45 protein-coding genes (2 of these 45 running past the window's edge) are annotated in these 57,671 nt (G+C 71.5%); 16 read left to right on the forward strand and 29 right to left on the reverse strand.

What is annotated here, in order from left to right:
- Both ACRAKI_RS23560 and ACRAKI_RS23565 read right to left on the reverse strand, forming a co-directional pair.
- On the reverse strand, nt 1-6,213 hold the 5' portion of the coding sequence (locus tag ACRAKI_RS23560) for an SDR family NAD(P)-dependent oxidoreductase (protein WP_447002679.1). Its footprint begins 4,398 nt before the window's first position; 6,213 of the gene's 10,611 nt are visible here — the first part of the coding sequence; its start codon is at nt 6,211-6,213; its stop codon lies beyond the left edge, outside the window.
- A complete protein-coding gene (locus tag ACRAKI_RS23565) occupies nt 6,210-12,662 on the reverse strand; it encodes an SDR family NAD(P)-dependent oxidoreductase (protein ID WP_447002680.1) in 6,453 nt (2,150 codons plus the stop codon). The genes ACRAKI_RS23560 and ACRAKI_RS23565 overlap by 4 nt, the downstream gene beginning before the upstream one ends.
- Nucleotides 12,663-13,561: 899 nt before the next feature.
- Here ACRAKI_RS23565 and ACRAKI_RS23570 point away from each other — a divergent pair.
- Complete coding sequence (locus ACRAKI_RS23570) at nt 13,562-14,830, forward strand: hypothetical protein (RefSeq protein WP_447002681.1); 1,269 nt, start codon at nt 13,562-13,564, stop codon at nt 14,828-14,830.
- A gap of 48 nt (nt 14,831-14,878) precedes the next feature.
- Here ACRAKI_RS23570 and ACRAKI_RS23575 read toward each other — a convergent pair whose 3' ends face one another.
- The 6 genes from ACRAKI_RS23575 to ACRAKI_RS23600 all read right to left on the reverse strand — a co-directional run bounded on the left by ACRAKI_RS23575 (nt 14,879) and on the right by ACRAKI_RS23600 (nt 21,571).
- Nucleotides 14,879-16,987, reverse strand: coding sequence for a hypothetical protein (locus ACRAKI_RS23575; RefSeq protein WP_447002682.1), 2,109 nt, complete (start codon nt 16,985-16,987; stop codon nt 14,879-14,881).
- A complete protein-coding gene (locus ACRAKI_RS23580) occupies nt 16,950-17,732 on the reverse strand; it encodes a protein phosphatase 2C domain-containing protein (protein WP_447002683.1) in 783 nt (260 codons plus the stop codon). The genes ACRAKI_RS23575 and ACRAKI_RS23580 overlap by 38 nt, the downstream gene beginning before the upstream one ends.
- 8 nt (nt 17,733-17,740) lie before the next feature.
- Nucleotides 17,741-18,577, reverse strand: a complete 837-nt coding sequence (locus tag ACRAKI_RS23585) for a vWA domain-containing protein (protein ID WP_447002684.1) — start codon at nt 18,575-18,577, stop codon at nt 17,741-17,743.
- 75 nt (nt 18,578-18,652) lie between these two features.
- Nucleotides 18,653-19,522 carry a class I SAM-dependent methyltransferase gene (locus ACRAKI_RS23590; protein WP_447002685.1) on the reverse strand — a complete coding sequence of 290 codons (870 nt, stop codon included), beginning with the start codon at nt 19,520-19,522 and terminating at the stop codon, nt 18,653-18,655.
- A 49-nt stretch (nt 19,523-19,571) separates the two neighbouring features.
- Nucleotides 19,572-20,816, reverse strand: a complete 1,245-nt coding sequence (locus ACRAKI_RS23595; protein ID WP_447002686.1) for an aminotransferase class V-fold PLP-dependent enzyme — start codon at nt 20,814-20,816, stop codon at nt 19,572-19,574.
- Nucleotides 20,813-21,571, reverse strand: coding sequence for a crotonobetainyl-CoA--carnitine CoA-transferase (locus ACRAKI_RS23600; protein WP_447002687.1), 759 nt, complete (start codon nt 21,569-21,571; stop codon nt 20,813-20,815). The genes ACRAKI_RS23595 and ACRAKI_RS23600 overlap by 4 nt, the downstream gene beginning before the upstream one ends.
- Before the next feature lie 107 nt (nt 21,572-21,678).
- Between ACRAKI_RS23600 and ACRAKI_RS23605 the strand changes: the two genes are divergently transcribed.
- From ACRAKI_RS23605 to ACRAKI_RS23625, 5 genes are all read left to right on the forward strand, one after another.
- On the forward strand, nt 21,679-22,896 hold the full coding sequence (locus tag ACRAKI_RS23605) for a DUF885 domain-containing protein (protein ID WP_447002688.1): 1,218 nt from the start codon (nt 21,679-21,681) through the stop codon (nt 22,894-22,896).
- 112 nt (nt 22,897-23,008) lie between these two features.
- A complete protein-coding gene (locus ACRAKI_RS23610; protein WP_447002689.1) occupies nt 23,009-23,731 on the forward strand; it encodes a DUF899 family protein in 723 nt (240 codons plus the stop codon).
- 15 nt (nt 23,732-23,746) lie between these two features.
- Nucleotides 23,747-23,914 carry a hypothetical protein gene (locus ACRAKI_RS23615; protein WP_447002690.1) on the forward strand — a complete coding sequence of 56 codons (168 nt, stop codon included), beginning with the start codon at nt 23,747-23,749 and terminating at the stop codon, nt 23,912-23,914.
- A 28-nt stretch (nt 23,915-23,942) separates the two neighbouring features.
- Nucleotides 23,943-25,670: an ABC transporter substrate-binding protein gene (locus ACRAKI_RS23620; protein WP_447002691.1), complete on the forward strand. Its 1,728-nt coding sequence runs from the start codon at nt 23,943-23,945 to the stop codon at nt 25,668-25,670.
- The gene (locus tag ACRAKI_RS23625) at nt 25,667-26,326 is read left to right on the forward strand and encodes a hypothetical protein (protein ID WP_447002692.1); all 660 of its coding nucleotides are present in this window, start codon (nt 25,667-25,669) and stop codon (nt 26,324-26,326) included. The genes ACRAKI_RS23620 and ACRAKI_RS23625 overlap by 4 nt, the downstream gene beginning before the upstream one ends.
- Before the next feature lie 32 nt (nt 26,327-26,358).
- Here the strand turns inward: ACRAKI_RS23625 and ACRAKI_RS23630 are convergent, their stop codons facing one another.
- The 6 genes from ACRAKI_RS23630 to ACRAKI_RS23655 form a co-directional block, all read right to left on the reverse strand.
- Entirely contained in the window at nt 26,359-27,543 is a 1,185-nt protein-coding gene (locus tag ACRAKI_RS23630; RefSeq protein WP_447002693.1) for a DUF222 domain-containing protein, read from the reverse strand.
- 274 nt (nt 27,544-27,817) lie between these two features.
- Complete coding sequence (locus tag ACRAKI_RS23635; protein ID WP_447002694.1) at nt 27,818-29,134, reverse strand: ABC1 kinase family protein; 1,317 nt, start codon at nt 29,132-29,134, stop codon at nt 27,818-27,820.
- A gap of 13 nt (nt 29,135-29,147) precedes the next feature.
- A complete protein-coding gene (locus tag ACRAKI_RS23640; RefSeq protein ID WP_447002695.1) occupies nt 29,148-29,786 on the reverse strand; it encodes a YncE family protein in 639 nt (212 codons plus the stop codon).
- Entirely contained in the window at nt 29,786-30,679 is an 894-nt protein-coding gene (locus ACRAKI_RS23645) for a methyltransferase domain-containing protein (RefSeq protein WP_447002696.1), read from the reverse strand. Before ACRAKI_RS23645 ends, ACRAKI_RS23640 begins: the two co-directional genes overlap by 1 nt.
- A 128-nt stretch (nt 30,680-30,807) precedes the next feature.
- Nucleotides 30,808-32,010: a DUF6004 family protein gene (locus tag ACRAKI_RS23650; protein WP_447002697.1), complete on the reverse strand. Its 1,203-nt coding sequence runs from the start codon at nt 32,008-32,010 to the stop codon at nt 30,808-30,810.
- Nucleotides 32,011-32,195: 185 nt separating this feature from the next.
- A complete protein-coding gene (locus ACRAKI_RS23655) occupies nt 32,196-34,685 on the reverse strand; it encodes an ATP-dependent Clp protease ATP-binding subunit (protein WP_447002698.1) in 2,490 nt (829 codons plus the stop codon).
- Nucleotides 34,686-35,000: 315 nt separating this feature from the next.
- Between ACRAKI_RS23655 and ACRAKI_RS23660 the strand changes: the two genes are divergently transcribed.
- Both ACRAKI_RS23660 and ACRAKI_RS23665 read left to right on the forward strand, forming a co-directional pair.
- Nucleotides 35,001-36,425, forward strand: a complete 1,425-nt coding sequence (locus ACRAKI_RS23660; RefSeq protein WP_447002699.1) for a DUF6239 family natural product biosynthesis protein — start codon at nt 35,001-35,003, stop codon at nt 36,423-36,425.
- An 18-nt stretch (nt 36,426-36,443) separates the two neighbouring features.
- Nucleotides 36,444-36,596, forward strand: a complete 153-nt coding sequence (locus ACRAKI_RS23665; RefSeq protein ID WP_447002700.1) for a hypothetical protein — start codon at nt 36,444-36,446, stop codon at nt 36,594-36,596.
- Here the strand turns inward: ACRAKI_RS23665 and ACRAKI_RS23670 are convergent.
- The 5 genes from ACRAKI_RS23670 to ACRAKI_RS23690 form a co-directional block, all read right to left on the reverse strand.
- Nucleotides 36,548-37,204: a winged helix-turn-helix transcriptional regulator gene (locus ACRAKI_RS23670; RefSeq protein WP_447002701.1), complete on the reverse strand. Its 657-nt coding sequence runs from the start codon at nt 37,202-37,204 to the stop codon at nt 36,548-36,550. The two genes, ACRAKI_RS23665 and ACRAKI_RS23670, sit on opposite strands and share 49 nt — an antisense overlap.
- Nucleotides 37,205-37,292: 88 nt before the next feature.
- On the reverse strand, nt 37,293-38,210 hold the full coding sequence (locus tag ACRAKI_RS23675) for a DUF1702 family protein (protein ID WP_447002702.1): 918 nt from the start codon (nt 38,208-38,210) through the stop codon (nt 37,293-37,295).
- 139 nt (nt 38,211-38,349) lie between these two features.
- Nucleotides 38,350-38,589, reverse strand: a complete 240-nt coding sequence (locus tag ACRAKI_RS23680) for a hypothetical protein (protein ID WP_447002703.1) — start codon at nt 38,587-38,589, stop codon at nt 38,350-38,352.
- Entirely contained in the window at nt 38,586-39,590 is a 1,005-nt protein-coding gene (locus tag ACRAKI_RS23685) for a hypothetical protein (RefSeq protein WP_447002704.1), read from the reverse strand. Before ACRAKI_RS23685 ends, ACRAKI_RS23680 begins: the two co-directional genes overlap by 4 nt.
- Nucleotides 39,591-39,628: 38 nt before the next feature.
- Complete coding sequence (locus tag ACRAKI_RS23690) at nt 39,629-40,474, reverse strand: SAM-dependent methyltransferase (protein ID WP_447002705.1); 846 nt, start codon at nt 40,472-40,474, stop codon at nt 39,629-39,631.
- A 92-nt stretch (nt 40,475-40,566) separates the two neighbouring features.
- Between ACRAKI_RS23690 and ACRAKI_RS23695 the strand changes: the two genes are divergently transcribed.
- From ACRAKI_RS23695 to ACRAKI_RS23725, 7 genes are all read left to right on the forward strand, one after another.
- The gene (locus tag ACRAKI_RS23695; RefSeq protein ID WP_447002706.1) at nt 40,567-41,289 is read left to right on the forward strand and encodes a class I SAM-dependent methyltransferase; all 723 of its coding nucleotides are present in this window, start codon (nt 40,567-40,569) and stop codon (nt 41,287-41,289) included.
- Between the two features lie 4 nt (nt 41,290-41,293).
- Nucleotides 41,294-42,226 carry an NAD-dependent epimerase/dehydratase family protein gene (locus ACRAKI_RS23700; RefSeq protein ID WP_447002707.1) on the forward strand — a complete coding sequence of 311 codons (933 nt, stop codon included), beginning with the start codon at nt 41,294-41,296 and terminating at the stop codon, nt 42,224-42,226.
- Between the two features lie 43 nt (nt 42,227-42,269).
- Nucleotides 42,270-43,703: an NDP-hexose 2,3-dehydratase family protein gene (locus tag ACRAKI_RS23705; protein WP_447002708.1), complete on the forward strand. Its 1,434-nt coding sequence runs from the start codon at nt 42,270-42,272 to the stop codon at nt 43,701-43,703.
- A 118-nt stretch (nt 43,704-43,821) separates the two neighbouring features.
- Nucleotides 43,822-44,940, forward strand: coding sequence for a nucleotide disphospho-sugar-binding domain-containing protein (locus ACRAKI_RS23710; protein WP_447002709.1), 1,119 nt, complete (start codon nt 43,822-43,824; stop codon nt 44,938-44,940).
- A gap of 36 nt (nt 44,941-44,976) precedes the next feature.
- The gene (locus tag ACRAKI_RS23715) at nt 44,977-45,813 is read left to right on the forward strand and encodes an SAM-dependent methyltransferase (RefSeq protein ID WP_447002710.1); all 837 of its coding nucleotides are present in this window, start codon (nt 44,977-44,979) and stop codon (nt 45,811-45,813) included.
- A gap of 236 nt (nt 45,814-46,049) precedes the next feature.
- Nucleotides 46,050-47,672 carry an MFS transporter gene (locus ACRAKI_RS23720; protein WP_447002711.1) on the forward strand — a complete coding sequence of 541 codons (1,623 nt, stop codon included), beginning with the start codon at nt 46,050-46,052 and terminating at the stop codon, nt 47,670-47,672.
- Complete coding sequence (locus ACRAKI_RS23725) at nt 47,669-48,211, forward strand: EF-hand domain-containing protein (RefSeq protein ID WP_447002712.1); 543 nt, start codon at nt 47,669-47,671, stop codon at nt 48,209-48,211. Before ACRAKI_RS23720 ends, ACRAKI_RS23725 begins: the two co-directional genes overlap by 4 nt.
- Nucleotides 48,212-48,227: 16 nt before the next feature.
- On the opposite strand, the gene ACRAKI_RS23730 is transcribed toward ACRAKI_RS23725, so the two are convergent.
- Nucleotides 48,228-49,571, reverse strand: coding sequence for a cytochrome P450 (locus ACRAKI_RS23730; RefSeq protein WP_447002713.1), 1,344 nt, complete (start codon nt 49,569-49,571; stop codon nt 48,228-48,230).
- An 18-nt stretch (nt 49,572-49,589) separates the two neighbouring features.
- Entirely contained in the window at nt 49,590-50,099 is a 510-nt protein-coding gene (locus tag ACRAKI_RS23735) for a pyridoxamine 5'-phosphate oxidase family protein (protein WP_447002714.1), read from the reverse strand.
- Between the two features lie 204 nt (nt 50,100-50,303).
- Between ACRAKI_RS23735 and ACRAKI_RS23740 the strand changes: the two genes are divergently transcribed.
- Complete coding sequence (locus ACRAKI_RS23740) at nt 50,304-50,792, forward strand: SRPBCC family protein (protein WP_447002715.1); 489 nt, start codon at nt 50,304-50,306, stop codon at nt 50,790-50,792.
- A gap of 74 nt (nt 50,793-50,866) precedes the next feature.
- Here the strand turns inward: ACRAKI_RS23740 and ACRAKI_RS23745 are convergent, their stop codons facing one another.
- The 8 genes from ACRAKI_RS23745 to ACRAKI_RS23780 all read right to left on the reverse strand — a co-directional run.
- The gene (locus ACRAKI_RS23745; protein WP_447002716.1) at nt 50,867-51,703 is read right to left on the reverse strand and encodes an ArsR/SmtB family transcription factor; all 837 of its coding nucleotides are present in this window, start codon (nt 51,701-51,703) and stop codon (nt 50,867-50,869) included.
- Between the two features lie 162 nt (nt 51,704-51,865).
- A complete protein-coding gene (locus ACRAKI_RS23750) occupies nt 51,866-52,399 on the reverse strand; it encodes an EF-hand domain-containing protein (protein WP_447002717.1) in 534 nt (177 codons plus the stop codon).
- 98 nt (nt 52,400-52,497) lie between these two features.
- Entirely contained in the window at nt 52,498-54,294 is a 1,797-nt protein-coding gene (locus ACRAKI_RS23755) for an ABC transporter substrate-binding protein (RefSeq protein WP_447002718.1), read from the reverse strand.
- 80 nt (nt 54,295-54,374) lie between these two features.
- Entirely contained in the window at nt 54,375-55,046 is a 672-nt protein-coding gene (locus ACRAKI_RS23760; protein ID WP_447002719.1) for a winged helix-turn-helix transcriptional regulator, read from the reverse strand.
- 80 nt (nt 55,047-55,126) lie between these two features.
- Nucleotides 55,127-55,765, reverse strand: coding sequence for a hypothetical protein (locus tag ACRAKI_RS23765; RefSeq protein WP_447002720.1), 639 nt, complete (start codon nt 55,763-55,765; stop codon nt 55,127-55,129).
- 111 nt (nt 55,766-55,876) lie between these two features.
- A complete protein-coding gene (locus ACRAKI_RS23770; protein WP_447002721.1) occupies nt 55,877-56,563 on the reverse strand; it encodes a winged helix-turn-helix transcriptional regulator in 687 nt (228 codons plus the stop codon).
- Between the two features lie 115 nt (nt 56,564-56,678).
- On the reverse strand, nt 56,679-57,563 hold the full coding sequence (locus tag ACRAKI_RS23775) for a homocysteine S-methyltransferase family protein (protein ID WP_447002722.1): 885 nt from the start codon (nt 57,561-57,563) through the stop codon (nt 56,679-56,681).
- A protein-coding gene (locus ACRAKI_RS23780) for a trans-sulfuration enzyme family protein (RefSeq protein ID WP_447002723.1) crosses the window boundary here: on the reverse strand, nt 57,560-57,671 show its final stretch. It continues 1,076 nt past the right edge of the window; only the last 112 of its 1,188 coding nucleotides appear in the window; the start codon falls outside the window, past its right edge — the gene reads right to left on this strand; it ends in the stop codon at nt 57,560-57,562. Before ACRAKI_RS23780 ends, ACRAKI_RS23775 begins: the two co-directional genes overlap by 4 nt.

Consider the following 57,671-nt stretch of genomic DNA (forward strand, 5'->3'; position numbering starts at 1 on the left):
GTCCGCCCGCTCACGGCCGTACGTCGCCAGCAGCGCCTGCGCCTCGATCGGGTCACCCAGCTTGGTGCCCGTGCCGTGGCCCTCGACGGCGTCCACGTCGGACGGTGCGAGGTCGGCGTTGGCCAGCGCCTGCCGGATGACCCGCTCCTGCGAGGGGCCGTTCGGCGCGGTCAGACCGTTGCTGGCGCCGTCCTGGTTCACCGCGCTGCCGCGCAGCACCGCGAGCACCGTGTGCCCGTTGCGGCGCGCGTCCGACAGGCGCTCCAGGACCACGAGGCCCACGCCTTCGGCGAACCCGGTGCCGTCGGCGGAGGCCGAGTAGGCCCGGCACCGCCCGTCCGGCGACAGCGCCCGCTGCCGGCTGAACTCGGTGAGCAGGTACGGCCCGGCCATCAGCGTCACGCCACCGGCCAGCGCCATCGAGCACTCGCCCGACCGCACGGCCTGCGCCGCGAGGTGCAACGCCACCGCGGACGAGGAGCAGGCGGTGTCGACGGACAGCGACGGACCTTCGAGCCCGAGGCTGTACGAGATCCGGCCGGACACCACGCTCGTCGTGCTGCCGGTCAGGCGGTAGCCCTCCAGCTCGGACGTCGTCATACCGGCGTAGTCGGTCGTGACCGCGCCGCAGAACACGCCCGTGTCGCTGCCGCGCAACGACGTCGGGTCGATCCCCGCGTGCTCGAACGCCTCCCACGCGGCTTCCAGGATCAGCCGCTGCTGCGGGTCCATGGCCAGCGCCTCGCGCGGGCTGATGCCGAAGAACTCCGCGTCGAAGTCGCCCGGCCGCTCCAGGAAGCCGCCGGCGCGCGTGTACACGGTGCCCAGCTGGTCGGGGTCCGGGTCGTACAGCTTCTCGATGTCCCAGCCGCGATCGGTGGGCAGTCCGCTGATCGCGTCACGACCGGACGCCACCAGCTCCCACAACTGCTCCGGTGACGCGACGCCGCCGGGGTACCGGCAGCTCATGCCGACGATCGCCAGCGGCTCGTTGTCGGTCCGCCGCCGCTTCGCCACCGGACGCCGCGTCTCGGTCATCCCGCCGACCTCGCCGAGGATGAACCGCGCGACGGCCACCGGGCTCGGGTGGTCGAAGATCAGCGTCGCGGGCAGCCGCACGCCGGTGCCCTGGGTGAGGTTGTTGCGCAGTTCGACCGCGCTCAGCGAGTCGAAGCCCAGGTCCTTGAACGCGCGTTCCGGGTCGACAGCACCGGCCGAGGCGTGGCCGAGCACGGCCGCGACCTGCGCCTGCACCAGCTCCCGCACGACCCGTTCCCGGTCGGCCTCGGGCACGTCGGCGAGTCGCTGCGCGAGCGACCCACCCGCCGCGGCCTTCCGGGGCGCGGGTGCCAGCCCGCGCAGCAGGGCGGGCAGCATCCCGGTGCGCGCCTGCACCCGCAGGGTGGCCAGGTCGAGCTTGACCGGGGCCAGCAGCGCGTCGTCCAGCCCGAGGCCCTGGTCGAACAGGTCGAGCCCCATCCCGGTGGACAGCGCGCCGACGCCCATCCGCTCCAGGCGGGCGAGGTCCGCTTCGGCGAGTTCGCCCGCCATGCCGCCCGCGTCGCCCCAGAGGCCCCAGGCGAGCGACGTCGCGGGCAGGCCCTCGGCCCGCCGCTTCGCCGCCAGCGCGTCCAGCACCGCGTTCGCCGCCGCGTAGTTCGCCTGCCCCGGGCTGCCCAGCAACGCGGCGACCGACGAGAACAGCACGAACGCGGAGAGGTCCAGGCCCGCGGTGAGCTCGTGCAGGTGCAGGGCGGCGTCGACCTTCGGCCCCATCACCCGCGCGATCCGCTCGGCCGTCAGCGACTCCACCACACCGTCGTCCAGCACGCCCGCCGCGTGGATCACGGCGGTCAGCGGCCGGTCCAGCGAGCCGAGCAGGCCCGCCACCTGGTCGCGGTCGGACACGTCGCAGGCCGCCACCCGCACGGCGCAGCCCAACGCCTCCAGCTCCGCGACCAGCTCGCCCGCGCCATCGGCCGCCGCACCACGACGGCTCACCAGCAGCAGGTGCCGCACGCCGTGCCGCTCGGCCAGGTGCCGCGCGAAGATCGCGCCCAGGCCACCCGTGCCACCGGTGATCAGGACGGAGTCGTCCTCGTTCCACCGGTGCGGCGTGCCCGACGACGCGCGGCCGAGGCGCGGCGCGAGCATCCGGCCTTCCCGGACCGCCAGCTGCGGCTCCTCGGAGCCGAGCACCGCGCTCCAGTCGACGTCGTCGGCGTCCGCGTCGACCAGGACGAACCGGCCCGGGTGCTCCGACTGCGCGCTGCGCACCAGACCCCACACCGCGGCCTGCGCCACGTCCGGCGACTCGTCGCCCACGGAGACCGCGCCACGCGTCACCACGACCAGCCGTGATGCGGCCACCCGCTCGTCCGCCAACCACCCGCGGACCAGGTCCAGCGCCTGCACGGCGACGGTCTGCGCCGAGCCGTCCGCCGGGGTGTCGACCTTCGCGACGACGAGCTCGGGCACGCCGTCGGTCAGCGCCTGGTCGAGGTCGGCCAGGTCCACCGCGTTCACCGACGCGCCGGACGCCGTGACCGGCGCCCAGTCGACGGTGTACAGCGACCGCCGGCCGCCCTCAAGGCGCGCCTGCTCGACCGGGCGGACCGCGATGGAGCCGATCGACACCACCGGCGCGCCGGACTCGTCCACCGCGTCCAGCCGGAGCGCGGAATCGCCGGTCGCCACCGAGCGGACGCGCAGCCGCGTGACACCGGGACGGTCGACCTGAACCCCCGCCCAGCTGAACGGCATCCGGTGGCCGTCGCTGTCGGTCAGGAGGATGACACCGCTCTGCAACGCCGCGTCGAACAGCGCCGGGTGGATGCCGTAACTGTCACTGCCGGCGGAATCCGGGAGCACGACCTCGGCGTACGTCGTGCGGTCGCCGTCGCGCCAGGCGGCCTGCACGCCGTGGAAAGCGGGGCCGTAGTTGTAGCCGATGTCGGCCAGCCGGCCGTACAGCTCGTCCACCGGCAGCGTCTCCGCGCCCTCCGGCGGCCACTCGGCGGGCCACTCGGCCGCCGCCGCGGGCTCCGCGCCGAGCACACCGCGCGCGTGGCAGACGGTCTCCGCCTCGTCGTCGGACTCCAGCGACGAGTAGATCGCCACGTCGCGGCGGCCGTCGTCGTCAGCCGGGCCGACGGTGACCTGCACCTGCCGGGCGACGCCCTCCTCCAGCAGCAGCGGCGCTTCCAGCACCAGCTCGTCCAGCACCGGGCACGCGGTCAGGCCACCGGCGGCGAGCGCCAGTTCGACCAGGCCGGTGCCGGGGACGACGATGGTGCCGAGCAGCTGGTGCCCCGCGACCCACGGCTGCGTGTCGGTGGACAGGCGGCCGGTGAACACCCACTCGTCCCGGTCGCCCACCCGGACCGCACCGGCCAGGACCGGGTGCTCGACCCGGCCGAGCCCGGCCGCGGCCACGTTGCCGGAACCGCTGTCCGGGGCCAGCCAGTAGCGCTCGCGCTGGAACGCGTACGTCGGCAGCTCCACCCGGTGCGCGCCGGCGTAGTAGGCCGACCAGTCCACGGCCACCCCGGCGGCCTGCGCCCGGCCCAGGAACCCGGCGACGGTCCGCGCCTCCGGGTGCTTGGCCCGCAGGGCGGGGAGGAACACCGAGTCGTCCCGGTCTTCCAGGCACTGCCTGGCCATCGCGGTGAGCACGCCGTCCGGGCCCAGCTCCAGGAACCGCCGGACGCCCAGGCCGTGCAACGTCTTCACACCGTCGTCGAACCGCACCGCCTGCCGCACGTGCCGCACCCAGTAGCCCGCGTCGAAGGCCGACACCAGCTCGCCGGACACGTTGGACACGATCGGGAGCTGCGGCTCGGCGAACGTAAGCTCGCGCGCGACGGCCTCGAACTCCGCCAGCATCGGCTGCATCCGGGGCGAGTGGAACGCGTGCGACACCCGCAGCCGGGACGTCTTGCGGCCCTGCCAGCTCGGCAGCCACTCGTCCACCGCGTCCGCGTCGCCCGAGACGACGACCGCGCGCGGCCCGTTCACCGCCGCGATCTCCAGGCGGCCCTCGTACCCGGCCAGTGACTCGGCGACCTCGGCCTCTTCGGCCTGCACGGCCACCATCGCCCCGCCGGCGGGCAGTGCGCCCATCAGCTTGCCGCGTGCCGCGACGAGCGCGCACGCGTCCGCCAACGACAGCACGCCCGAGACGTGCGCGGCGGCGATCTCGCCCACGGAGTGGCCGATCAGGTAGTCGGGCCGCATCCCCAGCGACTCGACCAACCGGAACAGCGCCACCTCGACCGCGAACAGCGCGGCCTGCGTGTACTCGGTCCGGTCCAGCGAACCGTCCTCGGCGGACAGCAACTCGCGCAGCGACCGGCCCAGCAACGGGTCCAGCTCGGCGGAGACCTCGTCCAAGGCCTCGGCGAACCGCGGGAACTCCGCCGCCAGCTCCAGCCCCATCCCGGCCCGCTGCGAACCCTGACCGGTGAACAGGAACGCCGTCTTGCCGCCCACCGCGCGACTCGCGGTGCCGCTGTCGGCCACGGTCGTCAGCCCGGCCAGCAGCTCGTCCCGGTCCGACGCCACGACCACCGCGCGGTGGTCCAGCAGCGCCCGGGTGGTCGCCACGGAGAAGCCGACGTCCACGGGGGACAGCTCCGGCCGGGCGACCAGGTGCGCCCGCAACCGGTCCGCCTGCGCCCGCAACGCCGCCTCGCTCCGGGCCGACAGGACCACCGGGGCCGTGCCGACCGGCCGCGTCTCCTCGACGCGCTCGGTGACGTCCTCGGTGTTCTCGCTCGTCTTCTCGGTGCTGGTCTTCTCGGCGCCGGACCTCTCGGCGCTGGACCTCTCGGAGGGAGCTTCCTCCAGGATCACGTGCGCGTTGGTGCCGCTGATGCCGAAGCCCGACACGCCGGCCCGGCGCGGGCGCTCCGACGCCGACCACTCGCGTGCCTCGGTCAGCAGCTCGACCTGCCCGGACGTCCAGTCGACGTGCGGGGACGGCGCGTCCACGTGCAGCGTCGCCGGCAGCAGGTCGTGCCGCATCGCCTGCACGAGCTTGATCACACCGGCGACGCCGGCCGCCGCCGACGTGTGGCCGATGTTGGACTTGATGGAACCCAGCCACAGCGGACCGTCCGCCCGCTTGCGGCCGTACGTGGCCAGCAGTGCGCGCGCCTCGATCGGGTCACCCAACTGGGTGCCCGTGCCGTGGCCCTCGACCGCGTCGACCTCGGCCGGGCTCAACCCGGCGTTCGCCAGCGCGGCCTGGATCACCCGCTCCTGCGACGACCCGCTCGGCGCGGTCAGGCCGTTGCTCGCGCCGTCCTGGTTCACGGCCGTGCCGCGCACCAGGCCGAGGATGCGGTGGCCGTTGCGGCGCGCGTCCGACAGCTTCTCCACGACCAGCATGCCCATGCCGTCCGCGAAGCCGGTGCCGTTCGCGGACGCCGAGTACGCCTTGCACTTGCCGTCCGGCGCGAGGCCGCGCTGACGGCTGAACTCCACGAACAGGAACGGGCCGGCGAGCACCGTCACGCCGCCGACCAGCGCCAGCGAGCACTCACCCGACCGCAGCGCCTGCGCGGCCATGTGGATCGCGACCAGCGACGACGAGCACGCAGTGTCGATGGTGACCGCAGGACCTTCCAGCCCCAGGCTGTACGCGATCCGGCCGGACACGATGCTGAGCTGGGTGCCGGTGAGGCGGAACCCCTCCAGCTCGGGCGGCATCGTGCCGCCGTAGTCGGAGGTGACCGCGCCGCAGAACACACCGGTGTTGCTGCCGCGCAGCGAGGTCGGATCGATGCCCGCGTCCTCGAACGCCTCCCACGCGCCTTCCAGCGCCAGCCGCTGCGTCGGGTCGGTCGCCAGCGCCTCGCGCGGGCTGATGCCGAAGAAGTCCGCGTCGAAGTCGCCGACACCGTCGATGAAGCCGCCGGCGGTCGTGGTCACCGTGCCGAGCTGGTCCGGGTCGGCGTCGTACAGCCGCTCCAGGTCCCAGCCCCGGTCGGTGGGCAGCGGGGACATCGCGTCCTTGCCGGACGCCACCAGCTCCCACAGCTCCTCCGGGGACGAGGCGCCGGGGTACCGGCAGCTCATGCCCACGATCGCCAACGGCTCGTCGGCGCGCTGCTCCAGCTCGCGCACCCGGCGGTTCGCCGTGCGCAGCTCGTTGGTGACCTTCTTCAGGTATGTGCGTAGCTTCTGCTCGTCCGTGTTCCCGCTGCTCATGCCGACCCGAGCTCCTCGTCGATCATGCTAAACATCTCGTCGTCGGACACGTCCAGATCGTCGTCCAGCACCGCGTCCACATCGGACGGTTCGCCGCCCGTTCCGCTGAGCACCGCCCGGAGCCGGTTGCTCAGGTAACGCAGGCGCGGCTCGATCTCCGAGAGCGTGCTCTCGTCGCCCGCCACCGTGATCAGCATTTCCTCGAGCTTCTGCAACTCCTCCTCGAACGGCGCGGCCCGTTCTTCCTCCGCCGCGCCGCCGACCTCCTTCAGGAGCAGCCGAGCGACCTCGGCGGGGGTCGGGTGTTCGAAGACGAGGGTGGCGGGCAGTCGCAGGCCCGTCACCCGGGCGAGCCGGTTGCGCAGCTCGACGGCGGCCAGCGAGTCGAACCCGAGCGCCTTGAACGCGCGGTCCGGGTCGACCTCGGCGCCGGACGCGTTGCCGCGGACGGCCGCCACCTGCGCCTGCACCAGCTCCAGCACCGCCTGCTCGCGGTCCGCCGCGGGCACCCCGGCGAGCCGCTGGCTCAGCGACCCACCGACCTGCTCGGTGCGCCGCGCGGGCGCGCGGACCAGGCCGCGCAGCAAGGCGGGGAGCATTCCGTCCCGCGCCTGGGTGCGCAGCACGGACAGGTCCAGCTTCAGCGGCACGAGCAGCGCCGCGTCCGACCCGAGGCTCTGGTCGAACAGCTCCAGGCCCAGGTCGGTGGACAGCGCGCCGATACCGGTGCGCTCCATCCGGGCCAGGTCGGCCTCGTCCAGCTCACCGGTCATGCCGGTGGCGTCGGCCCACAGGCCCCAGGCGAGGGAGCTCGCCGGCAGACCGGCCGCACGCCGCTGGTGCGCGAGCGCGTCCAGAGCGGCGTTGGCGGCGGCGTAGTTCGCCTGGCCGGGGTTGCCCAGCTGGGCCGCCGCCGACGAGAACAGGACGAACGCCGACAGCTCCTGGCCCAGGGTCTGCTCGTGCAGGTTCCACGCCGCGTCGATCTTCGGGCGCATCACCCGGTCGACCTGGTCCTTGGTCTGCGACTCGATCACGCCGTCGTCCAGCACACCGGCGGCGTGGACGACCGCGGTCAGCGGCCGGTCCAGAGACGCGATCAACCCGGCGAGCTGGTCCCGGTCGGTGACGTCGCACGCCTCGACCCGGGTCTGGGCGCCCAGCGCCTCCAGCTCGGCGGCCAGCTCGTCCACGCCGTCGACGGCCCGGCCGCGACGGCTGACCAGCAGCAGGTCCTTCACGCCGTGCCGCTCGGCGAGGTGCTTGGCGAACCGCGCGCCCAGGCCGCCGGTGCCACCGGTGATCAGGACGGTGCCCTCGGGGTCCAGCGGAGCCGGGACGGTCAGCACGACCTTGCCGACGTTGCGGCCCTCGCGCAGGAACCGGAACGCCTCACGACCCCGGCGCACGTCCCACGCCCGGATCGGCGAGGGGGTGAGCACACCGCGCTCGAACAGCTCGGTGATCTCCAGCAGCATCTCCTGGATGCGGTCCGGCCCGGCCTCCAGGAGGTCGTAGGACCGGTACCGCACACCGGCGTGCTCGCGGGCGACGACCTCCGGGTCGCGGATGTCGGTCTTGCCCATCTCGATGAACCGGCCACCGCGCGGCAGCAGCTCCAGGGACGCGTCGACGAACTCGCCGGCCAGCGCGTCCAGGACGACGTCCACGCCGGCGCCGTCGGTCGCGTCCAGGAACGCCTGCCGGAAACCCAGGTCACGCGACGAGGCGATCCGGTCCGACGACACACCCAGGGCGCGCACCGCGTCCCACTTCGGCGCGCTCGCCGTGGCGAACACCTCCGCACCGAAGTGGCGGGCCAGCTGCACCGCGGCCATGCCCACACCACCGGCGGCGGCGTGCACCAGCAGCTTCTCGCCGGCGCGGAGCGAGGCCAGGTCCACCAGGCCGTAGTACGCGGTCAGGTACACCACCGGCACCGCCGCCGCCTCCACGAAGGAGAGCGAGGACGGCATCGGCACGACCGTGCGGCGATCCGCCACGGCCACCGGGCCGAACGCGTCGGTGACCAGGCCGAACACCCGGTCGCCCGGCTTCAGGTCGGTCACCGCGGAGCCGACCTCCAGCACCACGCCCGCGGCCTCGCTGCCCAGCGGCGCGTCACCGGGGTACATGCCCAGCGCGATCAGCACGTCGCGGAAGTTCACCCCGGCGGCGCGGATGCCGACCCGGACCTCGCCGACGCCCAACGGCCGGCCGCCCTCGGACGGCAGGATCGTCAGGTCCTCCAGCGAGCCCTTCCGGGCCGAGCCCAGCCGCCACGCGGTGTCGCCGGCAGCGGCCGTGACGCGGCCGAGCCTCGGCGCGAGCACCCGGCCTTCCCGCACGGCCAGCTGCGGCTCGTCCAAGTCGAGCAGCGAGCCCCAGTCCGGCTCGTCGCCGCCGTCGACGTCCACCAGCACGAACCGGCCGGGGTGCTCGGACTGCGCGCTGCGCACCAAGCCCCACACCGGGGACTGCGCCACGTCCGGCGACTCGTCGCCCACCGCGACACCGCCACGGGTCACCACGACCAGCCGGGCATCGCCCAGCCACTCGCTCGCCAACCAGGCCTGCACCAGCGCCAGGGCGTCCGCCGCGACCGCGCGCGCCACCTCGGCCGGTGCGCCGGACTGCGCCTCGATCGTGGCGACGACCAGGTCCGGCGTGCCCGCGCCGGCGGACCGCGCCTGCTCCAGCGCGTCGAGGTCCGCGTGGTCCACGCCGAGCCGCACCACCCGTGCCGACACGGCCGGCTTGGCGGTGATCTCGGTCCAGTCCACCTGGAACATCGAGTTCTTCGAGCCCTGCGAGCGTTCGAGCTGACCGGCCTCCATCGGACGCAGACCGAGGCTGCCTACGGTCGCGACCATCGCCCCGGCGTCGTCGGCGAGGTCGACGCGCAGGCCGGAGCCCGACGTCGTGATCCGCACGCGGGCCCGGGTGAGCCCGGTCAGGCCGAGCCGCACCCCGGACCAGGAGAACGGCAGGTCGACCGCCGACCCGGCCTCCTTGGACAGCATGCTGCCGTGCAGCGCGGCGTCGAACAGCGCCGGGTGCACGCCGAACTTGCCGGCCGGGGCGTCCTCGGGCAGCGCGACGTCGGCGTAGACCACGTCGCCGACCCGCCAGGCCGCCCGGACACCCTGGAACAGCGGCCCGTAGTCGAGGCCGATACCGCCCAGCCGCTCGTAGAACGAGCCGACGGCCACGGCGTGCGCGCCCGAGGGCGGCCACTGGAGCGGGAACGGCTCCACCGGCTCGGCCTCCGCGGCCAGCCACCCGCGCCCGTGGCAGGTGGTCTCGCGCTGCTCGTCGTCGCCGCTCTCGGCACGGCTGTAGATCGCCACTTCACGGCGGTCGTCGTCGCCGGCCACGCCCACGGTGATCTGGACCTGCCGCACCGCGTCGTCGTCCAGGACCAGCGGCGACTCCAGCACCAGCTCGTCCAGGACCGCGCAGCCCAGCACGCCACCGGCGGTCAGCGCCATCTCGACCAGCGACACCCCCGGCACGAGGACACTGCCGAACACGACGTGATCGCGGGTCCACGGCTGCGACTCCTGCGAGATCCGGCCGGTGAAGACCCACTCGTCCCGGTCCGCGACCTGCACCGCCGCCGCCAGCACCGGGTGCTCGACCCGCACCTGGCCGGCCGCCGCCACGTCACCGGAACCGGAGCCGGGCGTGACCCAGAACCGCTCCCGCTGGAAGGCGTACGTCGGCAACGAGATGTGCCGCGCGCCGCTGTCGGCGTAGAACGCGGACCAGTCGACCGCCACGCCCGACACGTGCGCCTCGGACAAGGAGGTCACGAACCGCGCCAGACCACCCTCGTTCCGGCGGAGCGAGCCGACCACCGCGACCTGCCCGGACCCGCTGCTGACGGTCTCCTCGACCGCCATCGTCAGCACGGGGTGCGGCGACATCTCCAGGAAGCTGCCGGTGCCGTTGGCGACCAGCGCCCGGACGGCGGGCTCGAACCCGACCCGACCGCGCAGGTTCCGGTACCAGTACCCGGCGTCCAGGATCGCGGTGTCGACGAACCCGCCCGTGACGGTCGAGTAGAACGGCACGTCGCCGGACTTCGGCGCGAGCGGGGCCAGCACGTCGAGCAGCTCGGCCTCGATCGCCTCGACCTGCGCCGAGTGCGACGCGTAGTCCACCGCCACCCGGCGGGCCCGGACACCGTCCCGCTCGCAGGCCGCGAGCAGCTCGTCCAACGCGCCCGGCTCGCCGGCCACCACGACCGTGGCGGGACCGTTCACCGCCGCGACGGACACCCGGCCCTCGTAGGACACGAGGAGTTCCTCGACTCGTTCCACGGGCAGCGAGACCGACATCATCCCGCCGTGACCGGCGAGCCGGTCCCGCACGAGTCCGCTGCGCAGCGCCGCGACCCGAGCGCCGTCCTCAAGGGACAGAGCACCCGCGACGCACGCCGCGGCGATCTCACCCTGCGAGTGACCGACGACCGCCGAGGGCTCGACGCCGCAAGAACGCCACAACGCCGCCAGCGACACCATCACCGCCCACAACGCGGGCTGCACCACATCCACGCGCTCCAACGACGGCGCACCGTCCACACCCCGGAGCACGTCCTCCAAACTCCAGTCCACAAAGGACCTCAACGCGTCGCCGCACTCCGCCATCCGGGCCGCGAACACCGGCGAGGAGTCCCACAACTCCACCGCCATGCCCACCCACTGCGCACCCTGACCCGGGAACACGAACACGGCCTTACCGCCGACCGGCCGACCCTCGACTACGCCATCCGCCGGATCACCCACCGACAGCGCGCCCAGCCCGGTCAGCAGCGCGCCCCGATCGGTCGCCACGACGGCCGCGCGGTGCTCCAGCTGCGCCCGTGCCGTCGCCGACGAGAACGCCATGTCCAGCACGGACAGCTCCGGGCGCGCGATCAGCAGCGCGCGCAACCGGTCGGCCTGCGCCCGCAGGGCCCCCACGCTCCGGGCCGACACCAGCACCGGCACCACGGCCGGCGGGGTGGGCTCGGCCTGCGCCTCGACCTCGGCGGGCTCCTCCGCCGGGGCCTCTTCCAGGATCACGTGCGCGTTGGTGCCGCTGATCCCGAACGACGACACACCCGCGCGGCGCGGCCGGTCGGTCGCGGTCCACTCGCGCTTCTCGGTCACCAGCCGGATGTCGCCGGAGGACCAGTTCACGTGCGGCGACGGCTGGTCGGCGTGCAGGGTGGGAGCCATCGTCCCGTTCCGCATGGCCATGACCATCTTGATCACACCGGCCACACCGGCGGCGGCCTGGGTGTGCCCGATGTTGGACTTCACCGACCCGAGCCAGAGCGGGCCGTTCTCGCGCTCGCGGCCGTAGGTGGCCAGCAGGGCCTCGGCCTCGATCGGGTCGCCGAGCGGCGTCCCGGTGCCGTGGCCCTCCACGGCGTCCACATCGGACGGACGCAGGCCCGCGTTCGCCAGGGCCGCGCGGATCACCCGCTCCTGCGACGGGCCGTTCGGCGCGGTGAGGCCGTTGCTGGCGCCGTCCTGGTTCACCGCGGTGCCGCGCACCAGGCCCAGGATGCGGTGGCCGTTGCGGCGGGCGTCGGACAGGCGCTCCAGCATGAGCAGGCCGGAGCCCTCGCCCCAGCCGACGCCGTCCGCAGTGGACCCGTACGCCTTGCAGCGGCCGTCGGCCGACAGCGCGCGCTGCCGGCTGAACTCGGTGAAGATGTTCGGCCGGGTCAGCACCGTGACGCCGCCGGCGATCGCCAGCGAGCACTCGCGCGAGCGCAGGGACTTGCAGGCCAGGGCGATGGCGACCAGCGATGCGGAGCACGCGGTGTCCACAGTGATCGCGGGGCCCTCGAAGCCGAAGGTGTAGCTGATCCGCCCGGACGCGACGCTGGCGGCCGAGGCGATCATGAGGTAGCCCTCGATCTCCTCGTGCCGGTCGCTCGTCCCGGCGACGTACTGGTAGTCCGAGTACATGGTGCCGAGGAAGACACCGGTGTCGCTGCCCCGCAACGACGTCGGGTCGATGCCCGCGTCCTCCATGGTCCGCCAGGTCTCCTCCAGCAGCATCCGCTGCTGCGGGTCCATGGCCAACGCCTCACGCGGGGTGATGCCGAAGAACTCCGCGTCGAACTCGCCGACCGCGTCGACGAACCCGCCCTCGCGGGTGTACGCCGTGCCGTGGTGGTCGGGGTCGGGGTGGTAGAGCCGGTCCAGCTCCCAGCCGCGGTCGCCGGGGAACTCCGTCACGGCGTCCCGACCGGACGCCACGAGGTCCCACAGCTCCTCCGGTGACGTCACCCCACCCGGGAACCGGCAGCTCATGCCGACGATCGCCAGCGGCTCGGTCGCCTGGTCGAGCAGCTCCTGGTTCTGCCTCCGGAGGCGTTCGGTCTCCTTGACCGACCTCCGGAGCGCGCCGATGACGTCCTTCTGATCGATCTTCTTCTCAGTGGCCATGGTTACACCTCCCCGCCCGGACGCGACAAGGCGACCAGGTTCTCGACTGCCCTCATGCCACGTCCTCTTTGCACAGCGCACATGGAAGAGACCGCCTACATGAGCGCATCTCAGATCCCCCGGTAACGCATCTCCGCGTGTCCCCAGACACGGACGCGCACGCAGTATTACCGAGAACGACGGGTCCGACAAGAACGCGCAGTGCCGCCATGAAATACCTCTATGGCAACAACGGGTTGTGATATCGGCAGCCGGCTCCGGCCGGTTGATCTTGTATGTCGACGCCGCCGGCGGCGGTCGCCGACGGGTTCCGCGGTGCGATCCCGCAGGTCGGTCGCAGGGTCGAGCCGTATCGCCCGCCGAGGCGGTTGCCGGGCTTCTTGCCTGGCACACCAAGGAGTTAGCCGATCAGAGCCCCGCGCGGGCGCGATCGACACGATCGACGGTGTGAGGTACGTAACCCCACCATGCCTCCGGGGCGTCGTGACCACAAGGCCCGAAGTTCGGCCTGTAGCCCAAAGTTTCCCTCGATGTCCGCACATAGCCATCCAATGAGGAGCGTGAAGACGGTATCCGGTGGTCCGATGAACGTTCACCGGGATCGTCCACGGCGGCCACTTCACCATGATCGGACGCACTCGTCCGGTGTTGTCAAGCCGATTTGGACAGTCCGCGCGGCGACCTTGCCCCTCATTTCCGTCGCTTCGCGGACACTGGCCCGAGGCGGCGTGCCGGCGGGTTCAGCGACCCCGGTATCCGAGGTCCCGGTATCTGCGGATTTCCACTTTCAATTGATTGCTCAACTTTGTCGGGGCAGACCGCGGGCGGTCCGCGGTCGAGGGCGTCGTGGCTCCGTCGTGCCGGTACCGGTGGTCGTGCCCTGGTTGTGACCAGCGCTGATGGCACCGACCTCCATGGTCGTGCGTCTATTGGCCGTGACCGGGAGCGACAACGTCGAGGGTGACCCGCCGCCGCGCTGGGCGGTGTGGGTGGCGCGCGTCATAGCCGTGCTGATCGTGCTGCCGGTGCGGTTCGCGTGGGAGTGGGTCAAGGCGGTCGGGTGGACCGCCCGACGCCTGCTGCTCCGGCCGCTGGCCGGTGTGCTCCGCCGGGCGTGGACTTCCGGCGGCGCGCTGACCCGGTTCCTGTGGCGGCGGGTGGTCGTCCCCGTCGGCGCGGGCGTGCGGTGGGTGTTCGGCGCGATCGGTGCCGGGTCGCGCGCGATCGGACGGCTGTTGGTGCGGTACCTGATCAAGCCGACCGGGGTGTTCCTGCGGTTCTTGCGTGACGGGCTGCGGCGGGTGTTCGGTGCGCTCGGCAGAGGGCTGGTCGCGCTCGGCCGTGGGGTTGTTCGGCACGTGCTCAGGCCGACCGGGGTGTTCCTGCGGGCGGTGGCCGAACTGGTGGGGCGTGGGCTGAGGGCGCTGGTCGACGGGGTGCGGTGGGTGTTCCGCGCGCTGGGTCGGTTCGCGGTGCGGCCGGCGGGACGTGGTCTGCGGCGGCTGCTCGATCCGGTCCGGCGTCGGCTGCGCGCGGCGGTCACGTTTGTGGGCGATGCGTTGGAATGGGCGGTGCGTGCGCTGACGGTGCCGCTGGCGTGGTGCCGGCGGGTGCTCGTCGTGGCACCGGTGCGGTGGTTGTGGCTGGAGGTGGTCGTGCGCGCGACCCGGGCGTTCGGCAACGGCCTGCTGTGGGTGTGGCGGAACGCCGTCGTCCCGACCGCCCGCACGATCGGCAACGGCCTGCGCTGGGTGTGGCGGAACGTCGTGGTCCTGACCGCGAAGGCGGTCGGCAACGGCCTGTGGTGGCTGCTGCGGCTCTTCACCTCCGCCGTGATCTGGGCGTTCCGCAAGGTGGGACGAGGGCTGGCACTGCTCGGCCGGGCGATCCGAGCCGTCTGCGGGTGGGCCGGCCGCCGCGTGGCGCTCCCGCTGTGGCGGTTCGCGAAGCAGGCGTTCCACGCGCTGGCAGTCACCCCGGCGAGGTGGGTCGGCCGCACCATCCTGGCCCCCGCGGTCCGGCTGACCAGGCGCGCGTGGCAGGCAGCGGTAGTGGCCCCCGCCCGCCGGGTGCACAGCTCGGTGGTCACACCCGTCCAGCTGGCCGGCCGCCGAGTCCGCGACCAACTCCGCAGCGCGTTCGGCACTCGGCGGAACCAGGACGAGTGAGGTCGGAACGGCCTGCGCGCCCTCGTCGGAGCGGAGCCGTCCTGACGGTCACCTCCTGCCGGTGAGGAGGAACCGGAGGTAGCGGCGGTAGGTGATGGGCTGGAACGTGGCGGCTTCGGCGATGGCGGCGGACGTCGCCTTGCGGGTGCGTTCCAGGGTGACGGCGGCTTCCGCCACCGCGCGGTCGTGGTCGGCGCGGGCGCGGGCGGTGGCGGAGTTGGCGGCCTTCATCTCCTCGGCCAACGCCGCTTGCTCCACGCGCAGGGACGCCCGCAGCCCCCGGGTCGTCATCTCCGCCTCGGCCAGCACCCGCTGGTAGCGGGCGTCGAGGACGGTCTTCTCGGCGGCGAACCGGTCCCGGAGCACCTGCTGCTGCTCGGGCGTCGACGACGACGGCCGGGTCTGCGTGGCCTCGGCCGTCAGCCGTTCACGCCACTGGTCGATGAGCCCGGCCTTCACCTCGTCGATCCCGGCGACACGCACGCCCCTGCCGTCGACCAGGACGAAGATCGCCACGCGCTCGGGACCGTGCGTGTCGTACCGGATGCCGACGAAGTCCGCGGCGGTCCGGATGTCGGCGTCTTCGAGCCGGTCGACCAGCGCCGGCCACACACCCTCGATGTCGGCGCTCCGAAGAGGGAACTTCGCCAAACAAGCACGCACGTGATCCTTCTGCCGCAGGACCAGCAACCGCTGGTCCTCCAGGTGCAGACGGGCCGCCAACGCCTGCCGCTCCCGGTCGATCCGGTCGAGTCGCTCCTTCACCGCCCGCTGGTGCGACCCGATGAGCAGGTTGTACCGCTGCTGGAAGGCCCGCCGCCGGAAGTCCTGCTCGGCCTTGGACTCCTCGGCCGCCCGCACGATCCGCCCGGTCTCCTGCTCCAGCCGGGCGACCTCGTCCTCGGCGGCCTTCCGCGCACGCAAGAGCCGCTTGCGCTCGGCACGCGCCGCACGGGCCCGTAGGCGCTCGGGTTGACGCCGGTAGCCGGACACCGTGAACGCCGTCCACGCCAGCACGTCGACCGCCAGCAACGACTCGTCCACGAAGATCGCCGCCGGCACGCCGAGCGGCAACAGCGCCGACAACGCCCACGCCGACGCGGTCGAGGCCCGCGAACCCCCGGAGAACCGCGTGGAGGGCGGCGGGGCGGGCACGTGCGGCTCGACGCGTTCCGCCATCCACGACGGCAGCACGGGGAGGGCGGGAGCCACGGCGTCGACCAGGTCGAGCGGTTCCAGCGGCGGGGCCGCGGCGCGGTGGTGGAGCAGGATGTCCTGGAAGCGCACCGCGAGCGCGCGCAGCCGGGCGTCCGCATGACCGGTCAGGGTGGCCAGCCGGAACGACGACGCCGGGTCGGTGAAGTCCGACTCGGCCAGCAGCAGGTGCTCGGCGTCCTCGTCGCGCAGCTGCCGCCACAACGACGGGTCGACCGCCAGCGCCACCAACGACAGGTACACGACCCACGACGAGAACCGGTCGACCTCCGGCCCGAACTCGGCCGCCGTCCGGTCCGGCGACTGGTAGTTGCGGTGCCCGGTCTCGGCGGCGGGCAGCCCGGCGAGCGCGGGCACGTACATGCCGTCGTAGTCGACCAGCTTCACCGCGCCGTCGTCGGTGATCAGCAGGTTCCCGTGCTGGAGGTCGCCGTGCCCGACGCCGGACGCGGCCAGGTCGGCGACCAGCCGGGCGAACCGCGCGGCGACGTCGGCCAGGGCCGCCGGGTCGTCGACGTTCCGGTCGATCCAGCGGATGAGGCTGACGGCCTCCACCCACTCCATCCGCAGCACGGGGTACCAGGAGCCCTCGACCATGATGCCGCGGCCGAGGTAGTCGAAGCCGACCGTCCAGTCGTCGTCCAGGCGCGCCAGGTGCTCGCCCACGGCGCGGTAGCGGGTCGCCTGCTCCGGCGCCTCACGGGTGAAGCACTTGATCGCATAGCGGGCGCCGTCGACGGTCAGGGAGAAGACGCCGGCGAAGTTGCCCGAGATCGCGCGGGGCCGGCCCAGCGCGTCGGTCCGCACCTCCGCCCCGGCGAGGTCGGTGCCCCGGAAGCACAACCCGGTGTTCTGCAGCGCCTCGACGTAGGTCGCACCGGAGGGGAATGAACGGACGGGCTCGTCATCCGAGGTCCACGTGAACGACGGTGACGTCGTCATTCCGCATCACCCCCTTCCCGCGCGCCACCCGCAGCCACTCCCCGAACCCGTCGAGATCACCGGACCGCGTGAGGTCGCACAGCTCGTGCCACGGCCGGTCACCCCGTTCGACCGCGCCGAGGAACCACGCGGCCAGCGCGTCGGTGCAGAGGAAGAACTGGTCGCCGTCCTCCGCACGACCGGACGCCGTCCGCACGTGCCTCGCCAGCAGCTCTTGATCCCGGTTGAACGCGTTGACCAGCCCCGGCGAGTTGGAGAACGCCTCGGACGACTCCACCGGGAACCCGAGCAGCAGCCGATCGGCCCGGACGTGGAACAGGCAGCTGTCGCCCAACGCGGCGGCGGCCCACCGGGTCCCGGACGGATCGGCGCAGAACCGCGCGGCGAGCACGGTGGCGTGCGGACCCCGGTCCAGCTTGGGCTGCTCGTACCAGGCGATCGGACGGCCGTCGGCCTCACGCCGCGCCACGTACGCGGAGAGCCAGCCGTCCCACGCCTCCCCCGCTCCCACCAGCGCCGACGCGAAGCGGTCCGCGTCCCGCGCCACGCACTCGTCAGCTCGAACGGCGTCGTTGACCGATCGCGCGAGCAGGTCGGCCCACTCACCCGCGAGCAGGCTCTCCGACGCCCCGTCCGCCACCGCCGCGCACACGAGCCCCGGAACCGGGTCGAGGACGTGCCCCGCGTCCTCGCACTCCGCCACGGAGTTGCCGTGCTTGGGCACGCGGAGCGAGGAGACGACCATGCCGGTGCTCAGCGAAGGTCCGTCGCACGCGTCCCGATGTCCAGGAACTGGACCAACGAGGTGATGTCCGCGTTGTAGACGAACCCCCGCGTCGTGTCGCCGACCGACATGCCCTGCTGCAACGCGTAGAACCGCATGTGCGGCGGCAGCGGGCTGGACATGCCGAACAAGGTGCGCGCGTAGGCGTCCGGAAGGGCCGCGTCGGTTTCCGGGAACGTCACCGGAACGGCGTTGGCGGCCGAGACGTGCAGGTTGAACAGCAACGCCGCGCCGTCCGCGCTCACGTGCGTCTGCACGGCCCAGGCAGGGCCGACCGGGTCGCCGTCGGTGGACTCGCCGTCGGTCAGGTTCAGCACGATCGGCGGGAAGCAGTCCGGGTGACGGGCCACCCACTCCGACACCAGCGACTCGGCCCGCGCCAGCGCCCGGCACATCGGTGTCGCGCCGTTGGCGACCGGGTCCACCCAGACCGGGAACCGGGTGGTCGTCTCCACCAGCCCGCCCGCGCCGTCCGGCACCTTCTTGGTCCGCTTCTCCACCCGCGCGGGCTTGTCCGCCACCTGGCTCAGCGGCACGAGGTCACGGCCGGCGAGCGGACCCGTGAACGCCGAGCCGACGGTGTACCCGTACCCGATGACGGCGATGTGGAAGTAGTCGCGGACGCCTTCCTCCTTCGCGCACTTCACGCTCAGCTCGGCCAGCAGCCGGTTGATCGCGTCGGCCACCACGTCCGCCTTGCGCTGTCCCCCGCCGCCCCCGATGGGGTTGGTCATCGACGCGGACTGGTCGACCAGGAACACGAAGCACGACGGGTTGGCGCGACTGATCTCCGCTGCATAGGCCACGTGAAGGTTTACCTTCCCCCGGTGATCACCCCCTGCGGCACACGACATGCGCGGGCGTGTAGATCACCCGAAAGGCTACTCGACCGGAGCAGTGGCCCGCAGGCACAGCGCCCTGCTGGGCAGCTCGACCCGACCGTCCGGCCCCTGACGCCCGGCCACCGCGGCGCCGACCTCGGCCCACAGCGAGGGGTCGTCGTCGGTGCCCAGCCGTTCCCGCATCAACTGCCGCAGCCCCGGCGGCGTCACCGCCTTGTTGAACACCGCGTACGCCTCGGCCGAGTTCAGCACGAACGGCACCTCGACCGCCGTGACGGCGACATCCGCGAACCCGGCCGCGGCGACCTCCGCCACCAGCGCGTCCGCGTCGGACATGCTGAACGGGCCGGGCGTCCCGGGCGGTGGCGCGGCCAGTTCCAGTCGCCTGGCCAGCACGCCGAAGCCGAGCGACATCATCGGCGCGGTCTCGGGCGGCCCCCACGTGGACGCGGCCAGCACCCCGCCCGGTCGGAGCGCGGTGGCCAGCGACCGGAAGGCCGCCCGGCGGTCGGGCGCGAACATCAGCCCCCACCGGCTGAGCACGACGTCGAAGTCACCGCCGACCAGGTCGAGCGACTCGACGTCGCCCACCAGGAACTCCACGTTGTCGAACCCGGCGGCCCGGTGGGCGGCCAGGTCGACCATCCGGGGTGACAGGTCGACGCCGACCACCCGGCCGGTCGGGCCGACGACGGCCGCGGCGGAGAGCGCGGGCTCGCCCAGCCCGGTCCCGACGTCGAGCACGGACATGCCCGGCGCCACCCCGGCGAGGTCCAGCAGCCGGTCCGTCACCACCGACGCGCCGCGTTCGAACGTCTCGATCACGGCCAGCCACCCGGCGCTGATGGCGTCCCAGGTGACCCGCTGCTGCTCCTTGAAGCGGACGGGGTCGAACTCCGCGGCCGTCATAAGACCTCCGTGTGCATGGACTCCGTGGGCATGGGGACCTCGGTCGGGGTCAGAGGAAGCGCTCGGTGGGGTGGTCGGCGGTCCACGGTCCGGGCTCGACCGTCTTCAGCGCCGAGCGGACCAGCTCGATCTCCTCCGGCGTGTTGTAGACGGCGAACGACAGGCGGACCGTGCCGACCAGACCGAGGCTGTCCAGGAACGTGCTGGCGCAGTGCACGCCGCAGCGGACCGCGATGCCGTGGGCGTCCAGGTGCCCGCCCACGTCGTAGGGGTGGATGCCGCGCACGGACAGGGAGACGATGCCGCACGGCGTGGCGCCCGGGTCGCCCACCACGTCCACGTGGTCCAGGTCGGCGACGGCCTCCAACGTGGCTGCGACCAAGCCCTCGTCGTGCGCCCGGATCGCGGGCCAGCCGAGGCCGAGCAGGTACTCCAGGCCCGCCGCCAGCCCGATCGCACCGGCCACGTCGGGCGTGCCCGCCTCGAACCGCGCGGGACCGGGGACGTACCGCACCGGCTCGGTGTGGCTGACGCCCTTGACCGTGCCGCCGCCCACCCGGAACGGCGCCATGTCGTCCAGCAGCTCCCGCTTGCCGTACAGCACGCCCACGCCCATCGGCCCGTACGCCTTGTGGCCGGAGAAGCAGTAGAAGTCGGCGTCCAGGTCGCGCACGTCGACCGGCAGGTGCGCGACCGCCTGCGCGCCGTCGACCAGCACGATCGCGCCGTGGCGGTGCGCCTCGGCGGCCAGCTCCCGCACCGGGTTGACGGTGCCGAGCACGTTCGACACGTGGGACACGGCCGCGATCCGCACCCGTGGCCCCATCGCGGCGGCGAACTCGGACCGCTCGATCCGCCCGCCCGGACCGACCGGCACGACCACCAGCTCCGCGCCGACCTCGTCGCACAGCCGCCGCCACGGCAGGAGGTTGCTGTTGTGCTCCATCCCGCTGACCACGACCTGGTCGCCACGGCCCACGACCCGCCTGCCGACGACGTCCGCGACGAGGTTGGTCGCGTCCGTCGCGTTCGCGGTGAACACGACCTCCTCCGGCTCACGTGCGCCGATCGCGTGCTGGACCACCGCCCTGGCGCCCTCGTAGCGGTCGGTCGCGGCCAGCGCGAGCCGGTGGTGGCCGCGACCGACGTTGCTGTTCGCGGTGCGGTAGTAGTCCATGATCGCGTCGAGGACGACCTGGGGTTTCTGCGTGGTGGCGGCGTTGTCGAGGTACACCGGCGCGTCCTCGCCGCGCAGCAGCGGGAAGTCGTCGCGCAGGGACAGCACCTGGCTCATCGTTCCTCCTCCGTGGTGAACAGGGCGGTGAACCGCTCCAGGTAGTGCCGGTCGAACGCGAACACCTTCTGCTCGGGGTAGGGCCGCCGGTCGGCGGGCACGTGGTCCGGGTCGTCCGGCGGGCGCAGCGCCCCGGTGGCGTCGCGCAGGTGCGGGCCGAAGAAGAACCAGCAGATCTGGCCCACCTGCTCGGTGAACAGCACCGGGTGCGCCGCCTCCGGGTACATCAGCATGTGCAGGTAGGTGGCCTTGAACTCGCCGCGCGGCCCGAAGCCGTTGTCGAACGCCACGTGCCCGATGACGTCGTGCACCACGCGGAACACGTCGTTGTGGCACAACCGCACGCCGTCGACCTCGACTCCCGAGAACGCCCGCATCGGGTGGTCGTCCGACGCGCCGCCCTCCGGTCCGTGGCCGTCCCTGGTCAGGTGCAGCTTCAGCAGCCGCGTGTCGCGCACCTCCCGGCGCAGCTCGGTGGAGTTCCGGTACGGCAGGCCGGCGCCGCGCCACGGCACGACCCGCAGCCCACCCGCCACCAGCTGGTCGAACTGCGCGCGGCTCTCGCGTTGCAGCACGTGGTAGCCCCGGGCCAAGTCCTCGTCCAGCGCCAGGGTCGGCGCCCGTTCGTGGACGTCCGCGACGTCGCGGCAGAAGTCGTGGTCGAGCCGGACGCGCAGCGCACCGGGGCGACGCACCAGGTCCACCATCGCCTCGAACACCGACCAACGCCCCCAGCTGTCGCCAAGATCCGACACGACCGTAGCAGTTGTTATATGTTACTAAAGCAGGTAAACGGGTGAAGTGGCCAGAGGCAGACTTCCACGGACATACGTTCATCAACGTATAACGGACCGGAGGGTCTATGGACGAGCCGGAAGTACGGGCCTACCTGCGGCTCGGCCTGCGCCTGGGCCGACTCGCGGACGGCTACGTGGACTGCTGGTTCGGCGACCCGGCGCTGCGCCGGCAGGTCGACGACGAACCCCTCCCGACACCGGCGGACCTCGTGCAGGAGGCCACCGGACTCCTCGACCGCGTCACGGACTGCGGCCTCTCGGCGGAGCGCAAGCGGTTCCTGCGCGCGCACGTCGTGGCGATGCGGTGCGCCGCGCTGCGGCTGTCCGGCGAGCCGGTGCCGTTCCACGCCGAGGTGCGGGCGTACTTCCAGGTCGACGCCGGGCTGGGCGACCCGGACCGCTACGCCGAGGCGCACGACGGCATCCGTGCGCTGCTGCCCGGCACGGGTGACCTGCGCGCACGGCTCGAACGGTTCCACGAGGCCAACACCGTCGGCCCCGAACACCTGGAACGGGCGGTGCGGGCGGTGTCCGACGAACTGCGTCCGCTGGTCCGCGCGCGGCACGGACTGCCCGAGGACGAGCACGTCCGCTACGAGGTCGTGCGGGACAAGCCCTGGCACGCCTTCAACCGCTACCTGGGCGGCTACCGCTCGCTGGTCATGCTCGACTCCCAGGCCGGCCGCAACCTCGCCGCCCTCCCCCTGCTCGCCACCCACGAGTCGTACCCCGGCCACCACACCGAGCACTGCTTGAAGGAAGCGGGACTGGTCGCGGAACGCGGGGAGGGTGAGCACGCGCTCGTGCTGGTCAACACGCCGCAGTGCCTGGTCGCCGAGGGCATGGCCGAACTGGCGCTGGACGCCTCGCTCGGCGACGGCTGGGGCGCGTGGACGGCGGAGGTCCTGGCCGGGCAGGGGATCCGGGTCGACGGCGAGCGGGTGGAGGCGGTGATGTGGTGGTGGTGGCAGCTGATGGGCGCGCGGCAGGACGCGGCGATCATGCTGCACGACCGGGGCGCGCCGGTCGACGAGGTGACCGACTACCTGGGCCGCTGGCTGCTGGTGCCGGAGCAGCGGGCCAGGCACATGGTCCGCTTCCTGACCGATCCGCTCTGGCGGGCGTACACCGTCAGCTACGTCGAGGGCAGGCGGTTGGTGGGCGAGTGGCTGGCGGCACGGCCCCGGGACGAGACCGTCGCCGACCGGTTCGACCGGCTGCTCCGCACCCCGACCCTCCCCGAGGACCTGCGCGGACAGGTCGACGTCGGATCACTCGATTGAGGCCGTTGTGGGCCGCCAGGCGATGTGCAACCCTTTGGCTGCACTTCCTCGAAGGCGGCGGTCGGCGCCCGATCGACCGCCCTTGTGCGACGTCACAGGAGGGTTCCACGCGATGAGCGGCACCGACGAGCAGGCCGTGCCACCGTTCTGGCCGGAGGGCGCCAGTGCGGAGCACCGGGCCGCCAGGGTCGAGCTGGCCAAGGCCGAACGCGCGCTGCGCGACCAGGTGGAAGCGGTCGCGGCGGCACGTCGGGCGATGCCGCCCGGACCGGTGCTCGGCGAGTACCTGCTGACCGAGGACGGTTCGGACGGCCCGGTCCGCACGCCGCTGCGCGACCTGTTCGGTGACCACGACACCCTGTTCACCTATCACCTGATGTTCGCGCCGGACGCCGACGAGGCCTGCCCGATGTGCTCGCTCTGGGTCGACGGGCTGCGCGGCGTCACGACGCACCTCGCGCGGCACACGGCGTTCGTCGTGATCGGCAAGGCGCCCCTGGACAAGCTGCGAGCCTGGGCCGACCTGCGGGAGTGGGACGGCGTGCGGATCCTGTCCAGCCACGGCACGACGTTCAACGCGGACATGAACGCCGAGTACCCGGACGGCTCCCAGCGGCCCATGGTGAGCGTGCTGCGCAAGGAAGGCGATGAGGTCCGGCACTTCTACTCGTTGCCGGCCAACCACTTCGACGGCTCCGAGCGCGCCATCGACCTGCTCAGTCCGGTGTGGAACGTACTGGACCTGCTGCCCCGGGGGCGCGGCGACTGGTACGCGGGCAACGACTACGCCGTCACCGACCGGGGCACCCGTACGGCCCCTTCCGCATTCAGTTGAACTTCATATAGCTTCATGAGGTCCGTCCTGTCGCACGGAGGGATCGACCGTGACTTCCAGCACCGGCTCCGGATCGCCGCACCTCCACCGCGCGGCCCGGACCGCACCCACCTGGTCGACCACCACGACGAGGTCGACCGCACGCTGAAGACCACGGTCCGACTCGCGGACGAGATGTCCTGACCGGCCCGATCCTGGAGGTCCCGAGCAGATGAGCAGCAGCGAGCCGCGGCAGGACGGAGTTCACCGGGGTGGCACGCTCCGGCTCTACGGGCCCGGCAGCATGGACCACGTGGACCCGGCGTCGGCCTACTACGCCCTCGGCCACCAGATCATCCGCCTGTTCGCCCGGCAGCTGTTCACCTACCCGGCGGTCAAGGACCTGAAGGACTGGCGCGCGATCACGCCGGTGCCCGACGTCGCGGTCGAGGTGCCGACCACGGACAACACCGGGCTGGCGGCGAACCACCTGACCTACTCGATCCGGCTGCGCCCCGGCGTGCTGTGGGACACGACGCCGCCGCGCGAGGTGACGGCGCACGACTTCATCCGGGGCTTCAAGCGGATGTGCAACCCGGTCTGCGGCGCGGGCGCGATCCGGTACTTCACCAGCACCATCCGGGGCATGGCGGAGTTCGCCGCGGCCTACGCGGAGGCGGTGCCGCACCCCGACGCGACCCCGGCCGAGCTGGCGGCGTTCCAGAACGCGCACGAGATCGAGGGCATCCGCGCGCCGGACGACCGGACGCTGGTGTTCGAGCTGGTGAAGCCGGCCTCGGACTTCCTGAACATCCTGTCGATGCCGTTCGCGTCGGCCGCGCCGGTGGAGTACGACGCGCTGGTGCCCGACGGGCCGGACTTCCGCCGCGAGGTGCGCTCCAACGGCCCGTACCGGCTGGTGGACTACGACCACGGCAGGTTCCTGCGGATGGAGCGCAACCCGTTCTGGGACAAGGCGACCGACGGCGTGCGCAACCAGCACGTCGACGCGGTCGAGGTCACCATGGAGCACGCGGACCCGGTCGCGGTCGGTCGGAAGATCATCGCCGACGAGGCCGACCTGTCGTGGGCGTCGCCGGTCACCGAGCCCTACGACGCCAACCCCACCGACCCCGGCAACGACCTCGGCTACGCGCTCAACCCGTACGTCGTGTTCAACACCGCGAGCCCGAACAACGGCGGCGCGCTGGCCCGGCCGGAGGTGCGGCGGGCGTTGGCGCACGCCGTCGACAAGATGGCGATCCTGGACATCTACGACAAGCTCGCGGCGGGCACCGTGATGCGTCCCGCGCGGTCGGCGATCCCGCCCGGCAACGACGGGTACGTCCCGTTCGACCTGTACCCGACGCCGGGCGACCGGGGCGATCCCGACCGGTGCCGCCGGTTGCTGGCCGAGGCCGGCTACCCCGACGGCCTGGCGCTGACGATCCTGCACCGGGACGTGGACGCCAACCCCGACGTCGCCAAGTCCCTCGCCCACGACCTGGAGCGGGCCGGGATCGCGGTCGACTTCCTGTCGCTGGGGCACGCCCACTACTACGCGTACCTCCAGGACCCGGCGCACGCCGAGGCGGGCAGCTGGGACCTGAGCGCGCCGTCGTGGACGCCCGACTGGTTCGGCGACAACGGGCGTTCGTTCCTCCAGCCGATGTTCCAGACCAACCGGAACCGGGGCACCAGCAACTACGGGTGCTACAGCAACCCCGAGGTGGACCGGCTGATCGAGGAAGCACTGGCGACCACCGACCACGAGCGGGCGTACCAGGCGTGGCACGAGATCGACGTGCTGGTCATGCGGGACGCGGCGATCGTGCCGGTCCTGGAGCACGCGCCCACCATCCCGCACTTGAAGGGCAAGCGGGTCCGCAACGCGATCCCGATGCCCACCATCGACCGGTGGTTCGACCTGTCGAACCTGTGGCTGGAGGAGGCGCCGTGACCACATCGCCCACGACCGTCCCGGTGGTGCGCTCGCTGCCGTCGCCAGGGGCGTACATGTGCGGCCTGACGTGGTCGGACGGCCTGCTGTGGCACTCCGACCAGGACGCCGGGCGGATCTGGGCGGTCGACCCGCGGTACGGCGACGTGGAGCGGGAGTTGGAGTGCTCCCGCGTCCGGGCGGACCTGACCTACCACGACAGCCTGCTGTGCCAGATCGGTGGCAGGCCCAAGCGGTTCGTGCTGGTCGACCCGGAGTCGGGCGAGGTCGTCGGCACCAAGCCGGTCGAGCCGGCGAGCGGCAGGCTGTGCGGCGCGGAGATGACCGCGGCCGGCATGTGGATGTGCCTGCGCGAGCCGGCCGTGCTGCAACTGCGCGACTTCGAGACGATGACGGTGCGGCGGGAGATGCCGATCGTGGGCACGCCGTCCGGCATGACCTGCGTCAACCGGACGGTCGTGTACGGCGAGTTCGAGACGGGCCTGGTGCGTGCCGTGGACACCACGACGGAGCAGGTCGTCGGCACGGCGCGGGTCGAGGGCCGGCCGACGGGGATGGCGTGGGACGGCTACAGCCTCTGGTACTGCGACTTCGCCGCCCGCCGCTTCAAGGCGATCCGGCTGGACGACGTCCTGCACGGCGACCGCTGGCTCTGACCGGTCGCCGGCGTCGCGGCGCCTCTGCCTGTTCACGCCGCGATGGGCAGGGGTGGTCGGTGGAGCAGGTTCTGCCGGGGCCTCTGGGCCGGGTCGACGTGTCGCGGCGGAATGAACGTCGGAACACCGCCGGTCATGGTGATCCGCCATCGTGAGTGGTGCACCAGCGTGTGATGCGCGCGGCACAGCAGAACGAGGTTCCCGAGGTCGGTGTCCCCACCCTCCGACCAATGCCGCACATGATGCGCGTCGCACCACTTCGGTGGCCGTGAACACCCCGGAAAAGCGCATCCCCGGTCCCGGGCGTGCAGCGCTTTGCGCTGCGCCACACTCACCGTCCGCTTCGTCCGACCCAGATCCACCACCTCGGAATCGCCACCCATCACGACCGGAATCACTTTGGCGTCGCACGCGATCCGCCGCGCCTGCGCCGCACTCACATAGCGGTCCCCGTCGAGCACCGCGTGCCCCACCCCACGCCGCAGCGTCTCCACATCCACCGTCACGCTGATGTGCGGACGCTCCCCGGCCTCGGACGGCAGGTCACCCGACCGCGACGCCAGCGACACCACATCCGCGAACGCCTCACCCAACCGATGCGCCCGATCCTTCGGACCCTCCGGACGCGGCACGGACAACGGCTCCAGCATCGCGGTGAACCGCGCCCCGGACTCCGCCGACAACTCACCCCGGAACTCCACCCGCCCACCCGGCAGACCCCGCACGTACAGCACATCCGCAGGCTCCGCCGCCGGTTCATCCAGCTCGTCCACCGCGTCCTGCTCCACCCGGTCCCGGATGCGGTCGGCGAGCTGCCGGACCACCTTCGGCTCCACCGACCGCGCCGCCTCGACCAGAACCTCCTCCGACCAGTCCGGCAGCTCCAGCGTCCCGACCGCCCGCGTCAACTCCCGCAGATGGCCGTCCGCCAGCTCACCTTCCACCAACGCGGCACCGGCAACCGGGCACAGGGGCGGCAATGGCTGCCCGGTCGGCGTGACCGACGGCAGGAACAACCCCACCTGCGCCACCCACTGCTTCACCTCCGCCGGATTCGCCCGCACCAAGGCCCGGTACGAATCCAGGTCGTACCCGCAGCGCACCACCTCGGCGAGCAATTCCAACCGCCGCCGGTGCAATGCCCGAATCGACGCTTCAACCTCCGCAACGGCGGCGAACACGTCATCCTCGGTCAACAACACCGGCACAACACCCATACCCAGAACAATAGTCGAACAAGCATTCGCACATCATCACCCGAGCAGGTATGGGAAACGGCCGATAATGCCACGATCCGTCATCGGCCCGCACGGACGTGTGAATTCGACCTCACGGCGATCCCCAGGTTTCCGGCAAGGTCGTTTGTGCTGTTCCGGTGCTGGGTGTGGGGCGGGCACGGCGCTCTGGTTGATCATGTGAGTGCCCGTCTTGTCGTCTTCCCTAACGACTTCGCCGGAACCCTGACGGCGAACCCACTTCCGAAACAACACATCAACGAGAACCGAACCGGCCCTTCATCAGCACCGGCCGGGCCAGCGCCTGGAAGTCGACGTCCGGGTCCAGCTCGCGGATGGTCCCCTCGATCACCAGCAGCGACAGCAGCGGGAAGATCAGCTCCGGTGCGGCGTGGATGCCGTGCCGCCGCTGGAGGTCGAACATCCCGGTGGCGAACGCGATCAGGCTGAAGTCCCGCGCCGGCAACCCGTGGCTGCGCCGCACCAGGTCCGCCATCCGGGCCAGGAACCCGGCCACGTCCGCGTCCGGCCCGACCTCGGCGGAGCTCTCCACCACGATCGCGGCGCACTTGTCGCCGTCGCCGATGGCCATGTTCATGAAGAAGTCGGCGAACAGCAGCCGCAGCCGCTCGCTCAGCTGCACGCTGAACCCCGCGTCGAGCACCACCACCTGGGCGGACTCGGTGAAGTACAGGTTGCCGGGGTGCATGTCGCAGTGCACGAAGCCGTTCACGAACAGCATCTCGTAGATCGCGGTGAGCCCGGAGGAGGCGAACTTCCGCCGCGAGGCGTCCGAGCACCGGGACGGCGCGCCGATGTCCAGGCCGTGGATGAACTCCATGGCGATGCACCGCGGCCGGCACGCCGCCGGCACCACCTTCGGCACCCACACCCGGGGCACCACGGACAGGTCCGCGCGCAGGCGGTCGAGGCTCGCCGCCTCCCGCTCGAAGTCCAGCTGCCCGAGCACCGCGTCGCACATGCCGGCGACCACCGGCATCACCGGAACACCGCGGAGCAGCGGCAACCGGGCCATCAGCGCCGCGCCCCGCCGCATCAGGTCCAGGTCCTGCCGCATCACCCGCTCGATCCCGGGCCGCCGCAGTTTCAGCGCCACCTCACGACCGGACGTCAACCGGGCCTTGTAGACGCACGCGACGCTGCCGCTCGCCACCGGCTCGTAGTCCACCTCGGCGAACAGCGCGTCCAGCTCGGCGCCGTAGACGTCGGCCAACGCCTCCCGCGTCTCGGCCGCCGTCAGCGGGGTCACCGAGTCCTGCAACGTCGCCAGCTCGTCGCACAACGCCGGTGGGAGCAGGTCACGCCGGGTGCCCAGCACCTGCCCGGCCTTGACGAACGTCGGCCCCAACCGCATCAGCAACGCCACCAGTCGCGGCCACGCCAGCCGCTGCGCCGCCGCGCGCCCCCGCACCACCGCCACCACGAGCCAGGCCAGGCCGACCGGCGCCAGCACCGCGGCGGTGAGCAGGAGGACGCGGGCCGCCCGCAGCACGAGCGCGACCGTCCCGGGCGGCTCGTCCTCGCGGCTCGTGCGCACGAGCACCACGGGCATTCCCCTCCCTGGTTCAGGTCTTGTCGACTCCGGGCACCTCGATCGCCCGCAGCTGCAACGTCGTGTAGTCGCAGTACCAGATCCGGGTGCCGTCCCAGGTGATCCCGGTCGGGTTGCCCGCGACCGAGAACGACGCCATCTCGCGGCGCTCCTCGATGTCCACCACGTTGATGGTCGACGTGGCGTGATCGGCGTACACCAGGTAGCTGTCCGACACCGTCACGCCCGCCGGGCGCCCGGACACCGCGATGCTGTCCAGCAGCTGGAAGCCCTCGTAGGCGCGCAGGTCGATCCGCCGCAGGTCCTCGTACCCCATCCAGACACCCTCCCGGGTGGCCTCCAGCCCGCTCAGCAGGTTCCCCGGCCGCGGGTTCGGGATCTCCCGGATCGGCTGGGCCGTGTCCGGGTCGATCACCAGCAGCGCCCGCCGGTCGCCGACGACCTGCACCAGGTGCCCGCCCATGGTGGTCAGGTCGGTGCGCACCTCGGGGCACGGGATGCGGTGCTCGATCTGGCCGCTGTACGGGTCCAGCGCCATGATCTGGTTGGACACCGCCTCGGAGAACAGCAGGAACTCCCCCGTCCACGTCAGGCCGCACAACTTCAGCGCGCGGACGGGGATGTCGCGCACGGTGCCGGCCGAGAACGGCATCACTTCCCCCTGACGATGCCGCAGTCCAGCCGCCAGGCGGTGGCGTCACGCACCTGTCCACGCCCACGCGGCACGTCCACGGCCACCTTGATCTCGTCGCCCGCCGCCACCGCGGTGTGCCGCAGCGGCCACACCCAGACCGCCCAGTTGCAGCCGGGGTACGACGGGTAGTTGGACAGCGGCTCGCCCTCGGCCAGCTCGGCGGTGAAGTAGCCCATGACCGCTTGGAGGCAACCGTCGCGGCGGACCGGCAACCGCACCTCGCGGTGCGGCCTGCTGGTCGACGCGGGCGCGATCGGGTCGTCGGAGAGCACGACCGGGTCGGTGAGGAACCGGGGCTCCCGCTGGAAGAAGTGCAGCTGCGGCTGCGGTTCGACGAACTCCTGCACCGAGTCGAAGCGGTAGCCGGGCACGACGTCGCCCCACATGCCCCAGCCCTCCTCGTCGAACTCGATGGCGGCGAGGTGGGTGGTGAGCCGGCGCGGCACGATCACGCCGCCGGGGCGCAGGTTGCGCCGGGCCACGGACCCGAGGACCTCCACCATCTGCTCCTCCGGCCCCAGGTTGCCCATCATCTCGGACACGATCACGTCGACCGGCTGCGGCAGCCTGGCGGTGCGCGCGTCGCCCTGGACGAGGGTGACGCGGTGGCGCAGGTCGTTGTCGGCGACGATCCGCTCCGCGACGGCGGCCATCGCCGGGTCCGCCTCGACGGCGTAGACGTGGTCGGCGCCGTGCTTCAGGGCCAGCATGGACAGCACCAGCGTGCCGGCGCCGACGTCCGCCACCACGTCACCCGCCGTGACGACCGACGCCAGCGCCCGGTCGTACGCGTCCAGCCGGGGGCGGTCCGCGAGCATCACCTGGTGCATCAACAGAAGCCGTTGGTCCATGGGCGCCTTCCCCCGGAAAAGGCGTTCCTCCCGAACAGGTCGTCCGGGAGGAACGGTGAACGTGTCCCGAAACAGTAGCTATGTCAAACTCAACTAAAGCCAGTTTCGGGTCGTACTGTCAAGCGGTCTCAGATGTTGACGGCCGCGTGCTCGCCGACGAAGGCGTCGCGCATGACCAGCTGGACGCCGGTCAGCCGGGCCTTCACCTCGTCGGACGTGGTCACCATCGGCGCGTCGGCGCCGCTCATGGACAGCTCGGTGCCGGTGGCCTCCATGTCCTTCAGCTTGCCGCTGACGTGCACCGGGTTGGCCGCGTACAGCGTGGCGCTCGGCGTCACCAGCTCGAACTCGGCGTCGAGGTGCAGGTCACCCGGGAACTTCACCCGGCTGAGGCTGTCCTCGTTGCCCTGGCCCAGCGTGCCGCCGGACACCCGCGGCCAGCTCGCCCGCAGCATGACCCGACCGCCGAGCTCGGGGCTGTGCCCGACCACGGCCAGCCGCGCCATCTGCGCCAGCACGCCGTTGCCCTCGGTGTGCTTCTCGGGGCCGAACAGCAGCAGCTCGGTGCCGGCGGCCTTCTTGTGGTCGCCGGTCAGGTCGATGGAGACGGTCTTGCCGTTGACCTCGACCTCGATCCGGCCCTCCAGCGACACCTGCATGATCATGGAGGGGTCGACCAGCATGGACATGCACGGGCCCGCGCTGGCGGCGAAGAACACCGTCGGCGTGAGGCCGACGGGCTGGTTCTCGTCGTCGGCCGGGTACCACGCCTCGGGCAGGGTCGTGCCGCGGACCACGTTCGGCGCCTGCACGACGTCGAAGGGGCCGTCGCCGCGCGGCTTGCCCAGGTACGGACCGGTGAGCGGCTTCTTGAACGGCGGCACGCTGTCCACCACACCGTGGATGTCGATCACGTTGCGGTGCGCGAGGCGCAGCGTGCTGGTCTCCAGGATGCCGAACCGGCGGATGTAGAACTCGGCCGGGAAGTTCTTGCCCGGCACGATCTGGCGCACGTGGCCGGTGTTGGGCAGGAACGGGTTGGACAGCACCTGGATCCGGTCGTCCAGCTCGTAGCTGAAGCCCTTGATGCCGACCTCGGGGGCGCTGATGAGCTCGGTGTCGAACTCGGCGTACCCCTTCTGGTCCACCCGGTGCTCGAAGCCGGGCATCGGCCACTTGTTCAACTGCACGAAGCCGGACAGGTTGATCGTCTCCCGCCGGCCCGAGTAGTAGTCGTCGCCGAAGACCACGGTCGCCGCCGCGAGGATGTGCGGCCGGATCGGCTTCGGTTCGAGGTTCAGCGACTCGTAAGTCTCCCGGGGGTTGCTCACTGCATTACCTCCAGAGTCCGTCCCGCTTCGAAGGATGTGGGGGGACCAGCCACAGGACCAGAACGCTATAAGTTTCTATAGCCGTTGTCCAGGATCATTCAGGGCCGATCCATCCGTCCGGCGCCCTCGTGCGGGCAGGCCGAAGCGCCCGTCACCCGATCGGATGGCGGGCGCCCGGGGGTACCTCACTCGACCGCCGGCACCAGGTCCACCGGGGAGGCCGCCCGGCCGGTGAAGGTGAACGCCGCTTCCTCCACGAGGGACTCGTTCACGTCGACCACGACGACCTGGCCGGCGGTGATCTCGCCGAACAGGATCTTCTCCGACAGCTGGTCCTCGATCTCGCGCTGGATCGTGCGACGCAGCGGCCGGGCGCCGAGCACGGGGTCGAACCCGCGCTTGGCCAGCAGCATCTTCGCCTTGTCCGTCAGCTCGATCGCCATGTCCTTGTTCTTCAACTGCGTCTCGACGCGGGCGATCATCAGGTCCACCATCTTGATGATCTCGTCCTGGGTGAGCTGGTGGAACACGATGATGTCGTCGATCCGGTTGAGGAACTCCGGCCGGAAGTGCTTCTTCAGCTCGTCGTTGACCTTGTTCTTCATCCGCTCGTAGTTGGACGCGGTGTCCTGACCCGAGGTGAAGCCCAGACCCACGGCCTTGCTGATGTCGGAGGTGCCCAGGTTCGAGGTGAAGATGATCACGGTGTTCTTGAAGTCCACCGTCCGACCCTGGCCATCGGTCAACCGGCCGTCCTCCAACACCTGCAACAGCGTGTTGTAGACCTCCTGGTGCGCCTTCTCGATCTCGTCGAACAACACCACCGAGAACGGCTTGCGCCGCACCTTCTCCGTGAGCTGCCCGCCCTCCTCGTAACCGACGTAACCGGGAGGCGCGCCGAACAGGCGCGACGCGGTGTACCGGTCGTGGAACTCGCCCATGTCGATCTGGATCAGCGCGTCGTCCTCGCCGAACAGGAAGTTCGCCAGCGCCTTCGACAGCTCCGTCTTGCCCACGCCCGACGGGCCCGCGAAGATGAACGACCCCGACGGGCGCTTCGGGTCCTTCAACCCCGCCCGCGTGCGGCGGATCGCCTGGCTGACCGCCTTCACGGCGTCCACCTGGCCGATGATCCGCTTGTGCAGCTCGTCCTCCATGCGGAGCAGACGCGTGGTCTCCTCCTCGGTGAGCTTGAACACCGGGATCCCGGTCCAGTTCGCCAACACCTCGGCGATCTGCTCGTCGTCGACCTCGGCGACGACGTCGAGGTCGCCGTCCTTCCACTGCTTCTCCCGCTCGGCCTTCTGGCCCAGCAGCGTCTTCTCCGCGTCGCGCAGCTTCGCCGCCCGCTCGAAGTCCTGCGCGTCGATCGCGGACTCCTTGTCCCGACGCACGTCGGCGATCTTCTCGTCGAACTCGCGCAGGTCCGGCGGCGCGGTCATCCGGCGGATCCGCATCCGCGCCCCGGCCTCGTCGATCAGGTCGATCGCCTTGTCCGGCAGGAACCGGTCGTTGATGTACCGGTCGGCCAGCGTCGCCGCCGCCACCAGCGCCGAATCGGTGATCGACACGCGGTGGTGCGCCTCGTACCGGTCCCGCAGACCCTTCAGGATCTCGATCGTGTGCTCCAGCGACGGCTCGCCGACCTGGATCGGCTGGAACCGACGCTCCAGCGCCGGGTCCTTCTCCACGTACTTGCGGTACTCGTCCAGCGTGGTCGCGCCGATCGTCTGCAACTCGCCCCGCGCCAGCATCGGCTTGAGGATCGAGGCCGCGTCGATCGCGCCCTCCGCGGCGCCCGCGCCGACCAGGGTGTGGATCTCGTCGATGAACAGGATGATGTCGCCGCGGGTGCGGATCTCCTTGAGCACCTTCTTCAGGCGCTCCTCGAAATCACCCCGGTACCGCGACCCGGCCACCAGCGAACCCAGGTCCAGGGTGTAGAGCTGCTTGTCCTTCAGCGTCTCCGGCACCTCGCCCTTGACCACCATCTGGGCCAGGCCCTCGACCACCGCGGTCTTGCCCACACCGGGCTCGCCGATCAGCACCGGGTTGTTCTTGGTGCGCCGCGACAGCACCTGCATGACCCGCTCGATCTCCTTGGTGCGCCCGATCACCGGGTCGAGCTTGCCCTCCCGCGCACTCGCGGTCAGGTTGCGCCCGAACTGGTCCAGCACCAACGACGACGACGGGGTGCCCTCACCGCGGCCACCGGACTCCGCCGGCTCCTTGCCGCCCGAGTAACCCGACAACAGCTGCAACACCTGCTGACGCACCCGGTTCAGGTCCGCGCCCAGCTTGACCAGCACCTGCGCCGCGACACCCTCGCCCTCGCGGATCAGACCCAGCAGGATGTGCTCCGTGCCGATGTAGTTGTGCCCGAGCTGCAGCGCCTCGCGCAACGACAGCTCCAGCACCTTCTTCGCGCGCGGGGTGAAGGGGATGTGGCCCGAAGGGGCCTGCTGACCCTGGCCGATGATCTCCTCGACCTGCTGGCGGACGCCCTCCAGCGCGATCCCCAACGACTCCAGCGCCTTCGCGGCGACACCCTCACCCTCGTGGATCAACCCCAGGAGGATGTGTTCGGTGCCGATGTAGTTGTGGTTGAGCATCCTGGCCTCTTCCTGGGCCAGGACAACCACCCGCCTCGCGCGGTCGGTGAACCTTTCGAACATGTGCCCACCCTCCAAAAGACAGATCCCGCATTGGTATTTTATCGTATAGTTATTTACCGGACCGGTCGAGGCTTCACAGGGTCACGGCCTGGCGTGGACGGCCCGCACTACACCGGACGGCTGCCGCAGCTACCCGCCGACGGCGGCCCGTAGTACGGTCAGCACAGTTCAGCTCGCTATAGCGACCATCACACCGGGCACCGCATCGGATCCACTCGGCCCAGGCAGCCGCCGAACCACCGATTCGGCCGCGACCGTCAGGGGGACCGTCCTTGCACACGACGCGGCTTGGCAGGCGGCGCCGGGGGAACTCCCGTGTCCGCCCTCGTTGACGCGCTCCTCTCGACCCAGCCCGGCCACGGCCACCCGCCACCGGTGGAAGCCGTCACCGGTCTCGCCCCGCCCGTTCTGCTCGCGCTGCCCTTCGCCGCCGGTTTCGCCCTGCTGCGCCCGTTCGTCGCCGCGCCCGGTCGCGGGATGCGCGAACTGGTCCCGACCGCCACGGCCGGCGCGGTGCTCTGGGAGGCCTTCCGGCTTCCCGACCACACACCCCGTCTGCTCTCCCTGGCCTTCACCGCCGTCCTGGCGTTCCACGACGCGTGGTTCGGCCAAGGCGGATCGGCGGAGGTCGCCGTCCTGTGCGGGTTCACGTGCCTCGCCTGGTACCCGCTGTGCTCCACCCGGTCGCGCGGCGGCACCACCGTCATCCGCTCCACCGCCGCGGTCCTCGCGCTGGCGCTGATCGGCGGCGTCGCGCAGGAGGCGATCACCGACGCCAACGGGCCGAAGCCCGGCGTCCCGGTCCTGGCAAGGATCACCGTGGCCACGACCGCGCTGGACGTGGTCATCGTGCCGCACCTCCCAGGTCCCAACCTCGTCCACGTCGCACCCGCCCGGACCCTGCCCGTCACGTCCGACATCGACACCGCCACGACCGGCGCCCGACCGGGCACGGACGGCGAATGGGCCGTGCTCAACCTGCCGGCGGTGAAGTCCACGCTGCACCTGGGCGACAGCCAGGTGCCGGTCGACACCGGCGACACGGTCGCGGACGGGCCGGACCTGACCGGCGCGGACGGGCCGGAGTGCGAAAGCGCCCTGCTGGGTGCCCTGATCGGGAAAGCCACCGCACGGCGCGACACATCCCCGTGCCCGGCCGAAGCCCTCACCGCCCACGACGCGGCGGCCCTCCGCACCGTGCCCGCGTTCCTCGCCGGTCGCGGACAGCGGACGATCTCCCTCGTCGCCGACGACTCCCCCACGTCCCGCGCGGCCGAGCGGACCGTCCGGGAAGCGGCCGAAGCCCACGGCGTCGGGATCACGGACGATCCGACCGCGCCCGTCGTGGTGGTCTCCGGGTGGCAGGCCGCCGCCGCGACCGTGGCCGCCGTGGCCGCCGGCGACCACCCCGCCCAGGGCAGCTACCTGGCGCCCTGGCTGGTGACTCCCCCGCTGCTCAAGCCACCCGCGGGCCAGGTCGTGCCGCTGGCCTTCACCCCGACCGACGAGTCCCCGATGCGCTACCCGTACGCACTCGCCGACCAATCCCCCGGCGCGGCGCCCAGCACCTCCGGCTACCAAGCGTGGCTGCGAGCACAGGGCGGTCAGCCGGCCACCACCGTGCGGCTCCACGCCGCGAGCACCGCCACCATCCCGGGAAGCAGCCACCACGACCACCGCCCGTCGTGGCTGCCCGGCGGCGCCGTCCTACCCGTCACCGGCCCGCTCGACACGGGCTGACACAAGAGGAGGAACACCATGGCACCGGTCCACGACGAGTCGTCCTATGTGGAGCGCCTGGCCGAGGTGGAGTCGGTTCTGCACGAGGAAGAACCGGACGTGCCGACGGAGCCGGGCGCCGATCAGACCAGGCCGAGCATCCGCGTGCACCGCTGGATCGCCTCGGGCTGACCCTCGATCGACACCCGCCCGGTGGCGATCGCGGCGAACGGCGTGATCAGGCGTGCGCCGATGCGGACGAACGTGTCCGGGTCGCTGGTGATCACCAGGTCCGGCTGCTCCGCCTGACCGCGGCTGAACGCCACCTCGCCCGCCTTGACCGCGATCGTGAACGCCTGGTCGCCGACCCGGAACTCGTACACCTCGTCGATGTCCGGGATCTCCGTCTCGACGACCATCGCCTGGACCGCCAGGAAGCCCCACTCCGGGCGCACGACGCCGGTGCTCGCGGACTCGTCCAGGAACGACAGGCCCCACTTGGTGAGCGACAGCACGGGCCCGGACAGCTGCCGGCCGAGCTCGGTGAGCTGGTAGAACTTGCCGCGCCCGTCACCGGGGACGGGCACCTGCTCGATCACGCCGTGCTCGGTGAGCGTCTTGAGCCGTTCGGCGAGGAGGTTCGGGCCGATGCCCGGCAGGTTGTCGATCATCTCGTTGAAGCGGGAAGGGCCGATCAAGAGCTCCCGGATCACCAGCAGGGTCCAGCGCTCACCGATGACGTTCATCCCGGCGGCCAGTCCGCAGAACTGCCCGTAGTCCCGCTTGCCGACCACTGCCACCCCTAGAGCTCCGCCGACGGACAGGTCGGCCAAGACTAGCAACGACGGTGGCGGACCAGCTGTATTCCACCCGGGTGCGCGCAGCCGGTCACCGGTCGCCGCGGTCGATCAGGGTGCGCAACCGGGCCTTCCACTCCAGGTACGCGTGCACGTCACGCGACCCGAGCAGGTCCGCGCACGTCTCGTCGGTCCAGCGCGACGCTTCTTCCACCGTCACGCCCGCCACCTGGGCGCACGCGTCCCGGGTGTGGTCCGGCACGATGCCCGAACGTGCCCGCGCGCCGACCGCGAAGACGACGCCCTGGGCGAAGTAGGACCGGTGCGGACGGGACAGGTCCAGCAACGCGGCCCGGCCGGCTTCGTCAACCGCACCGGCATAGGCGCAGGCCAGACCGACGCCGCTCCACAGATGCGGACGTGCGGCGGCCGGGGCGCGCTCGATCACCCCGGCGACACCGGCCGGGTCGGCGGACTGCACGAACCACAATGCCCGCCCACACCCCGCCAGCCGTGCCTGCCACACCGGCCCCGGAGTCCGCCCGGCCCGGCGCAGCAACGCTTTCACGCCGCCGAAGTACACCTCGCCGAACCCGTTGCCGTCGAGCCCGAGCCAGCGCAACAACGGGGTGGACGGCAGCCGCACCACTCCCGGCACGCGGGCGGCGGTGAACAGCCAACCGGCGCCGACGTGCACCAGGTGCGTGTACCGGTCGCCCGGCCCGTCGAGCAGCCGCCGGACGGCACCGGCCCGACCGGCAGTGGCCAGGTCGAGCAGCCCGGCGAACATGGCCGCGCCCTCGTACGCGAATCCGCGCTCCTCTTCGGCCACCTCGCTGAGCGGCTCGTGCGGCGCACGCCACGACCGCACGGCGAGGTTGAACCCACCGAGGAAGTTGCCCGCGTGCCGTTCCAACACCGCACGCTCCGCGGGCCGGTCGACCCGGAACCCACGCCGGGCGAAATCGGCCATCGACAGCGGCAGCCGCAGTCGCGCGAGCGCGTTCATCGTGCCGGGTGATGACGTAACCGGGCTCGAACGCTCCACGACTCCCCCAGGCCAGGAATAATGTATTAACCTATAGTAATTCCTACCAGGTCTGCCGATGTCAGGCCAGAGGGCGCCGGCCCCTCCTTCGTGACGCGGTTCAGCGCCTCGGGGCCTCGGACACGGCGAACAGGACGCCGTGAGGCCGGACGAAGCCGGTGGCGCCGTGCGGCCACTGGTCCCGGTTCATCTGGACGCACGGTGTGCCGGTGTGCTCGTCGCGGAACGACGTGTCCTCCGACAGCGTCCCGTCGCGTGCCTGGTTGATCATGCACACGCGGTGGTCGCCGTCCAGGCCGACGGCGGCCACGAAGTAGTTCGAGACGGCCGGCCCGGTCACCTTGTCGGTCTCCCGGACCTTGCCGTTCGGCAGCCGCTCGAACGTGTCCAGCGTGCCCCAGTGCGGACCGACGCCGACGCCGGCCGACACGGCGTCCCGGATCGGCAGCGCGTCGACCAGCTTCGCGCAGTCCGGTTCGAAGCCCCGCGCTCCACCTCGGCCAGCTCGTCCACGGAACACGTCGTCTGGTCTCCCGACGCGATCGGGTCGCGGATGTCGAGCACGTACACCATGCCCGGCTGCTCCTGCCGCGGCAGGAAACCGTTGGTCGCGCAGGGCAGCACCGGCAGCGCGGGCACGGACGGGCACGTCACGGCGTCCTCCGGCGCGAGGGACGCGGCCGGGAGTTCGGCGAGGGTCTTCCCCCGCGTGTCCAGCCGGACCACTTCCCCCGGCGTGCCCGTGAAACCGTTGCCCTGGCGCACTTCGCCAGTGGTGTAGGTGCACGGGCCAGGCACGTTCGGCCCGCCCATGTAGGTGCCGTACGCCGTGCCGTCGCGGAGCACCGCGAAGGCGTCCGGCGCGGTGCCGCAGGGCGTGTCCATCGGCAGGTTGACGCCGGTGATCCGGACGAGCGGCAGCTCGTCGACGTCGAGGACGAACACCGTGTCGCTGAGGATGCCGCCCGCGTAGAGCCGCTGCCCTGGTCTCCAGGTGTACTGGAGGTGGTGCGGTTCGTTGCCGGACTGCGGGCCGACGGTGGCGGTGTTGACGACCTTGCCGTACGTCGGCGAGTCCGCTGACGCGTCGACCACCGCCAGGAAGTCCGGTTCGGCGCCGTCGGCGGCCCGCGTGCCGCCCGACCACACGAGCAGCCACTCGTGCGACTTCCACCGGTCGCCGTAGCCGACGAGGTGGTTGGTCACGGTGTAGGTCCGGCCGTCCGAGCCGACCACGCTGGTCGGCACCACGCGGACCGGGTCGGCGGAGGCGGACGGGGTGAGGAGGGCGGACGGGAGCAGGACGACCGCGGCCACCCGGCCCACTGCGGTTCTGAACACGGGGCACCCCATTGTGCGACGACAGGCGGATTCGCGGGTCAGCCGCGGTCCTTCGCCCGCCGCTCGGCGGAGAGCAGCAGGTAGCCGGGTTCGCCGACGTCCAGGCACTCCTCGAACACCGAGATGAACGCGTCCAGCATCCCGGGGCCGTAAACGGGTTCCAGTTCGGCGCGCTGCCGCTGCACGGCGAGCACCATCTCGCGGTGGTGGCGATCGGTCTGGCGGGTGATGTCCAGGTATTCGGTCAGGTGGAACCCGCCCGCGCGCAGCAGCGGCGGGTAGTCCTCGACCATGAGCAGTTCGCTGTTGAGGGCGAGCCTGCGATAGGCCTCCACGGCCGCCAGCCGCCTGCCCTCCAGCGGCTCCTTGACGAAGAAGTCGGTCAGCACGAACCGCCCGCCGTCACGCAGCACGCGCCCGAGGTGGCCGAACACCCGTGGCAGGTCGGGCATGTGCACGATCGACTCGATGGCCAGCACCGCGTCGAACGAGTCCTCCGCGAACGGCAGGTCCAGCGCGTCGGCGACTGCGAAGCTCACCAGGTCCGTGAGCCCTTCCCTCGCCGCACGGGCGCGCGCCTCCTCGACCAGGGACGGACTGGTCGCCACGCCGACCACAGTGGCGCCGGTGGTGCGGGCCAGCCGGACGGCGGGCATTCCCAGCCCGCACCCCAGGTCGAGGACCCGGCTGCCGGGGCCCACGCGCAGCCGTTCGACCATCATGTCGGTCAGCCGGTCGGTGGCCTCCTGCACGGTGCTCTGGTCGTCCGGCGAGTCCCAGTAGCCCAGGTGGACGTTGACACCGACCAGCCGGGTGATCAACGGGATCGCGTTCTCGTAGAACTCCACGACCTCGTCCTTGGTCGGTGTGTACGACGAGACCATCCGGATCCTCCCCGAGAGCTGTGGCGACGCAGTCCAAGGCCAATGACTTTAGGAACCTATACTGTTTCCTCGCCGAGTGCTAGCTTCACGCGGTGACCACCGGGTACCGCGACGGCTACGCCGAGGTCTACGACCGGGTCATGCGGACCAGGGGACGCGACCACGCCGCCGAGTCGCGGGCGATCGTCCGACTGGTGCGCGACCACGACCCGGGCGCGCGCCGCCTGCTGGACGTGGCCTGCGGCACCGGGCTGCACCTGCGGTTCCTGCGGGAGGAGTTCGACGTGACGGGAGTGGACGTCTCGGCGGACATGCTCGCGGTCGCCGAAGCCGGGGTGCCGGGGCTGCGGACGCACCGCGCCGACATGCGCGAAGTCGACCTGGCGAGCCGTTTCGACGTGATCACCTGCCTGTTCGCCGTGCCGCACCTGCGTTCGGCGGCCGAGTTGGAGCTGACGGTCGCGCGGCTGGTCCGGCACCTGGCGCCGGGCGGCGTGCTGCTGGTCGAACCGTGGTACGCGCCGGAGGAGTTCATCGAGGGGTACGTGTCGCGAGACGTGATCGAGGAGCCGGAACGCACGACCGTCCGGCTCTCGCACTCCACCCGGCTCGACGGTTCCCGCATCCGGATGGTGGTGCACTACGCCGAAGCCCACGCCGTGACCGGCATCCGGCACTCCACCGACACGTTCGACCTGACCCTGTTCACCGCACCGGAGTTCGAGAACGCCTTCGCGGCGGCGGGGTGCGTCGCGGAGCACGTGCCGGCCACGCCGTTCCGGTGGGGGCTGTGGGTCGCCCGGCAGCGGGGCTGAAGCAATGGCCGGCGGCCGAAGGGTCCTCGTGCTCGGCGGCACCGGGTTCGTGGGCACGCACGTGGTCACGGCGTTCGCCGCGGCCGGCTGCCACGTCTCCGTCGCCGCGCGACACCGCCCCGAAGGTCTCGCCCACCACTTCATCCCGGTGGACCTCACCACCGCGGGGGACGCCGCGCTGGCCGACCTCCTCGCCGCCGATCGCCCGGACGTCGTGGTGGACGCCACCGGCAGCAGCTGGGGCCTGTCCGCCGCCGAGATCACGGCCCGCTGCGCCGGGGTGCCACGGCGTTTGACCCACGCCCTGGCGCGGACCCGCCGCCGACCACGCCTGGTCCACCTGGGCTCCGTGCTGGAGCACGGCCACCCCCCGCGCACGCACTACGGACGCGCCAAGCTGGCCGGAACCGCCGCCGTGCTGTCCGCGACCGCGGCCGGTGACGTGGCCGGTGTGGTCCTGCGGTTGGCGAACGTGATCGGTCCCGGACTCCCCCGCGGCAGCCTGCTCGGCCGGGTGGCCGACTCCCTGCTGACCGCCACCCGATCCCCCGCCGTGGTGCGGTTGTTCCCCTTGGTGGCCGAACGGGATTACGTCGACGTGCGGGACGCGGCGGAGGCGGCGGTCGCTGCGGCGGACGCCCGAGCCGTCGGCCGGGTGGTCGACATCGGCCGCGGTGAGGCGGTGTCGGTCCGATCCCTGGTGCGGTTGCTGGTGGAGGTGAGCGGCGTCCCGGCGACGGTGGTGGAGCAGGAGGCCCTGGTGCGGGACTGGCGTTCCCAGGTCGGCTGCACGCGGGTGGACCCCGGTCCGGCACGGGAGGTGCTGGGGTGGCGGGCGCACCGGGAGCTGGACGACGCGGTGCGCGCGTTCTGGCGCCACGTGGCCGACGGACCCGGGCATGGTCGCCAACCACGCCCACCTGTTACTGTCGATTAGTGTAGTTATCTGGTGAGCAGTGCCCGACGGAAGCGGGGAGGTCATGGCCGGAGGCTCCCTGGCCGCCCGAACCCGGCGGGACCGGGCGCTGGCGATCGCCGAGTCCGCGTCCGCGATCCGGGAACCCGAGTCCGACGCGGTGCGGCGGTGGCTCACCGCACCGGGACCGGCGTCCCGGATGACCACGGACATCGTGCCGCTGGCCGCGCTGAAGGGGTGGCGCCGCGACCCCGTGTCCGGCGACCTGCACCACGAGAGCGGCCGGTTCTTCACGGTGCAGGGCCTGACCGCCGAGATCCCCGGCGCACCCGTGGACCGCTGGAGCCAGCCCATCATCAGCCAGCCGGAAGTCGGCATCCTCGGCCTGCTGGCCCGTGAGGCGGACGGCGTGCTGGAGTTCCTGGTGCAGCTCAAGCGGGAACCGGGCAACCACAACGGCGTCCAGCTCGCACCCACCGTGCAGGCCACCCGCAGCAACTACACCCGGGTCCACGGCGGCCGGAGCGTGCCGTTCCTGGAGTTCTTCCGCGATCCGCCGCCGCACGGGCTGCTCGCCGACGTGCGCCAGTCCGAGCAGGGCGCCTGGTTCTTCCGCAAGCGGAACCGCAACATGATCGTGCTGACCACCGCGCACGTCGACCCGCCGGAGGAGTTCCGCTGGCTCACGCTCGGCCAGGTTCACCGGCTGCTGGCCGAGGACGACCTGGTGAACATGGACGCCCGGACCGTGTTGTCCTGCCTGCCCTTCGCGGGCGCCGGTCTGACCCGGGACGTCGACGGCGGTTCGGGGTTCCGAGCCGCACTGGTCCGTTCGTGCGACGAGGACGAGGAGTCGAGGCACACCACCGACGACCTGCTCATGTGGATCACCGACGCGCGCACCCGGCACGAGATCCGCACCAGCCGCGCTCCGCTGGACGGCCTGCCGCACTGGCGGCGCACGGACGAGAAGATCAGCCACGAGAGCGGGTTGTTCTTCGACGTGGTCGGCGTGGACGTGCGGGCGGGCAAGCGCGAGGTGCTGCGCTGGTCCCAGCCGATGATCAGGCCGCACGGCCAGGGCGTGGTGGCGTTCCTGGCCAAGCGCATCGACGGCGTGCTGCACGTCTTGGCGCACGCCCGCGTCGAACCGGGCTATGTCGACGTCATCGAGCTCGCGCCGACGGTGCAGTGCACCCCGGCGAACCTGGCCTGCCTGCCCGCCGACGCGCGGCCCCCGTTCCTGGACGAGGTGCTGGCCGCCGGGCCGGAGCGGATCCGGTACGCGGCCACGCTGTCGGAGGAGGGAGGCCGCTTCCACCACGCGCGCAACCGCTACCTCGTGGTCGAAACGGACATCGAGGACGCCGAATCGGGTGATTACCGCTGGGTCGCCCTGCACCAGCTCGCGGCGCTCGTGCGGCACAGCCACTACGTCAACGTGCAGGCGCGGAGCCTGCTCGCGTGCCTGCACAGCCTGTTCGGCGGCCCGGCGTGAGCCGACCGGCATTGCCCGAGTGATCCATCTTCGCTATATTCGCTGATAGTATTCGTGGCCCCAGCGCCACGCTGATCAGGGGATACGCCCACACCTCGACCGCAGACTGGGGTGGATCATGCGCGTGCTCTTCGTGCCCGCACCCGCCATCGGCCACGCCTTCCCGCTCGTGCCGCTGGCGTGGGCCTTCCAGTCCGCCGGGCACGAGGCGGTGTTCGTCACCGGCGGGGACGGGCTGACCGTGGCGAACGCCGGCCTGCCCGTGCTCGACGCGCTGCCGGGCCGGACCACCGGCGAGATGCTGGTCGGCTTCGCCGAGGCGCTGCCGCACCTGTTCGCGCCACTGGAGGGCCGGCCGCTGGAGACGATGAACGGCCGCAAGCCGCACATCGTCGCCGCGTGGGACCCGTACGTGGACGCGCACGTGGCCGTCGCCGCACGGGTGCGGCCCGATCTGGTGGTCTACGACCCGATCTTCGCCGTGGGCGCGGTGGTGGCGGCGGTGCTGGGCGTGCCCGCCGTGGCGCACGCCGTCACGATCTCCCGCTATGACGCCGACCTGGTCCGCGAACTGCCCGGCGCGGTGTCGCTGCGGCGGTACGGCCTGGACGCGCCGGCGGTGATCCGGAGCGTGGACGTGGCGCCGCCGAGCCTGGCCGAGGGCGTCGCCCCGGACCTGGTCATGGGCCACGTGCCCTACAACGGCTCCGGCGTGCTCCCCGACTGGCTGCTGGACCCGCCACAACGGCCGCGGGTCGCCGTCACCTCCGGGTCGATCTACGGGACGCGGGCGTTCATCGGGCGCGCGGTGCGGATCGCGGCGGCGGACCCGGAAGTGGAGTTCGTCGTCACCCTCGGGGACGGCGTCCCCGCCGACGTGCCGGACGACCTGCCGCCCAACCTCCGGCTGACCGGCTGGGTGCCGCTCAACGCGCTGCTGCGGACGTGCGACGCGGCGATCCACCACGGCGGCGACGGCACGCTGCTGACGTGTTGCGCCCTGGGCGTTCCCCAGCTCGTGCTGCCGAACGCGCCGGACGAGATCGTCAACGCCGAGCTGCTGGGTGCGCGTGGTGCGGCGCACGTGCTGGACGAGCGCGACCTGGACGTCGACGCCGTGCGGGAGCTGCGGTCGGACGAGAAGCTGCGCCGGGTGGCGGAGGAGCTGCGCGCGGAGATCACCGCCATGCCGTCGCCCGCGCGGGTGGTCGCGCACCTGACCCGCAACGGTATCTGAACCTGTAGCAGGACACGACGAGCGGAAGGGTGGCCGATGTCCGCCAGCGACACGTCACGGGACACGTCACGGACCGACGAGATCGGCGAGGTCTACGACCAGATGGCCGAGCTGATCGAGGTGCTCGGCGGGAACATCCACGTCGGCTACTGGCAGGACGACGACGACCCGACGCCGTTCCTGGAGGCCATCAACCGGACCACCGACGTGGTGGGCGGGAAGCTGGGGCTGCGGCCGGGCCAGACGCTGCTCGACGTCGGCTGCGGCGCCGGTGTGCCCGCGATCCGGCTGGGCCAGCGCACCGACGCCGTCATCACCGGCATCACCAACAGCACGTGGCAGGTGACGGAGGCGACCAGGCGGGTGAAGGCGGCGGGCCTGAAGGCACAGGTCCGGATCGAGTTCGGCGACGCCGCCGCGCTGCCGTACGAGGACGCCACGTTCGACGCGGTGCTGGCGTTCCAGTCGCTGCAACACGTGGAGGACAGCGGTGTGTGGATCCGCGAGATGGTGCGCGTGGTCCGTCCCGGCGGTCGGGTCGTGCTGACCGAGTTCACCGAGGAGAAGCCGCTGACCGAGGAGGAGTTGGAGATCGCGCGGGCCGGCGGGATGGAGCGCCCGCGTCCGGCCGACGAGGTCGTCGCGGTGGCGCGGGACAGCGGGCTGGAGATCGACGAGGTGGTGTCGTGCGGCGACAACATCCGGCGGTCCTACCCCGAGTACTTCAAGCGGCTGGAGCGCCTGCGGCCCCACCTGGTGGCGGCGCTGGGCGAGGAGAAGGTGGACCAGCAGCGGGACGCCATGGGCAAGCTCCTGCCCATCTACCGGGACAAGATCGGCTACCTGATCATCACCGGGCACCGGCCGGGCTAGGCGGTGTTGCGGAAGTCGATCGCGAACACGGACTTCCGCAACACCGCCTGAACCGGGTGACCGCCCGTTCGGGCGATGCCGGCGCGATTGACATGCAGACAGATGGTTGCCTATATTGGGCCTCGCACGGCTATAGATTTACGAACGGTGACGACGCCCGTCGGCCGACTGCCGACCGCTGTCGTCATGCCCCGGCGCATTCTTCCCTCTCGCCCTAATCCGTGAGGACATCAGCGATGGACGAGCAGACGACCGATGCCACCGGCCCCGCGGACCCGGCCGCGGCCCCCGACGAGCAGGTCCCTCCCAGACTGTGGCTCGGCCTGACCGCCATGGCGCTCGCCGCGATGATGCTCGGCGTGGACGCCATGGTCGTGACGGTGGCGAACCCGACCATCAGCGCCGAACTGGGCGCGACGCTCACCCAGCTGCAATGGGTCACCACCGGCTACATGCTGGCGTACGCGGCGCTGCTGGTCGCTGCGGGCAAGGTGGGTGACCGGTACGGGCACCGGAAGGTGTTCCTGGCGGGCATCATCGGCTTCGTCGCCAGCTCCGTCCTGGTCGGCTTCTCGCACAACATCGAGGCGCTGGTCGCCTGGCGGGTCCTCCAGGGCATGTGCGGCGCGGCGCTGATGCCGTCGGCGCTGGCGATCCTGCGGCTGACGTTCCCGCCGAGCAAGATCAAGATCGCGATCGGCGTGTTCATCGGCACGTTCGCGCTGTCGTCGGCGGGCGGCCCGTTCTTCGGCGGGCTGATCGTGGAGTACGCGGGCTGGCGGTGGGCGTTCTTCATCAACGTCATCGGCGGCGCGGTCACCCTGCTGCTGGCGAGCACGCTCATCCGCGCGGTGCCGCCGGTGGACGCGAAGCGCGGGCTCGACGTGCCCGGCATCGCCTTGGTGGCGGTCTCGCTGGCGACCCTCGTGTACGGCATCAGCGAAGTGCCCGTCGCCGGTTGGACGGGGTTCGTGCCGCTCGCGTGCTTCGTGGTGTCCGCCGCGCTGATCGTGCTGCTGGTCCTGCGTGAACGCACCACCGTCGAGCCGTTGCTGCCACCGAGCCTGTTCCGCTCCCGGACGTTCGTGGCGGGCAACCTGATCCTGCTGGTCAGCTCCGGCCTGATGTTCTCGGTGTGGTTCTACCTCTCGCTGTTCCTCCAGAACGTCCAGGGCTCCGGCCCGTTGGACACCGGCCTGCGGCTGCTGCCGATCCCGGCGGCGGGCATCGTCGTCGCGCCGCTGAGCGGTCTGCTCAACCAGAAGTTCGGCCCGAGGCTGCCGCTGACGCTGGGCCTGCTGCTGTGCGTGGTGAGCCTGTTCGGCCTGTCCCGGGTCGGCGTGGACGACGGGTACGCCTCGATCTGGCCGTTCCTCGTCACGCTGGGCATGAGCATGAGCCTCGTGGTGCCCGTCGGCACCGAGGCGGTCGTGAGCAGCGCGCCCAAGCGGTTCGCCGGTGTCGCCTCCGGCGTCGGCGAGACGATGGACAGCCTGGGGCCGGCGCTCGGCGTGGCGTCACTGGGCACCGCGCTGAGCGTGATCGTCCAGAGCGACTGGAACGAACGGCTGGAAGCCGCCGGTCTGCCCGCCGACACGCTGGCACAGGCCCGCGGCGGCGTGCAGTCCGTCGCACAGGGCGTCGCGCCCGAAGGTCTGGGCGAGACGGTCGCCCGCATCGCGCACGAGACCTACACCAGCGGCCTGCACACGGTCCTGCTGGGCTCGGTGGTCGTCGTGTTCGTGTTCATCCCGCTGATCATGCTGATCAAGCCGACCGATCCCGAGGCCGAGGACGCCGCCGACGCGGCGGAAGCACCCGACGGGAACACCGCAACCGCCGGGGAGGCCGCGCGATGACCACCGAACTCAGGCGGCTCAAGCTGGAGAAGGCCTGGTACTCGATCGACGTCGACCGGGACGGCGTGATCGACGAACTCGACGTCACCGCGCTGGCCCAGATCTGGTGCGACACCTACGACCTGGAACCACGCTCGGAGGACTGGCGGCGCATCCACTTCCACGCGCACAAGCTCTTCCGCGGTATGCCGGGGAAGACGAACGGCGAAGGCGTCAAGCGGGTCACCGTGGAGGACTGGGTGACCTGGGGCGACGACCCGGCGTTCCCCGCGTTCGTGGAGGACGCCGCGATCCCGTTCAGCATCGCCGTGTTCACCGCCGCCGACAAGGACAGGGACGGCAAGATCACCGCGCCGGAGATGATGGCCGCCCAGATCCGGGGCGGTATGTCCGAAGAGGAGACGACGCAGGCGTTCGGCATGCTCGACACCGACGGGGACGGCTACGTCACGACGCAGGAGTACGTCGAGGCGGCCCGTGCGTTCTACCTCAGCGACGATCCCGATGAGCCGGGCAACTCCATCGCCGGCGACCTGTAGCCGCGCGCCTGCCCCTTCAGGCGCCCCGGCGGTGTGCGGTCATCGGCAGCGAGTCCACCGGCATGGTGACGGCGGGCTTCGGCTTCGGCGTGTGGCCGGGCACTGGCGCCAGCTGCCAGCGCGCGGCCACCGTCGCCAGGGAGACGATCATCTCGGCCCAGGAGAACTGCTCGCCGACACAGCCGTGCACACCGAGGCCGAACGGCGTGAAAGCGCCGCGTGGCACCGATTCGGCGCGTTCGGGCAGCCAGCGGTCCGGGTCGTACCGCTCGGGATCGGCGTGGATGTCGGGATTGTGGTTGAGCGCGTGGAAGCTGTAGAGCACGGTCGAGCCCGCCGGGATGTGGTAGCCGCCGAGGTCTCGGTCCGCCGCGGTGACGCGGCTCTGGAAGTAGCCCTGGGTCCGGAAGCGCAGGGTTTCGGTGAGCACCCGGCGGGTGTAGGGCAGCCGGGCGATGTCCCCGTACCCGGCGGGCCTGCCCGCCAGCACCTCGTCCACCTCGTCGTGCAGCCGCCGTTCCAGCTCGGGGCGGAGCGAGAGTTCGTGCCACGTCCAGGCGAGCGTGTTGCCGATGGTGGTGCTGCCGGCGATGAAGAACGTCATCACCTCGTCGTGCAGCTGTTCGTCGCTCATCGCGGGCGCGCCGTCCTCGCCGTGGGCGAGCATCATCATGGACAGCAGGTCGCCGTGGTCGGCCCCGCCCTCGCGGTAGGCGGCGATCACTTCGGCGATCGTGCGGCGCAGGTGGGCCATCGCCTGCCGGTAACGCCGGTTCGCTGGCGTAGGCAGCTTCGTGAGCACACCGGTGGCGTCCGTCATCCACCGGAACAGCCCGTCGAGGACGACCGCGGTGGCGGTGGTGAAGCGTTCCCGATCCAGCGCCGCGTCACCGTCGAAGAGGACTCGGGTGATGTTGGCCAGGGCGAGCTGGTCCATCTCCTGCTCGACGGCGAGCCGCTGACCGTCCTGCCAGGATCGGGTGCGCGCCTCGACTTCCGCGCTCATCAACGACGTGTAGTGGATGATCCGGTTGCGGTGGAACGCTGGTTGGACGAGGTCGCGCTGCCTGCGGTGGAACTCGCCGTCGGAGATGCCGAGCCCGTTGCCGAACATCAGCCGGAACCGCTCGGCGATCGGGCCGCCGCGACCGAAACCCTCCGGGTCGCGCATGACCTCGCGCATCAGCCGGTGGTCGTTGACGACGTACATGGGCGCGCGGCCGAGCCTGATCACGGTGACCGGGTCGCCGGATTGGAGCGACAGGAAGAAGTCGCCGGCGTCCTTCTTCATCCGCAGCGCGTGGCCGAGCAGCGGGAGACCGCCGGGCGCGGTGCCGGGCGACCGGAGCGTGCCGGTCATCGGTTCGCCTCCCCCGGTCTAGTCGGCCGCGTGCCACACGCGCGAGGAGCCGATGGTCTGGCCGTGCGCCAGGTCCTGGAGGGTCACCTGGACGCGCCACGGGTCCAGGCGCAGCACCTCGAACTTCGGGTCCTCCGCGCCCTGCTCCCAGATGGCGAGCGGGTCGAAGCCCTGCCGCGTCGCCTCGGCGGCGACGATGCCCCACACGTGCCGCTTGGCGTCGGCCTCCTCGACCCACGACGCCCGGCAGTCGGCGAATACCGCGTCGTGGGCCGAAGTCCAGTAGCCGCACGAGACGTAGGGCGTGTGCGTGAGGTGGGCGACCTTGGTGGGCGAGCGGCGGGTGCTGACCCACCCGATCGGTGTGTCGCCGTCGATCTCCCACGTCACCCGCAGCACCCGCGTCCTCGGGCGGCCCTTGGTGTCGACGGTGGCGACCGTGCACCAACCGATGTCGTTCGTCAGCCGCACGAAGTCCTCGCGGAGCTCGGCGAACGGCGTTTCGACGCTGAACAGTGTGGAGGTCACCTCGGCAGAATAACTCGCATACCGGACACTTGCTACCGGTTTTTAAAGCATTCACCACAACGGCGCAATCCCACCGGGGCGTATGCCCGCACGAGGATCGCCCGAAAGCGTGAGGGAAACACGCGATGCACGCACCTTGGAGCGCCGTTCACCATGATAACTTCCGCCACACGAGAATGAATCGAACAGAAGGGTCCCCCGACGATGTCCAGCGCAGTTCCCCAGCTTGAGAACATCCCGGTCATGGAGACCGGGATGCTGATCCGCAAGCCGGCGAACGAGGTTTTCGAGGCGATCGTGGATCCCGCGATCACCACGAAGTTCTGGTTCACCGACAGCACCGGCCGGCTCGAACCCGGCGCCGAGGTGCGCTGGACGTGGTCGATGTACGACCTGTCCTCCCCGGTCAAGGTCAAGGAGTTCGAACAGGACCGCCGGCTTGTCATCGAATGGGGCGACGAGCCCGGCGTCACCACGGTGGAGTGGACGTTCGACGGGCGCGACGACGGCACCACGTTCGTCAGCGTGAAGGAGACCGGGTACGCGGGTGACACCGGCGACGAGGTCGTCGGGTGGGCGATCGGCTCGATGGGCGGGTTCACCCAGGCGCTGGCCGGGCTGAAGGCGTTGCTGGAGCACAAGATCCAGCTGGGACTGACCGAGGACCGGTTCCCCGACGGCCACCCCGCCTGAGCGGTAGCCGGAGGGACAAGGGGTGTCGCCCGGGATCGCACCCGGGCGACACCGCTCGGCCTACCAGCTCCCGATCACCACGCGGGCGGCAGCGGGTCGCCGGTTTCCAGCAGGGTCTTCATGTTCGCGATCAGCTCCGGCCACCCGCCGCTACCGGGCAGCTTGCCGCTGATCGCCTCGTACATCACGCTGCCGGGGTCGAAGTCGTCGTGGGTCACGGTGAGCCGGACCGCCTTGACCGCCGCGTCCGCCGGCGCCGGCTCGATCTCGAAGGTCACCTTCGACCGCTTCTCCTTGAGCAGCTCGGCGAACCTCTCCTCGCTCCAGCCGAAGTGCTCGGCGTGCTCGGGCTGGAACAGGTGCCAGCTGTAGGACAACCGCCGGTAGGGCTCCGCCTCCAACACCACCTGCTGGAGGTCCTTGGCCTCCTCGGTGGGCGCGTTCTGCCACAGCACCGGCGACCCGACCCGCCAGTCCGACTCCAACGCGATGCCGGACCAGTAGCGGCGGGTGAAAGCGGGGTCCGTCAACGCCTGCCACAGCCGTTCCGGCGTGGTGTTGATGTAGGTCGTGTAGACGAACTCGGGGTTTCCCATGAAGATGTGCTCCGATTCCAGCGCTCGTTTGAGGTCATGGAGGGTCCGCACCCGTTCACGCGCGTACTGGTCGATCCAGCGGTCCGCGATCGCGTTGATCGGCGCCGCGTTGAGGTGGTGCAGCTTCTCCCGGCCGCGCCACATGGTCGTCACCAGGTTCGCCGCTTCCAGCACGGCCAGGTGCTTGCTCACCGACTGCCTGGTCATGTCGAGGCCCGCGCACAGCTCGCGCAGGCTCTGGCCGTTGCGGGCGTTCAGGCTGTCGAGCAACCTCCGCCGGCTGACATCCGCCAGCGCCTTGAACACCTCGTCCATTCCACACCACCCGGACATGCAGTCGCTCGGCTGCCTGAACAGTAGTTAGCCGGATCACGACGTGTCAATCCGAGCCGGGCCCGCACCGGCCGGCTCGGCGCCCTGCCTGGAATGGCGCCGTGCCGCTGCCGGCACCCGGCAGCGGCACTGTCGAACACAGTCCTAGAGGCGACCCGCCAAGTGGTTCCCCACGCTATCCCGATCCGTGCTCCCGTAGAACTCCCGCAGCGCCGCGAGGTGTTCAGCCGCGGTGACGAACCCGTCGCCGTCTTCGTCGAGCGACTGGAACACCTCAAGCGCTTCCATCTGCCCGACCCCGGCGATGCTCTGGGCGGTCATCCACTCGTTGAGCCCCAGCCGGCCGTCCTGGCTGACGTCGCCGAGTTCGAAAGTCGCCTGCGCCAACGGGATGGCGACCTTGTCGATGAAGTCGGGCTTGCCGTGCGCGGCCACCCACTGCTCCTTGTCGACCACCATGTCACCGTCGGCGTCGAGGTGCCCGTCGAGCAAGCGCCACAGCTTGTTGGAGCGCGTGGTGACCTTCTGCCACTGCTCCGATCCCGGGGTGGCGCCGAAGGCGGCGCACCACCCCTGGACGAGCCGATCGACGTCCGACTGGTCGATGACGCCGTCGCCGTTGCTGTCGAACCGGTCGAATTGCTGTTCGAGCTTCTGCCGCTGGAGTTCCGTGCTCATCGCGCTCCTCGTGCCTCGACGTCCGGTCCGCAGGTGCGGCCCCGCTCAGGATCATCGGTAGGTTGTCGATCAGTCAGTCCGCTGATCAGGTAGGCAATTCAGCGGTCACTACTACTACCGGTAGCATCCCTGGTCGGATTGACGCAATCCGGGGCGCGCCGCTCGGCCAGCCAGAGGTTGGTCAGGTCGCCGTTGAGCACCGGGTACGGCAGCCAGCCGCGCACCCTGGTCGAGTGGAACCAGTACTGGTGCGCGAACAGCACCGGCACGATCGCGGCGTCGCGCAGCACCTCCGCCTCCACTTCGCGGAACAGTTCGCCGGCGCGCTGCTCGTCGGCCGACGTGAGGGCGGCGGTCAGGAGTTCGTTGACCCGCTCGTTGCGGTAGCGGCCGAAGTTCGAGCCCCAGTCGCCGTTCTCCGGCACGTCGCGGCTGTCGAACAGCGGCTGGAGGTAGGTCCGGGCGTTGTTGCCGTACCAGTCCGGTTCCCAGCCGGTGAGCGCCAACTCCCAGTCCCCCGTCCGCGCGGAGTCCGCGGAGGAGAAGAACTCCGAGAACAGCTCGGTGATCGACGCGGGCACGAGTTCCACCCGGATGCCCGCCCTGGCCAACGACTTCCGCACCGCCTCCGCCGTGGCGGGGTGGATGTCCCGGTCGCGGAAGACCAGCCGCAGGGTCAGCCCGTCGGGATAACCGGCCTCCGCCAGCAGTTGCCGGGCCCGCTCCGGGTCGCCCCGGCCGCCGTCCGTGCCGTGTGGCCGGGTCTCCCGGTGGGCCAGGCACAGCGGTGGCAGCACCTGGTCGGCGATGTCGTTCAGCCTGGGGCCGCCCCACACCTCCGACACGGCGGCCTTGTCGACCGCGTAGTGCAGTGCGGTGCGGACGGCACGCTTGCCGGTGGCGCCGTCCTGCGCGGGACTGGCGAAGTTGACCACGATGTACGGGCTGAACAGACCGGCCGGGTAGACCTCCAGCCTCGGGTCGTCGGTGGCCAGCAGGTCGGGCAGTTCTTCGGTGAGCGGCTGGATGTCCCACAGCATGTCCGCCGCGCCCACGGCCACGAGGTCGTGCGCCTCCCGTTCGTCCAGGCCCTCGCGGATCACGATGCCGTCGATGTGGGCGGCCCGGAGGTCGTCGGTCGCCGGGTCCCACACGGGGTTGCGGCGCAGCTCGATCCGTTCGCCGGGCACGTACTCGGTGAGGCGGTACGGCCCGGTGGCGATGATCGCCTGGTTCAGCTCCGGGCTGCCCGGCACGAAGTCCAGGTACTCCACCGGTGCCGGTGTGGCGAACGGGAGCGCCAGCATGTTGAGGAAGTCCGACATCGGGTACCGGGTGGTGAACACGACCTCGGTGTCGCCGAGCGCCACCACCCCGCTGAGAGGGGTCGCCTCCAGGCGCTCGCCCACCGCCTCGGCCGTGCGCGGCGCGTCCGCCAGCTCGTCCCGGAACTCGGCCATGCCGTCGATCGCGTTGAGGTAGTAGGCCAGGCCAGGGCTGGCGGCCATCGGGTGCGCGAGGCGCTTGATCCCGCGCACGATGTCCGACGCGGTGATCGGGCGCGGTCCGCCCGGTGCGTCCCAGTGGACGCCGTCGCGCAGGGTGAACGCGTACCGGGTGCCGTCACGGGTCACCCGGCCGTTCGCCGGGGTCGGCAGCTCGACGGCGAGGTCCGCGACGAGCCGGCCCGCCTCGTCACGGCTGCGACTGGCGACGTACCCGACGAGCTGCCGGGTGTACGCGCGCAGGATGCCCCTGGTCACCGTGTGGTAGGCGAGCGCCGGGTCGAGGTGGTCGACGTCCCCCGCCCCCACCATGGTCAGCGTGCCCCCGCGCCGGGGCGTCGTGCGCCCGTCCTCGCCAGGGGGCAGGTCGAGCGTCTCCGGTCGCGCCACGGACGCCACTCCTCCCAGTTGCTAACATTTCCAGTAGCAACATACCGGGAATCGGGCAGCCGGGACCACCCCGCGCGCCGTCACTGGCGGGCGGGCACGCCCGTCTCCAGCCCGAGCAGCTCGCAGCACCGGACCACGGCGTCCATGTCGCCTTCCAGCACGAGCCGGCCCGTCACCATCGCCATGAGCGGGGTGAGCCGGCCGCCTCCGATCTGCACGAACGTGGCCGCGTCGGTCTTGGCGCGCATCACCGGTTCGGTCGCCGAGCCCTTGACCGCACGGGCGCGACCGCCGGACACGTCGATGTGGAACACCTGGTCGTCGACCTGGAACTCGTAGCTCTCGGCCACGTCGGCCGCCCGGTCCTCGTCGAGCATGGCCTCCACGGCGAGGAAACCCCACTGGGGTCGCACGGCGTCCTCCGGGCGGAGTTCACCCACGAACGCCAGGCCCCAGCGGGCCAGGCCGAGGATCACCGGGCGCAGCTCCTCCCCCACCGGCGTCAGCGCGTAGGCCAGCTGCGCGCCGGTGCCCCGCACGTCGACCTGTTCGACGACACCCTTCGCCACCAGGAACTTCAACCGCTCCGCGAGCAGGTTCGTGCCGAGGCCGGGCAGGTTCGCCAGGAGGTCGCTGTACCGCGCGGGCCCCGTCAGCAACTCCCGGATGATCAGCAACGTCCACCGCTCACCCACGACGTCGAGACCCGACGCGAGGCCGCAGAACTGCTGGTAGGTCCGCTTGGTCGTCATCGTTCACCTCCACCGCACGCCCGCTATTGTATCCGATAGCGGCCCGCGCGGAGCGGCACGTCTGACGAGCGACCCGTCCGTCAGGCGGCGCCGATGCCGGGCACCTCGATCGCCCGCAGCTGGAGGTTGGTGTGGTCGCAGTACCAGATCCGGCTCCCGTCCCAGGTCAGGCCGGTCGGGTTGCCCGCGACCCGGTACGACGCGACCTCGCGCCGCCGGGCGATGTCGACCAGGTTGATGGTCCCGCCGCCGTGGTCGGCGTAGGCGAGGTAGTGGTCGGAGACGGTCAGGCCGGCGATCGGGTGGGTGACCGGGATGGAGTCGACGAGCGTGCCGTCGTCCACGTCGCGCAGGTCGAGCACCCGCAGGTCCTCGTAGCCGAACCAGATGCCGTCCCGGGTGGCCTCCAGCCCGCACAGCACGTTGCCGGGCCGGGGGTTGGGGATCTCGTCCACGACGTCGCCGGTGGCGGGGTCGATCACCTGGAGCGCGCGCCGTTCGCCGACGATCTGGACGAGGTTGCCGGTCAGGGTGGTGAGATCGGTGCGCACCTCGGGGCACGGGAGGCGGTGCTCGACCTGGCCGGTGACCGGGTCCAGCGCCATGATCCCGCCGGACCTCGCCTCGGAGAACCACAGGAACTCCCCGGACCACGTCAGGCCGCACAGTTCGGGCGCTTGGACCGGGATGTCGCGGACGGTGCCTACTGAAATGGGCATCACAGGCGCTCCTTCGTCGGGAGGTCGCGCGGTCCGAGCGCCGATCACCCGATCGGCTGCTAGGCGAAAGTAAACCAATATCATCAGCCCCGCAACCGGCCGCCCGAGCGACTACTTCGACACCGGCAGATCGGGCCGCGCCACCTCCGACCAGCCGAGCATCCGCGTGCAGCGCTGGACCGCCTCGGGGCCGCCCTCGATCCGCACCCGACCGGTCGCGATGGCGATGAACGGCGTGACCAGGCGCGCGCCGAGCCGCACGAACGTCCGGGGGTCGCCCGTGACCACCAGGTCCGGGTCCGCCGCGCCGCCGGAGGCGAACGTCGCCGCCCCTTCCTTCACCTCGACCAGGAACGCCTCGGCGCCGATCCGGAACTCGTAGACCTCGTGCACATCCGGAACGGCGTCCTCCCGCACCATCGCCTGGATCGCGAGGAACGCCCACTTCGACCGGACGACGCCCTCCGCGTCCCCCTCGTCCAGGAACGCCATGCCCCACCCGGTCAGCGCCAGCAACGGGGCGCGCAGCTCGGTCCCGCGCTCGGTGAGCTGGTAGAGCTTGCCGCGCCCGTCGCCCACGACCGGCAGCTGCTCGACCACACCGGCGTCGGCCAGCATCCGGAGGCGTTCGGCGAGCAGGTTCGGGCCGATGCCCGGCAGGTTGTCCATCATCTCGTTGAACCGGGCCGGGCTGATCAGCAGCTCGCGGACGACCAGCAGGGTCCAGCGCTCGCCGACGACGTTCAACCCGGCGGCGAGGCCGCAGAACTGCCCGTAGTCCCGTTTTCCAGCGACCACCAGCGCCACCATCCCTCTACCCGGTACGGGAACGGCGAGCGTAGCAACGGTGCGGGCGGATGGGCTTCCTCTCGGATGGCCGGTTCGGCCCGGGTGCGCGCCGGCGGGAACCCCGCTAGGCGCGGGCGCCCGTCAGGCCGAGGGCGGTGCGCAGTGCGGCGATGTGGTCGGGCGTGCTGCCGCAGCAACCGCCGAGCACCCGCGCGCCGTGCTCGTCGTGCCAGCGGGCCGACGTCTCGGCGAACTCGTCGGGGGTCACGACCGTGGGCGGCGGTTCCTCGGACCCGGCCGGGCGGCGCTCCAGGTTCGGACAGGCGCCGATCGCACCCGAACAGGTGGCGCGCAGGACTTCCAGACAACGCTCGGTGCGGGCCGGCGACGTGCAGTTGACCAGCACCGCCTCCGCGCCCTCCCCCTCCACCGCACGGGCCGCCTCCGCCAGGCTCTCACCGGACAGCAGTCGGGCGTCGTCACCGCAGACGAAGCTCACCCACGCGCGCAGGCCCGCGTCACCGGCGGCGGCGAGCGCGATGCGCGCCTCCCGCACGGTGTTGACGGTCTCGACCAGCACGAGGTCCACCCCGGCGCGGGACAGTTCGGTGGCCAGCCACCGGTGTTCCTCCCGCAGTTCGTCGTCCGGCGGCACCAGGTCCGGCCGGTAGGCGTCCTCCACCGGTGCGACCGATGCCGCGACCAGCGCCTCGGGACGGTCGGCCGCCCGGCGCGCGGACTGAGCGACGCCCACGGCCGCGTGCACCATCCACGCGAGGCCCGCCGCGTCCAGGCCCATCCCCCGCAACGCGCGCAGGTTGCAGCGGAACGTCGCGGCGGTCACCACCTCCGCCCCCGCCTCCAGGTAGCGCCGGTGGACGTCGCGCAGCCGGGTGCGGTTGGCCTCCGTGATCAGCGCCTTCGTCGTCCACCACGGTGGTCGCACGACCAGACCGCCGCGTTGCAGCTCGGTGGCCACACCCCCGTCGAGCACCGTCGTCCCGTTCATCGCCGAATCCTCTCCGCGTGCGTGCCCACCGCGAGCGCGGCGGTCAGGTCTTCCACCAGGTCCGCCGGGTCCTCGATGCCCAGGGACAGCCGGACCAGGCCGTCCGTG

It is taken from the genome of Saccharothrix isguenensis, from assembly GCF_052936305.1.

Coding starts and splice junctions, on each gene's coding strand:
- ACRAKI_RS23630 (WP_447002693.1), bottom strand. CDS start 27,543: ATGGGTGTTGTGCCGGTGTTGTTGACCGAGGATGACGTGTTCGCCGCC.
- ACRAKI_RS23725 (WP_447002712.1), top strand. CDS start 47,669: ATGACCACCGAACTCAGGCGGCTCAAGCTGGAGAAGGCCTGGTACTCG.
- ACRAKI_RS23620 (WP_447002691.1), top strand. CDS start 23,943: ATGAGCAGCAGCGAGCCGCGGCAGGACGGAGTTCACCGGGGTGGCACG.
- ACRAKI_RS23605 (WP_447002688.1), top strand. CDS start 21,679: ATGGACGAGCCGGAAGTACGGGCCTACCTGCGGCTCGGCCTGCGCCTG.
- ACRAKI_RS23645 (WP_447002696.1), bottom strand. CDS start 30,679: ATGGACCAACGGCTTCTGTTGATGCACCAGGTGATGCTCGCGGACCGC.
- ACRAKI_RS23705 (WP_447002708.1), top strand. CDS start 42,270: ATGGCCGGAGGCTCCCTGGCCGCCCGAACCCGGCGGGACCGGGCGCTG.
- ACRAKI_RS23575 (WP_447002682.1), bottom strand. CDS start 16,987: ATGACGACGTCACCGTCGTTCACGTGGACCTCGGATGACGAGCCCGTC.
- ACRAKI_RS23740 (WP_447002715.1), top strand. CDS start 50,304: ATGTCCAGCGCAGTTCCCCAGCTTGAGAACATCCCGGTCATGGAGACC.
- ACRAKI_RS23750 (WP_447002717.1), bottom strand. CDS start 52,399: ATGAGCACGGAACTCCAGCGGCAGAAGCTCGAACAGCAATTCGACCGG.
- ACRAKI_RS23690 (WP_447002705.1), bottom strand. CDS start 40,474: ATGGTCTCGTCGTACACACCGACCAAGGACGAGGTCGTGGAGTTCTAC.
- ACRAKI_RS23595 (WP_447002686.1), bottom strand. CDS start 20,816: ATGAGCCAGGTGCTGTCCCTGCGCGACGACTTCCCGCTGCTGCGCGGC.
- ACRAKI_RS23715 (WP_447002710.1), top strand. CDS start 44,977: ATGTCCGCCAGCGACACGTCACGGGACACGTCACGGACCGACGAGATC.
- ACRAKI_RS23775 (WP_447002722.1), bottom strand. CDS start 57,563: ATGAACGGGACGACGGTGCTCGACGGGGGTGTGGCCACCGAGCTGCAA.
- ACRAKI_RS23635 (WP_447002694.1), bottom strand. CDS start 29,134: ATGCCCGTGGTGCTCGTGCGCACGAGCCGCGAGGACGAGCCGCCCGGG.
- ACRAKI_RS23710 (WP_447002709.1), top strand. CDS start 43,822: ATGCGCGTGCTCTTCGTGCCCGCACCCGCCATCGGCCACGCCTTCCCG.
- ACRAKI_RS23730 (WP_447002713.1), bottom strand. CDS start 49,571: ATGACCGGCACGCTCCGGTCGCCCGGCACCGCGCCCGGCGGTCTCCCG.
- ACRAKI_RS23720 (WP_447002711.1), top strand. CDS start 46,050: ATGGACGAGCAGACGACCGATGCCACCGGCCCCGCGGACCCGGCCGCG.
- ACRAKI_RS23665 (WP_447002700.1), top strand. CDS start 36,444: ATGGCACCGGTCCACGACGAGTCGTCCTATGTGGAGCGCCTGGCCGAG.
- ACRAKI_RS23745 (WP_447002716.1), bottom strand. CDS start 51,703: ATGGACGAGGTGTTCAAGGCGCTGGCGGATGTCAGCCGGCGGAGGTTG.
- ACRAKI_RS23610 (WP_447002689.1), top strand. CDS start 23,009: ATGAGCGGCACCGACGAGCAGGCCGTGCCACCGTTCTGGCCGGAGGGC.
- ACRAKI_RS23580 (WP_447002683.1), bottom strand. CDS start 17,732: ATGGTCGTCTCCTCGCTCCGCGTGCCCAAGCACGGCAACTCCGTGGCG.
- ACRAKI_RS23640 (WP_447002695.1), bottom strand. CDS start 29,786: ATGCCGTTCTCGGCCGGCACCGTGCGCGACATCCCCGTCCGCGCGCTG.
- ACRAKI_RS23565 (WP_447002680.1), bottom strand. CDS start 12,662: ATGGCCACTGAGAAGAAGATCGATCAGAAGGACGTCATCGGCGCGCTC.
- ACRAKI_RS23765 (WP_447002720.1), bottom strand. CDS start 55,765: ATGCCCATTTCAGTAGGCACCGTCCGCGACATCCCGGTCCAAGCGCCC.
- ACRAKI_RS23615 (WP_447002690.1), top strand. CDS start 23,747: ATGAGGTCCGTCCTGTCGCACGGAGGGATCGACCGTGACTTCCAGCAC.
- ACRAKI_RS23675 (WP_447002702.1), bottom strand. CDS start 38,210: ATGAACGCGCTCGCGCGACTGCGGCTGCCGCTGTCGATGGCCGATTTC.
- ACRAKI_RS23655 (WP_447002698.1), bottom strand. CDS start 34,685: ATGTTCGAAAGGTTCACCGACCGCGCGAGGCGGGTGGTTGTCCTGGCC.
- ACRAKI_RS23590 (WP_447002685.1), bottom strand. CDS start 19,522: ATGACGGCCGCGGAGTTCGACCCCGTCCGCTTCAAGGAGCAGCAGCGG.
- ACRAKI_RS23700 (WP_447002707.1), top strand. CDS start 41,294: ATGGCCGGCGGCCGAAGGGTCCTCGTGCTCGGCGGCACCGGGTTCGTG.
- ACRAKI_RS23570 (WP_447002681.1), top strand. CDS start 13,562: ATGGCACCGACCTCCATGGTCGTGCGTCTATTGGCCGTGACCGGGAGC.
- ACRAKI_RS23760 (WP_447002719.1), bottom strand. CDS start 55,046: ATGACGACCAAGCGGACCTACCAGCAGTTCTGCGGCCTCGCGTCGGGT.